This is a genomic window from Vibrio proteolyticus NBRC 13287, from assembly GCF_000467125.1.
GTDB classification, from domain to species: domain Bacteria; phylum Pseudomonadota; class Gammaproteobacteria; order Enterobacterales; family Vibrionaceae; genus Vibrio; species Vibrio proteolyticus.
This window is the reverse complement of the sequence record NZ_BATJ01000007.1, coordinates 173,015-229,495: the sequence shown is the minus strand read 5'-3', so window position 1 is coordinate 229,495 and position 56,481 is coordinate 173,015. Positions and strand designations below refer to the sequence as shown.

Here is a 56,481-nt window from a genome sequence, read left to right as displayed (position 1 = left end):
CTTTGGGTTTGCGGTATACCGTGACTTTACTGACACCAAGAGACGCGATCATCGGGATGTCGCGCGGAGTCAGGCGGACACCTTGAGCCAGCACGATATCGCCTTGGCGAATATCGTCCCCGGTGGGGCGAATGTTTGCTTGTGATTGAACGTCGGCCTGCATAAAGCGAATGCCGTTCTCGGTTGCTTCGGTGTTTTCTTGCATGATGACGGCGTCACAACCTGATGGAATCTTGGCGCCTGTCATGATGCGCACGCAGGTATTTTGCGGCCATTCACCTTCAAACGGTTGACCAGCGAAAGATTTTCCTGCCAATGGCAAGGTGTCGTTGTTCTTGAGGTCCGCGATTCGAATCGCGTAGCCGTCCATCGCGGAATTATCAAAAGGCGGTACGTGTATCGGAGAAAGAATGTCTTCGGCGAGCACATAACCCAGTGCTTGCGCGAGGGGGAGGTGTAAGGTGGTTTGAATCGGTTTGATGCGAGAGAGCATCTTTTCCATTGCTTCTTCGATCGGCATTAAGCCAGGAGCGTCACAACAGCCCATGAGTCCGTCCTATTGTCTTTTCATTCGGGTTCAACTTTATCACAGAACCAAAGAGATAAAGAATGTCCCCCTTTAAAATATGGGTGTAATTATTAAAAAATACGAGTATCCTTGTCAGCCATCCGAAAGGGGTAATCAAAGAGGAAGTTGAATGTCAGGTCTCAGCGAGTCAGCGAAGTTAGTTAAAGAAGCGCTAGAACGTCGTGGCTTAGAAACGCCTATGCGTCCTAATTCGATCAGCCGGGAAGAGAAAAAGGAAAAAATCGAGCATCACATGCGCGAAATCCTGAACCTTCTGGCGTTGGATCTGACTGATGATAGCCTGGAAGAAACCCCTCACCGTATCGCCAAAATGTACGTGGATGAGATCTTCTCTGGTTTGGATTACCAAAACTTTCCGAAGATCACTGTCATCGAAAACAAGATGAACGTGAGCGAGATGGTGCGAGTCAAAGACATCACGGTGACCAGTACGTGTGAGCATCACCTAGTGACTATCGATGGAAAAGCAGCTGTGGCGTACATTCCGCGTGGCAAGATCATTGGTTTATCGAAGATCAACCGTATTGTCCGTTTCTTTGCTCAGCGCCCTCAGGTGCAAGAGCGTATGACGCAACAGATTCTGGTGGCACTGCAAACATTACTGGAGTCTGACGATGTGGCGGTCACTATCGATGCAACTCATTACTGTGTGAAGTCACGCGGCGTAATGGACGCAACCAGTGAGACCACGACAACAGCATTGGGTGGAATATTCAAATCCAACCCTGCCACGCGACATGAGTTCTTGCACGGTTTACGCTAAACATAAAATTCCGAACAAACCGCCTCATTAACGAGGCGGTTTTTCTTTCATCTTGCCGGCAAATCGGCATAATACGCCCCTTTACTTTTTCCCTGATTAAGGACACGACTGTGACTGTTCCGTTTAACACACTCCCGCTAAAGCCCGGACTATTGACGACGCTGGATTCGCTCGGCTATACCGCCATGACCGCGATTCAACAGCAGAGCCTGCCGGCGATTCTGCAAGGAAAAGATGTGATTGGTCAGGGAAAGACCGGCTCAGGTAAAACGGCGACGTTTGCACTGGGCGTGCTGAGTAATTTGAACGTGAAGCGTTTTCGCGTGCAGTCACTGGTACTGTGTCCGACGCGTGAGCTGGCGGATCAGGTTGCCAAAGAGATCCGAACTCTGGCGCGTGGCATTCACAACATCAAAGTGCTGACCTTGTGTGGTGGTATGCCGATGGGGCCGCAGATCGGCTCATTAGAGCATGGCGCTCATATTCTTGTGGGGACTCCGGGTCGCATTCTTGATCATCTCGAAAAAGGACGAATTAATCTGGATGAGCTGAATACGTTGGTGCTGGATGAAGCCGACCGCATGTTGGAAATGGGCTTTCAGGAAGCGCTGGACGCAGTGATTGACGCTGCACCAGTACAACGTCAGACCTTGCTGTTCAGTGCGACATTCCCACCTCAGATTGAATCCATTGCCGGACGCATTATGCAAAACCCGGAGTTGATGAAAGTTGCGTCGACCCACGATACACAGACGATTCATCAACAGTTTTTCTCAATGGAGAGCGAGCAGGCGCGTGATGATGCGTTGGAAGCACTACTGTTGCACCACAAACCCGAGTCGTCAGTGGTGTTTTGTAACACCAAGAAAGAGGTCATGGATGTGACCGACGAACTGTCTCATCGCGGTTTTAGTGTGGTTGAACTGCATGGCGATATGGAGCAGCGCGAGCGTGATCAGGCACTGACCATGTTTGCGAACAAGAGTATCTCGATTCTGGTTGCGACGGATGTGGCAGCACGTGGCCTTGACGTTGATAATCTGGATGCCGTGTTTAACTTCGAACTGTCGCGCGATCCTGAAGTGCACGTGCACCGGATTGGCCGTACCGGACGGGCCGGTGCGAAAGGTAAGGCATTCAGTTTCTACAACGAAAAAGAAGCGTATCGTGTTGCACGGATTGAAGAATATATGGACATGGATATCCGTGCCGCTGTGCTACCGGAAAAACCGGTTGAACGTCCATTCTACGCGCCGATGAGTACCATCCAGATCCTGGGGGGTAAAAAAGCTAAAGTACGTGCAGGGGACATTCTGGGCGCACTGACCAAAGAAGCGGGAATTGAAGGGAAATTGATTGGCAAGATCAACATTATGCCGATGGTGTCTTATGTCGCTGTGGACAAAACGGTCGCCAAGCGTGCGTTGAAACAGTTGCAGGAAGGGCGGATGAAAGGCCGTCAGTTCAAAGCCCGCATCATGAAATAATTGACACGCGGCAAAGAGAAGCCTGTCTCAGCGACAGGCTTTTTTGTATTAGCTCAACCGGTGTGAGCCGTTAACTCTCGAAGAGATATAAGTAGTCTCCGTAGCCTTCTTTTTCCATCTGCTCTTTTGGTATGAATCGCATGGCGGCAGAGTTCATGCAGTAGCGTAGGCCAGTGGGGGCAGGGCCGTCATCAAACACGTGCCCTAAATGAGAATCACCAAACCGGCTGCGAACCTCGGTTCGTGGATAGAGCAGTTTGTAATCCGTTTTCAACTGAATGTAAGCCTCGTTTATCGGTTTAGAGAAACTTGGCCAGCCTGTGCCGGATTTGTACTTGTCTTTGGAAGAAAACAGCGGTTCCCCGGTCACCACGTCCACATAAATGCCATCTTGTTTGTTGTCCCAGTACTCATTTTGAAACGCGCGCTCTGTGCCATCTTCTTGTGTCACGTAGTATTGCAGATCAGTCAGTTGCTCACGAATTGCTTTGTCTGACGGTTTGCTGTAGGTCCGCACTGCCGGTTGATTTTTTTTCTCGTCGATCATTTCCCGCAGGGTTACCGGATGGTCGTTACGGTCATCACCAAAGATCTCATCCAGATACTGGTCACGACCAGACGCATAGCGGTAGTAGTTGTAACGAATTTTATTCCGTTTGTAGTAATCCTGATGATAATCCTCAGCTGGCCAGAATTTAGTAAACGAGATAAGTTCTGTTTTGAGCGGCTTTTTAAACACGCCTAATTGTTCTATCTCCTGCATGAAACGTTGAGCAATCTGTTTTTGCTCTTCGCTGCGGTAGAAAATAGCTGGCCGGTATTGAAGACCACGATCAACAAAAGATCCTTTGTCATCGGTTGGATCGATGTGACGGAAAAACTCATCCAATACACGTTCATAGCTCACGACCTTAGGGTCGTAAGTTACATTCACGGTTTCGATGTGCCCGGTTTTACCGGAAGAGACCTGTTTATATGTTGGGTTGTCGACATCGCCACCTGAATAACCTGACACCACATCGACCACACCGTTGAGTTTTTCCAGATCCGACTCTGTACACCAAAAACATCCACCGGCAAGGGTGGCGATTTCATACTGAGCAGAAGGACTTTTCGCGGTTGAGGCTTTGTCATCGGCGTGAGTCAACAGTGAAGCAATCACTAGCAGTGTTGCTCCTATCCCTAACAAAAACTTTGACTTTATTTTCATACTAATCTCGTTCAATGGGTTGCTTGATATGAATAAGTAGAACGGCGCAATGCAGAAAAACTTACACAACCAATGAAATTAGGTATGGCATTCCGAGCAGGGAAGATCAAAAAGGCGGGAGAGCCCCGCCTGTTGAGTTGCGAATATGAAATTAGTTCAAACCGATAATATTGCCGTTGCCATCCAGATCAAGCTGCATGAACGCGGGTTTATCTGGTAGGCCTGGCATGGTCATAACGTTGCCGCACAGTGCGTAGATGAACCCTGCGCCGGCACACAATTTTAGCTCCCTGACCGGGACATCAAAGCCATGCGGAGCGCCTTTGATACTGCTGTCGGTAGTGATAGACAGAGGCGTTTTGGCCATACAAACAGCAAGGTGGTCGTACCCTAGTTGTTTATAGCGGGCTAGTTGTTGCTGAGCACGCTCACTTAAGTCGACGTGACGGGCGCCATACCCGACCTCCGCTACCGCCATCAGTTTCGCTTCCAGGCAATCTGACATGCGATAGAGTGGCGAAAACTCGCCAGGATGCGCGCATTGATGAACAACTTTCTCTGCCAGTTCGCGGGTTCCATTACCTCCCTGTGTAAAGCCTTCACTCACGGCTACCTGAACGTTATTTGGCAAAGCTTCGACCCACTCAGCCAGTTGCCTCAGTTCGGACTCCGAGTCTTGTGGGAACCGGTTAATGGCAACGACAGCGGGAATGCCATATTTGTTAACGTTATTAATGTGCCATTTCAAGTTCTCAAAGCCAGCTTGGAGGGCGGCGCTGTCTTCATCGAACAGGCGATCGGGAATCGCTTGTCCTGGACGCAAATCATAATGTCCTGAATTGGCTTTTAGGCCACGTAACGTGGCGACAATTACCGCGCAGTCTGGCGCTTTACCGGAAACTTGCGCTTTGATGTTGCATGCTTTCTCAAACCCCATGTCCGAACCAAAGCCACCTTCGGTGACAGTAAATTCTGCCAGCCGGGTAGCGATGTCATCGGCAATGATGGAAGAGTTTCCGTGCGCAATATTGGCGAAAGGACCGGCATGAACCAGAGTAGGCACGCCTTCCAAGGTTTGCATGAGTGTGGGTTCAATCGCATCTTTCATCGTCACCGCCATGGCACCGGCAACCTGAAGGTCTTCAGTGGTGACTGGTTGACCATCCAGATCATAGGCGAGCACGATGCGGCCAATGCGTTGACGCAAATCGCTTAAATTGGCCGCCAGTGCCAGAATTGCCATCAGCTCAGAAGCGGCTGAAATATCGAAACCGTCTTCGCGTTCAAACCCGTTGACGTGCTTGCCTGGTTCATTGCGTCCGACGACAACCATTCTGAGCGCGCGATCATTGTGATCCATGACCCGTTTCCACACGACCTGATCCGGATCGATACGCAAAGCACGTAATCCAGTCCGGGCCTCAAACGCGTCATACCCCTCACGTTGCTCATGAAAAATTCGTGCATCAATCGCCGCCGACGCCAGATTATGCGCAACGGTCACGGCGTGAATATCGCCGGTCAGGTGCAGGTTAAGTTCTTCCATTGGCGCGACCTGAGAATAACCCCCGCCGGCAGCGCCGCCTTTCACGCCAAATACAGGCCCCATAGAGGGTTGTCGAATACAAGCCATCACTGAACGGTTCAATTTCGCCAGTCCTTGTGCCAGACCAATAGTGGTAACGGTTTTACCCTCTCCAAGCGGGGTAGGTGAAATGGCCGTGACCAATATCAGTTTGCCAGGAGAGTTGTTTTGCAGTCGCTTGAGACTGACAAGGGAGACTTTGGCTTTGTACTTTCCCTGAGACTGGTATTCATCGGTAGTTAAGCCGGCTTTCGCGGCAATGGTATCAATGGGTTGTAGCTCGGCAGAGCGACAGATCTCTATGTCTGGCAGCATAAAGTCCTCTTAATGGCATAATAAGAAGTGGGGCAAACGGTTGCGTTGCAATGATATCGGTACCGATAACTTGGTAAAGCGAAAAAATTAGCAGAGTGAATTGTAGCGGAAAGACGGCGAAATAGCTGTGGAATTTGCTTTGGTGAAAAGTGAGCAGTTTTGGTCACAAAAACATTCACCTCCCGAAGGAGGTGAATGGCTTTTAGTCAGGACCCATGAACGGCTTACCACTCGTCGTCAAGAAAGGTTTTGCCCTCGAGTGCGTAAGGGTCGTCGTCGAACGGATGTTCAACTTTGCCTCTGAGCGCTTCGAGCTGGTTCTCAAGCATGTTCACGGTATCAAAGTCACCTTCTGAACAGGCGACGTAGATTTGTTGCTCGAGTGCTTCAATACGATCTCGAATCCTCATCTTGCACCTCCTAGTGTCCACTGTTCACTTGGTTGTACGTTTCTACCTATTCTCAAATCTATTGTAGTCAAGTAAACCAGATTCGATAGGCTGATTTGCCTTATACCAGGTGTGAACACGATCGCTGAATGGCCAGAATTCAGGTGAGCTTCGACGAATCGCAAATGTATCCAACAACTTAACGTAGTCTTGCTCAGACTGAATATTTTTCAGCATATCCACCAACTGGGGAACCTGATTTTCTTTGACAGATAGATACGCAGCGGGATAGCTGCCGATCACTCCACGGACTAAAGTGAGATCATCATTTTTCGGGTCACGGTTATTATCTTCGTCAAACAAACTTGAGATATTGGTGTGGGCATTGTTGTGTATCAACGTGAACAATTGATCCTGGCCTTGTTGAGTTTCGATCATCAGCATCACGATTTGTGGCACATACATCAGCCCTTCACCACTAATGTTCCCGACAGAGCGCAGTAATGTTTCGTTTTCCTCGTTGAGACCTGTTTGCTCGATCTTGTAGCGATTGCTCAAAACGGGGGAAAGCTTCGTTTTGAGGATATCATACAACTCCTTCTTGTATTGTGTCGTCTGATAGGGGACGTGTGAAGGCTGATCGAACGGCTTAACATTTCGCAACAGGAAATCTTTCAGTTCGGGGCTCTTGTCCTGATACCAGCTGGCTTGTTCCTCATGACGTACATTTCGTGGCAGCAGTGCAACGAAGTTACTTTCGCCTTCAAGGCGCAGAAAGTCCATGAACATGCGGGTCATCAGTTGGTGGCCAAAGTTGCCGTAGACGTCAAAACCCGCCACAAGAAGGTAATGGATACGCTCAAGCAACGCGTAATCCAGCACCCAAGCGGTTTTAGGTGGCTCGCCAACCAGGCCTTGCACCACCGAAGCACTATCAAAATGGCGGAACACCGTCAAAGCAGCGTTCGGGTTGGTGTCATTACCTGTCCAGATCAGGTCGGTATTGAGATGCTCACCATTTTTGAACGTTTTATTGATGAATTCCGATTTGGCTTCCAGATAACGTGCTTGCTGGCGTGAGAACTTCACCCAGTTTACGACCGGAAGCGTATTGCTTTCGAGCTCGCCCGGAAGCTTGAGGTTGTCAGCCTGAGAACGGTAGAAGTTATTAACCTCCGGCATGTCGGCTTTGTCCGGATCGAGGAAGAACACCCAAAAGCGATCGTTAATAACGTTCAGTGCCAGTTGTCCCCGGCATACCGGCCCTTTGATGTAGGCCATGATGGTGTTCTGAGCATTATCAAGCATGAACTTAAAGCGTGCTTTGACCGGCAGATCGATAAATGCAGTCATCGGATTCGCGGCGACTTCCGGCTGATAACTCGGCAGGGTTGCAACCTGATAATCCGCATCGATAAACCAGCGCTTCCAGTCCTGAATACGTTTATTGTTCAGAGCGTAAGGCATGTGGGTTTTATCAACGATCGTACTTTGTACTGGGATAAGGCGGTAATACACTCGCTCGACACCTGGATCATCGTAGGGGCGGCGTGTTGCTATGCGTTGTACTGGCTCACCTGGTGGAGTCGCCGAGCGCACCAGACTGAAAAAGCGAGGCTCACCTTCAAGTTGTGAAAAGTAGAGGTGTGACAAAAATAGGTGTTCGTAGATATAACGTGCTGCCAATTGGTTTTTACGCGAGCTTTTGTTGAACAAGGCTTCGTACTGCTCAACCAGACTTGATTCAGCGTCATTCAAGGGCAACGGTTGATTCATTACTGCTCCATTTTGAAGCCAGGTCATCAATGTCGCGTATTCTGCGTCGGTGAGGTTTGGCATGCCATAAGGCATTCCCCAGGTCGGATAATCGTTCTGATACTGCTCGTATTCTTCAATCGTGGGGCAGATCTGATCGCGGTCAATAGAAAAATCGAATCCTTCTAACTGAGTTTGTGCTGGCAGGGGATGATTTTTCTTTTGCATTAACAGGCGGGCAATGAGCCCGGCCTGAAGGTTGGCTTCCGTGGTTTGGTCGCGTTCATTGAGCACAGGATGAAAGCCGAAGTCGCGCCATTCTTGTGTCGTTTGAGCATCTTCAAACAACCGGGTAGGTTTCGAAGCGATCAGGCGAGTGCCCTGATAAACCTGCTCTTTGCTGCCGCCACGGTCAATGCCCTCCACCGATGACATCTTTAACTGACAAGGGGCATCGTAACAGGCGTGACAAACAACGCAGCGATTATCTATAACCGGTTTCACTTCGTTGAGAAAGTAATCGACCTGAACTGAGTGTTGCGGTGCTGTGCGTTCGCGCACCGTTGATTCACCAAACAGCTGATCATAGTTAAAGCCAGCGTATGTCGCACATCCGGAAAAAACGACGACCAGAAGAGCAATCAAAATGTGACGATATTTCATTCGCTTACCAATTTCTGAGTGTGAGGGGTAAGTATACGTTATATCGGATGCAGATCTAACGTCAGAAATTTACAGAGATTCGGTTAAATGATAAGCAAACTGTGTCCGATAACTGATATTGACACGACTTTTACATCTTTGTAACTATCATGAACGCTGTTTTCTATTAGAATTGAGCGCGTTTAACCTGTTTAGCCGAATAAGGATTTCCGATGGAAGTGAAAATTCCGGGCGTGATGATGCTAGGCCTGCTAGCCTCGCCTATGGCAGGAGCTGAAGCGATGAGTGCTTATGACCTCTGTTTACTGGATGCATTAAAAACCAAAGACGGCAGCACCAAAATTGAGGATGTACGCAATCAGTGCCAACTGCAACAAGTGGTGGACGTGCAATCTGAACCTGAAGCTGAAGCACCGTTGCAAGAGGAAGAGCAGGAGAGTGTGGTCACCAAGCGCGTTGAGTCTGAGCGTAAAACGGCGTTTGAACCGTTTGTGATGACAGCACACAGAATGAACTACATTCTGCCTGTGACCTATAGTGACCGAATCAATAAAGATGCCTATGCCGAAACCGACTGGGCAGATGATTTACGTCATGCTGAAGCGGAATTTCAGATCAGCTTTAAGGTGCCATTGAACTATGAAGATCTATTATTCGACGGCGATGGTTTGTTCTTTGGTATGACCTTAAAGTCTTTCTGGCAGGTCTATGCACAGGATATTTCACGCCCATTTCGTGAAACCAATTATCGCCCGGAACTGTTTTACTTCACCCCGACAGCCTGGTCGCCGATGGGGGGCAAAACCTGGCTAGGCTTTGGTATTGAGCATGAATCCAATGGCCAGCGCCAGGATCTGTCGCGCAGTTGGAACCGTATCTATACGAACCTGACTTTCTCAAAAGATAATTTTGCGATTGCGTTACAGCCTTGGTGGCGGATACCTGAAGACAGTAAAGATTCACCGGATGATCCGGACGGTGACGATAACCCGGATATCGAAGATTATATGGGGCATTTTGAACTCACCAGTGCTTACAAGTGGGACGAATATGAGTTCACTTTCCTCGGTCGTGAAAACTTTGCGACGCACAAAGGTTTCGCACAACTGGGTGTAACGTTTCCCATTTGGGGTAAAGTCCGCGGTTATGCGCAATATTCGACCGGTTACGGCGCAAGTTTGATCGATTATAACCAAAACCAGCAACGTGTAGGTGTCGGGGTTGCGATCACCGGTTTGCTGTAACGAAAAGCGGAGCTTACTTATGCTCCGCTTTTTAGTGATTGACGTAACAGACGCTGAAGGGAATATTGAGCGCCTGGTAGTGCTTAATCCAGCGCCACTGATTATCCTGAAGTTTATCCCCAGGGCCTTTGACCTCGATCCAGCGGTAGTGGCCATCTTTGAAAGCAATGAGATCTGGCATGCCATTGCGATAGAGTTTCAGATCACTGAGTTGGATTCGAAAAAGGGCGCTCACGGTTTCGCTCGGTATGGCTTCGATTGCTTCTTGCAACAACTGTGATGTCAGACTATTCCAGTGTACAAAAGGGTTGTTGATACCAAATTTGGCCTGATATACCTCATTTATCCAGTTGAGCCCTTGCAACTCGACTTGTGAAAAGACGGCTTCAATTTGTTGTTCGCGTTTGGCGTAGAAATCATCGTGATACAAATCCAGCGGGCGATACTGATACGCATTGATGAAAGCTCCTTCGACGGGGGCAAATATCACACTCCAGAACGCGAGCCCGAACAACCCATTTAAAAGGGTATTTTCGCTGTAGTACACGCGCCAGCCCTCACGTTGAAAGTGGTCTAGACAGGCCAGTTCGACACGCTGATCTAATTGCAGATTTAAATGGATTTCATCGCAGTTTGGCTTGACGGGGCGAGGAACTTTGTTGCCTTGTCGTCGCTTTAATAACGCGCTGAGTTTTTCCGCGACTTCAAACTCGGCTCTATCGAGCGGGCGATGATACATTTCCGTGACGGTGTCACTAAGTAGGTTCAGCTGGCTCTGTTTGTCATAGATGCGCGCCCGGCGTTCACGACTGGGTGGTAAACGGGTTGTTTTGAACCAGTGCAGTGCACTTTCCCAATCTCCCTGGCGTTCAAGATCGCGCGCGATGTCGTTGATTAAATGCTCCTGCTTTCTTTGAATATATGGGTGTTCACTCTTGGGCGGTAGGGCAGATAACAACTCTTTGAGCTGGTGGATGTTTTTGCGGTCACACAACCAATAAGCGTCAGCGAGTTCACTCAGCAGCAATAATTGGTCAATCTGTTCTCGGTCGGTAAAAAAACGGCGTTCTTTGCTGAGCTGGTAGGCTTCAAAACGGTGTACCCCCAAATCGTCGAGCACAAACTGACTCAGATCTTGATGAGTATTGGCAAAAAACAGTACCAGTAGCAGCCTGATGATATTGGCGTGTTGCAACTCAATGGGTTGAAAAGCCAAAGCCTCGGTGTGAATTTGTGTTGAGTCGGGTAATGAGGCAACAAGCTGCTCTTTACGACGTTGTCGATTGGTGTTTGGCCAGAGTGCGAGAATTTCGGGTTTGGTTAGCAGCTGTTCCGCGAGCGTTTTTAACTCAACCTGTTCGGGGAGCGCAATAAATTGATCGCCAGCTAACTCAAACAGGCTGACGGTTATGTCAGGTATTTCGCTGTAATTCAGTTTGTCCGTCCGAAACCAACGACCTTTGCGTGCCAGCATACGCACGAGTAAGCACTGTGCCGGTGCTGAGAGTGCATCAAAGCTGGTTAACCAAGCGTGCTCGTGGGAATGAAGTAGATCGCCATACCAATATCTGGCGTGATGGGTCAGCTTCAGAAAGTTATCGCGATAATAGTCAGGTTTGAGTTCGGGCAGTGTTGGCATAAAACGCATAAACAAAAAAGGCTTAACTCTAAGGTTAAGCCTTTTTGATTCTAATTCAATCGATTATGCGTCGGCGGATTGAAGTTGTGCCGCTTTCTCATCCGTGACGGGCTTGGTGATCAGTGCCAGAGCAATACATACGCCCATCATCACTGCTGAGATAGTGTAAGCCAAGGTGTATCCTCCACCGTGGGCCATTGAGTAGCCGACAACTGCTGCTCCGATGGCGCCACCAATACCCCATGATGTATACAAAACGCCGTAGTTCGTGCCGTAGTTTTTCAAACCATAGTATTCCGCAGTAATCGATGGGAACACGGCGAGCAGGGTGCCGTAACCGATGGCTGCAATCGCAGTACCGATGATCAGCGTGAGTTCGGAGTTAAACGTTGCGAACAGCACCATATTGATGCCTTGGAGTACAAAGGCCAGCAGTAAGGTGCGCACGCCGCCAATTTTATCTGACAGAATACCTGCGGCAACCCGGCCACCGGAGTTAAAGATCGCCAGAATAGAGGCCAGATATACAGCGTTTGGCAGGCTCGCCTGAACACTTGCAATATTAGTGATGTTACCAATGATCATCAGGCCAACTGAGGCAGCAAACGCATACATGATCCACAACGAGTAAAATTGTGGCGTTTTCAGCATGGATTTCCAGCTCAAGTCCAAAGAGGTTTTCACTGCTTTCGCGGTTTGACCTGCTTTCAGCTTTGGTTCTGTGGGTACGTAGCCTGTCGGTGGGTTGTTGATGGTGCACGCCAGTGGAACTGCGATCACCAAAACACCCACACCAAGAATCATGAAGCTGGTGTTGATCCCCAGATCACTGATCAACATGGACGTCAGAGGCGCCAGATAAATCGCAGCCAGACCGAAGCCTGCGGCAATCAGACCGTTGACCAGACCCTTTTTAGAACTGTGGAACCACTTCATTGCGGAAGGTGACAGACATGCATAACCAAAACCGATACCCGCACCAGTCATGACACCGAATGTCAGGTTGAGCATCAAAACGGATGACGCGAAGCCGGAAGCGATCATACCCAGGCCAGTTAACGTCGTACCCAGAATAAGGATTTTACGTGGCCCCATCCGATCCTGAAGAATACCTGCGATCAAAAGACAAACAGAGAATGTGATGGTTGCAATCGCATAAGGGGAAGAAGCGTCTGCGGCACTCCAGCCAAAATCAGTCACTAGGGCTTTGTTAAATACACTCCAGGCATAAAGAATGCCAAGACAAAGGTTGATACAGAAACCAGCCAGCAGAATCCGCATGGCTTTATCAATCTTGCTCATTTTCTTACTCGGTTGTCCCTGCTAAATGCAGGTAGGTGAATGGTAATGGTGCTATTTCTTCAAAATAAGTTTGCAAATATCAACAGATAGCGCAAAGAGCGCGGATTATAACCAATCCAAATGTGATTGGAATCTCTTTTTGGGTTAAATGATAACTTTCTCATTGGTTGTTATTTTGATTAAGTAAATGTTATTAATTTGTTTCGTTTCGGTGGGTGAAATGATGAGAAATGAAAGCGATGGGGATGAGACAGTGGACTTGCTATGGTTTCTACAATATTTATAAAAATATGTAATATAAAATAATGATAAATAAAGATTAAGTTCATTTCACGTATCGTCAGGATATTGTCAATAGTAATTTTGTGGCCTTTGATTTGACCCTTTGTGACTTTACTATTCGCGCACTTCTCATCGCAACGTAGTGGAACCAATGAAAAAGAACGCAATTAAGATCGCCATCATTTCAGCTCTTGGCGTCTCGACACTGACCGGATGTATGGGCCAAATGGCCACAACGGGTATGGTGACTAAATTTAACTTAAAAGCGGTAGATAACCGTTACGGACGGGAAGGGCTGTTTATTTTGCTGTCCCCGGTTTATGGTATCGCTTCTATTGCAGATTTATTTATTTTTAATGCAGTTGAATTCTGGACTGGCACGAATCCGATTTCCGGTAAGTCGCCGGCAGTTGTGGATACGCCAGCGGATGCATTGCTTAAAGTGAACAGTAAGTTGGATAAATCGTTAACCACGGTTCCGTTGCAAACCAACAACAGCCAGATTGAACAGGCAACGATGACAGAAATCGATGAAAACACGCTAGAAATGGAATTGACTTACCTCGATGGTACTCACAAGACCCTGCGTGGCGAGAAAGGTTCAGATAGCGTGGCGTTTTACCTGAATGATCAATATATTACGACGGTCTCTGATCAGGATCTCCAACACTACGTTGAAGCGGCATCTATATAATTCATCAATTGGAAAAACCTCCCAAACGGGAGTTTTTTTATGGCTGAGATTCCATGCAGAAGTGCGTTGTTGATCAAACATTTCAATATAAATGAAGAATATCAGTGACAGCGCGATCATTAAGTGATCTAAATGTCAGTAAAACGAGATCGAGCTCGAAAAGCTGTCTATTTATTGGGTGAATTAAAATCTATTGACCTATATAGAAGTCTCAAAGAATAACTGGGTGAGCAAACGTGCAGAATCGAGTGTTCAGCATATGAAAAACCGGAGTGAAATTGCGTCTGTTATTGTTGTTAGGATGTGTCGTTCTGTTTCTGACCAGAACGGTATCTGCAGAAGTTGATGATCAAAATACACTGATTGTCGCCAACTCAAAAGCCTGGAAACCCTTCGCTTATCTGAACGAAAACGGAGAACCTGCCGGGATCCTGATTGACCTCTGGAGTGCGTATGGCAAAGCGAATAATGTCCGTGTTGAATTTTATCTGGTCGACTGGAATCAGTCACTGGAAGCGATGAAGAGTGGGAAGGCGGATGTTCACGGCGGGTTGCTTTGGTCTGCTAAACGCGATCATTTTCTGGATTACGCTGCGCCCATTTTTACCATAGAAACGCAACTGTATCTTAGTGACCGCTTGATGGGCACTGACGTCAATCTATTCCTAGAAGGAAAGCACACTTACCCAGTCGGTGTGGTACGGGGTGGTTACGAAGAAGAGTTTGCTATGCGGCAGTACCCCAATCTGCCGTTGCTTCGCTTTGACAATAACGAAATTATGCTAAAAGCAGCGTTTAGTGGTGATATTCAGGCGTTTATTGCTGATCTACAGGTTGCTAATTTCTATCTTTACTCTTCGACAAATCCAGCCAGTTTTGTTGGTGTTCGTCATCTGTATTCGGGCGAGTTGAGGCCGGCTGTACCTCAGGGAAAGAGCCGCAATCTCAGCACAATCATGACCGGCATAGAAAACATTCCTCAAGAAGAAAAAGCGCGGATTATGAATCGTTGGATGTACATCAAAACGGTGTATCCCGACTACTTGTGGCCAATCATTGGCGCGATCACTGTGATTGCAATGGTTGCGTTTATTGTCGCGTTGATCATGACGGTCAAACTCCGTACCCGACAATTGAAACAAGCTAATCAAGAACTGATGATTTTGTCGCAAACCGATGCATTAACGGGATTGTGTAATCGGCGCCATTTTATGACTCAATTTGATATGTGTGTAAGTAAAGGGCGACGGGTGGCCGTAATGGTGTTTGACATTGATGATTTCAAATCGATCAATGACCGCTTTGGTCACAGTGTTGGCGATATAGTCATTCGTGAAGTCGCCCAAACGGTATCTTACGTGGCGGGTCGGGATAAAGTGGTTGGCCGCATCGGTGGGGAAGAGTTTGCAGTGGTCTTTGATAATACAACGTTTGAGCATGCGACTCAGATAGCGAATCAGATTTGCCAGAGTGTGAGAGAGCGGACGATATCAAGCATTTTAGATGACAACGTCACGGTAAGTCTCGGGTGCGCGTATTATCTAAAAGCCAATCAGAAAATCACGTTAACTGATGCCGATAAGCTGATGTATCAGGCTAAACACTCGGGTAAAGACCAGGCTGTCATAAAACGATTTGCTCAAATTGACAGCGATGATGTGGCTTACTCGGCCTAGTTTGATTATTCCATGCTCACTTGAATTGAAAAGAGAAAAAAAAGGTTTTCTTTTCAGAGAATTGTGGCATATTAAACCCATCAACGCGATGCGCGGGCATCGTATAATGGCTATTACCTCAGCCTTCCAAGCTGATGATGCGGGTTCGATTCCCGCTGCCCGCTCCAAGTTTTCGAAAAGCAGCCTTATGGCTGCTTTTTTCGTATCAGGCTTACTGGTAAACAACAAAATCTATCCTTTTTGTTCAGTGTAGGGCGTAGGAGCGCTTGTACGATCTGAATCATCACATAACATACAGCTTCTCTCTTTCTGGTTTAAATTCATTACAAAAAGCGACTGAAGCACCCCTGATCCTATGGAGGCGCCGAGTGAGGGCTACACGAATGTACTGACTCAATCGTGGCGCTGGTTTGATTCCATTAGATAGAAATCAGGTCATTTTTGTATGAAGAATCTGACCACAGAATGACAGAAAGCTTGGTCTATCCTGATGTAGCTTGAGTGAACGACATTATGATCAGCTCACGATTGGAACAACAGGAACTAACCATGAAACTACAGACTCTCGCTCTGGCTGTTGCGGCAGTTACGGTTTTGTCAGCATGCAAGGATAAATCTGAATCAGCCGAAGCCACCCCTTCGACGCCGACTGTGGCCAAGATTACTATGGTCGACACCGCAACAAAAGAGGTGAAAACACCGCATCAGGTGTGTGTCGATGTGGCCGTGACTCAACCCGTTCAACCCAAAGATGAAGGCAAACTTATTGGTACCATTGGTGGTGCAGCCGCTGGAGCGGCATTGGGTAACCAGATCGGTGGTGGTTCAGGTAAAGTAATTGCAACGGCCGCTGGCACGATTGCAGGGGCCCTGGCTGGACGTACGATTCAGGAAAATGTGCAGGCGAATGATGTGGTCACCACGACTCAGAAACAGTGCCACACTGAATACACGACATCCACCAAAGTGATCGGTTACAATGTCACGTACGAGTTTGATGGTGCATCAACGACGGTACGTATGGCGAATAAGCCGACCGGAAATACTTTCCCGGTGAAAGATGGGAAAGTCATTGTCCCGAACTGATTAACAAAAGAAGAGAGGCATCAGCCTCTCTTCTTTATTGACAGTTTTACTCTGCGCAGCAGGGGAAGTCGTACAGTAACTCTTCAACACTGCTTGGAGTTAAACGATCTTGATTATCAACGTTTAACCTGAATGCGATCGTTTCTTCATACAAAAACCAGTGCTTGAGCAAGCACTTGTCCATATCGGCTGTTTCATCAGACCAGGTTTCTTTCAAAAATGGCGTTAGCGACGCGGCTCCGTGTGCGTAAAGTATCATCTGCCATTTGAGTTCCCACACTCTGACCGGCGTTTGCGGGAAATCGCGGTTGTATTCGTCAGCGAGTGAGTTGACGAATGATTCCACCTCACCTGCCGAATCGATAAAGTAATCAAACAAGGCGTCTTCCTGGCGAACGGCATCGGCAATCAGCTGTATTGGCTGCTTGAATATCAGCATGTAGGCCAGTAATCGAGTGGAGAAGATATACAGCTTCACATTAGCTGGCCGCTCGGGCGCAATATTTTGATATATCACCCGCATGTACTGCTCGATAAACTCGTGGAGGTTATCGCTGATACTGTGCCAGATCTTCTCTTTACTACCAAAATGATGGCGGATTAAGCTGTGTGATACTCCTGCTTTTTCGCTGATGTTACGTAACGAAACGCGTTCATAACCCAGTTCGCAAAACAGCTCTGAGGCTACCCGCAAAATTTCGCATTTGGTCTTTTCCGCATCTTGTGCGCTTCTACGCCCTTGTTTTCTCTCGCTCATTGCTCTTAATCGCCAGTGTTTACCGCACCCTTTTACCAGATCTTCAGGTTTTTTTCACTTCGAAATTATTATCCATCTGGTAAATAAAAAAGTTGATCTGAAACAGTTTGTCAATATACTGCACAACTGTGTAGTAATTAATTGTACAGATGTACAATAAGATGAGATGCGACAAATGCACAAAAACTATCAATCCATCAAACAGAGTTCACTGGTTCTGTCCATGAGCCTCACACTTATTTTGGCAGGCTGTGACAATGCGGTATCCGAAGAAGTACCGATGGTAGTGACGCCTGTCAAGCTCAGTGCGGTGCCAGATCTGAGTCATAGCCATACAGAACACTTTATTGCCAAAGTTGATGCCACTGACAGGGCTGCACTCTCTTTTCAGGTGGCGGGCGAGATCGCTGCCATGCCTGTGCACATGGGGAGTAAAGTCCGTAAGGGAGACGTATTGGCATATCTGGATCCGACAGACTTTCAGTTAGCACTGGATGCACGCCAGGCTGAATACGATTTAGCAAGAACACAGTATCAGCGCGCCAGACAATTAGTGGAACGAAAACTGATTAGCACTGACAGCTTCGATCAAACGGAAACCTATTTCAAAGCCGCGAAGGTGTCCTTAGAGCAAGCAAAAACCGATTTGGAATATACGCGCATGACTGCGCCATTCGACGGAGTTGTGTCGCTGACGATGGTGGAATCCAACCAGGTCGTTGACGCGAAGCAGCCGGTGATGAATTTGTTAAACCATCAGGTGATGGACGTCATTTTTACTATTCCGGTAAGTTACGTCGAAAAGTACGGTATTGATGGCATCGCCAGTTCACCGTTGTCTGTCACAATGGACAGCCAACGTGATCTTTCGATACCGGCGCAGTTCAAAGAGATATCAACGCGTCCTAATCCAGACACCAATAGCTATACCGCTCGAGTCACCATCCGCACTCCCAAAACCTTAGCTCTGTTGCCTGACATGACGGGACAGGTCAACCTCCAAAGTGAGGGCTCTGTGCCGAATTATCGTATCGCAGAGCCCGCCTGGGTTGAGAAAAGTACTGGCAAAGGGGTTGTCTGGACGTTTAACGAATCGGATCAGACTGTGCAGAAAACCAGCGTCACTATCAATGACGATGGTTATGTGGTTGCTGGCTTGCAACAAGGGGATCTGGTGGTAGAAGCGGGCGCCCAGGGGTTAAGTCAGGGGCAGCGTGTTAAAGCGTGGACAAAAGAAGGCGGTATCTGATGCAGATAAAAACTTATTCCGCGATTGCCTTGGCCGGGCTAATTGCTCAGGGATGCACCCCAGCCACTGAACACCGACCAAAGCCACCTATGGTGGTGGATACCCTTGAAGTCACTGCGCCTGTTGCAACCCAATTTCGTGTCTTTAATGGTCAGGTGGTGGCTCCAGAGCTGACCCCACTGGCTTTTCGCTTACAGGGCGAAATTAAAAAAGTGGCCGTACAAGAAGGTGACGCCGTCACTAAAGGTCAGGTACTGGCGATATTAGATGACGCCAAAGTAAAACAAAGTGTGGCCGATGCTAAAGCAAAGTTGAACTTGGCTTCACGCCAGTTAAACCGAGGTCAGGAATTGCGTAAAGTGGCATGATTTCGACATCAGAATACGATGAGTTAAACGCCAACTACAAACTGGCGCAAGCCAATTATCGTCTTGCTGCTGCCCGGTTGTCTTACACGCAATTAAAAGCACCGTATGACGGCATCGTTTCAGAGGTCCCTAAGCAAGACTTTGAACGCGCCGCCGCTGGTGAAACGGTTTTGAGTGTTTATCGATCTACAGATGTCTACGTGCAGTTAGACGTGTCCGATTCGGTGCTGTCTCGTTTAGAGCCTCTGTTGGACAACTCAACGTATCAGCCCATCGCCAGCTTTGCAGGCCACGGCCAGAATTATCCACTGACCTACCTTGAGCACACCAGTGAGCTGAGCCCTGAGACGAAAACTTACCAGTTCTGGCTCAAAATGCCTCAGGTTGAACCACGTGTTCTTCCGGGAACCAGCGTCAAGGTCAGTGTCGATATGGTCAAAGCCGGTATTGGTGTGGCGGAAGGCTACCCATTGCCGATGACGGCCATCGACTCAGCCCCCGACCACCGGCATTTCTATGTTTGGAAGCTCAACCAAGGGCTGGCAGAGCGCGTCGCGGTCACTGTGGACCAAGTGACCGCTGACGGGGCGATCGTGCATCAGGGAATTGTGCAAGGAGATACCCTCGTTAATTCCAACTTAAGAAAGCTGCGTGATGGTATGCAAATAACGGGAGAGCCGAAGTGAACATCGCTGAATACTCGATTAAGAACAAAGTGATCAGTTGGCTGCTCCTGGTCATTCTGGCGATTGGCGGCATTTTTGCCTTCAATGGATTGGGACGTTTGGAAGACCCGGCGTTTACTATCAAAGATGCGATGATCATCTCATCCTATCCGGGAGCAAAACCACAGGAAGTCGAAGAAGAGTTGACCTACCCACTGGAGCAAGAGATCCGCAAGCTACCGTACATTGACAACATTACCTCGACGTCGTCGAACGGGATGTCGCAGATCACCGTTAGCATGAAAATGATCTACGGTCCGGACAAATTGCCCCAGATCTGGGATGAAATGCGTCGAAAAATCAACGATCTAAAACCAAGCCTTCCGTCTGGTGTCAGCTCTATCCAAATCATAGATGATTTTGGTGACGTATACGGAATCATGCTGATGTTGACTGGAGATGGCTACGATTCTGTAGAGCTTAAACGGTATGCCGATTATCTGCGTCGCGAGTTGGAATTGATCGATGGGGTGGGCAAAGTGTCTATTGCTGGCGATCAACAAGAGCAATTATTTGTCGAAATATCCTTAGATCGACTTGCAGCGTTGAATTTGGATATGAGCACAGTGACGGGGATTTTAAATCAGCAAAACAGTGTCCGCGAGTCAGGAGAAGTGATGGTCAACGGCCAATCGCTGGTGATCCGACCGAGTGGGACAATGTCGTCTGTGCAAGAGTTGGAAAACTTGATTATCCATGGTCGTGATACCGGCAACTTGATTCGCCTGAAAGACGTGGCGACAGTATCCCGGGGGATTGCCGAAAAGCCGCAAAACGTGTTGATGTTCAACGGTAAGCCAGCGATTAACCTGGCCATTTCGTTTGCATCCGGTGTTAACGTGGTTGAAGTTGGAAAGGCTATCGAGAGCGAATTGTCAGTACTTGAAAGTATCAAACCCGCAGGCGTAGAGATGGACTATTTCTATAATCAGTCTGCGGAAGTGGATAAATCGGTCAGCGATTTCGTGATCAGCCTGGGAGAAGCTGTTGCGATCGTGATCGTTGTCTTGCTGTTCACCATGGGGCTGCGCAGCGGCATCATCATTGGACTGGTCTTGTTGTTGACGGTATTCGGCACTTTCATGCTGATGGATTACAACGATATCGAGCTGCACCGAATTTCTTTGGGTGCCCTTATCATTGCGCTTGGGATGTTGGTCGATAATGCGATTGTGGTGGTTGAAGGGATACTGGTTGGCCTGAAGAAAGGGCGAACCAAGTTGCAGGCTGCAGTGGATATCGTCAAGCAGACGCAGTGGCCACTGTTGGGAGCAACGGTAATCGCCATTACGGCGTTTGCCCCCATCGGATTGTCTGAAGATGCCACTGGCGAATTTATGGGTTCTCTGTTCTGGGTATTGTGCTACTCCTTGTTTTTGAGCTGGATTACCGCACTGACATTAACGCCGTTTCTGGCCGACTTACTGCTCAAAGAAGAGGAGAAAAGCGGCGCTGAAGAGAGCGACCCGTATAAAGGCGCGTTGTTTATCGTGTTCGGTGCGCTACTTAAATTTGCGCTGCGTTTTCGTTGGCTGACAGTAGCGGCGATGTTGGCAATGATGGTGGCGGCAGTGATCGGTTTTGGCAATGTGAAACAATCGTTTTTCCCAGCGTCAAACACGCCGATGTTCCATGTCGATATGTGGATGCCGCAAGGAACGGATATCCGCGAGACCATCGCCCAGACCGAACGCGTACAAGAGTATATTTCGGCGCAAGATCACGTTGAGTCGGTGACCACCACCGTGGGCCAGGGGCTACAGCGTTTCATGCTGACCTATCAGCCAGAAAAAAGCTATGAAGCGTATGCACAACTAACGGTCAGAGCGGACACGCGCGAAAACATGTTTCTATTGCTAAAGCGTCTTGATGCGACGTTAAGCCAGGAGTTTAATCAGCCGACGTTCCAAATCAAAGTGATGGAATTCGGACCGTCACCGGCATCTAAAATTGAAGCGCGAATCACCGGCCCTGATCCACAGGTGCTGCGCGAAATCGCACTTGATGTCGAAGATGTATTTTACGCCGACCCCGGTGCTCGGAATGTACGTCATGACTGGCGTGAGCGCACCAAAGAATTGGTGCCACTGTTCAATGAATCCAAAGCACGTCGTCTGGGGATCTCGAAACAGGAGCTGTCTGACACGCTACAAATGGCATTTGGTGGGACCTCCATTGGTGTGATTCGTGACGGCACCCATATGTTACCTGTAGTGGCACGTTTGCCTGAGCAGGAACGGGTGGATTTTGAGTCTTTGGCGAACGTTAAGATCTGGAGCCCGTCATTGCAAACCTACATTCCAGTCGAGCAAGTGATTGATGGGGTCGAGCTGGACTGGCAGGATCCGTTGATTCAACGCCGGGATCGTAAGCGTACGCTGACCGTGTTGGCGGATCACGATGTGTTGGGAGACGAGACGGCTGCGAGCCTGTTCAACCGTATTCGACCGCAAGTGGAAGCCTTGCCTTTGCCTGAAGGTTATGCCATCTCCTGGGGCGGAGAATACGAATCCTCCAAGGATGCACAAGAAGCCATGTTCAGTTCGCTCCCACTAGGCTATCTGGTCATGTTCATCATCACTATGTTCTTGTTCAATTCGGTGCGCAAGCCTTTGGTTATCTGGCTTACGGTACCGCTGGCAATCATTGGTGTTTCTGTGGGGTTATTGGCGACGGGCATGCCATTCAGTTTTACCGCACTATTGGGGCTATTGAGTCTGAGTGGGATGATTCTAAAAAATGGGATAGTTTTAATGGATCAAATCAACATTGAGCTCAGTTCCGGAAAGGGCTCTTACAATGCCGTATATGACAGTGCGATCAGCCGTGTCAGACCGGTCAGTATGGCGGCCCTAACGACAATTTTGGGCATGATACCTTTGGTATTTGATGCATTTTTTGGCTCTATGGCAATCACAATCATGGCAGGTCTTGGCTTTGCCACAATACTGACTCTCGTTGTAGTACCTGTATTGTTTGCGATTTTCTATCGGATCAAACCGTCCACTGCCGGATAATCACGGATAGATTCCAGGTTTGTTTTTTTGAGCCAGCCCTGACAGCAATGTCAGGGCTTTTTTATATGTGACTCTGTGAATTATTATTCACTTTGTCAATTGCGAGCGCAACGGCCACAAAAGGTCATTGTGTCGTTGATATGACGATTTTCTTCGCCGCTCTAAAAAATGTTACATCGCGCTCAAATCCTTATGCAACACGTGCTTTAATTTTAAAAGTCCTTTTTATTCAGTTGTTTAGGTGTTTTGTGATGAATCTAACATTTGAGAATACCATTTAAATATCAAAAGGTTATATAAGGTTAACAACCTTACAACATTTCATTTTGTATGCGTGTTAGCTCAAGCAAATGAATTCCTATTCAATTTTTATTTGAAATGTCACATTGGCTGCTTAGCTTGTTGTTTAGACAAAGCACGTTGCTGCTAAAAAAATTACTAATAACGTTGGTTGGCGTAGTCAGTCGCTGCGCTTGTATGACAACACCTGGCTGTTAATTCGGAATGGAGTCTATTGATGAAAAAAGTCGCTTTGATCACTGGATCAAAAGGCGGAATTGGTTCTGCAATTTCTACTCAACTGGTCAATGATGGCTATCGCGTCATTGCTACTTACTACACAGGCAATTATGAATGCGCATTGGAATGGTTCAATGAGAAACAGTTCAATGAAGAGCAAGTCAGACTGTTTGAGCTGGATGTCACCAATACAGAAGAGTGTGCGGTGCGACTTGGCGAACTGCTGGTCGAAGAGGGCACCATCGACGTGGTGGTCAATAATGCAGGTATCACACGTGACGGTGTCTTCAAAAAAATGACGCCTCAGGCGTGGAAAGAGGTCATTGAGACCAACCTCAATAGTTTATTCAACGTCACTCAACCTTTGTTTGCCGCAATGTGCGAAAAAGGCAATGGGCGAATCATCAATATTTCTTCAGTTAACGGTTTGAAAGGCCAGTTCGGCCAGACGAATTACTCGGCGGCCAAAGCCGGAATGATCGGTTTCTCCAAAGCGCTGGCTGCGGAAGGCGCACGCTCGGGCGTGACAGTGAATGTTGTCGCGCCAGGATACACGGCTACGCCTATGGTGGCGCAGATGAAACCTGAAGTCCTGGAGTCGATTACCAATCAGATTCCAATGAAACGCCTAGCTAAGCCGGAAGAGGTGGCTCAAGCGGTGTCTTACCTCGCAAGTGATGCAGGTGCCTATATTACTGGTGAAACGCTGTCGATTAACGGCGGCTTATACATGCATTAAGAGGTTCGGAACATGGAAAAAGTTTTTATTGTAGCGGCTAAGCGCACCGCTATCGGGTCGTTCGGCGGCAGCCTTAAGAATGTTCAGGCAGGTCCTCTGGCCGCGGCTGCGATTAAGGGGGCGCTGGAATCTTCCGCAGTGAATCCCGAGGCCGTCGATGAAGTGCTTGTCGGTAATGTGGTCGGTGCAGGTCAGGGCATGGGGGTTGGACGTCAAGCGGCGATTCTGGCTGGAATTCCGGAAACAACGCCTGCATATAGCCTCAATATGGTGTGCGGCAGCGGTATGAAAACTGTTATGGACGCCGTTTCTCATATTCGTAGTGGTGACGCAAACGTGGTAGTCGCGGCCGGTGTTGAAGTGATGTCGCAGATCCCCTTCATCGTCCCTTCCAGCATTCGAGATGGTCATAAAATGGGCAACATGAATCTGGTGGATCTTTTGATCAACGATGGCCTGACTGATGTGTTTAACCAATACCATATGGGCGTGACAGCGGAAAATATTGCTCGCGAAGTAGGGATTTCCCGTGAAGCGCAAGATGAGTACGCCTTGAATAGCCAGCAGAAAGCAGTGACGGCGATTGAAGCGGGTAAGTTTAAAGATGAAATTGTACCGGTAGAGATCAAGGTCAAGCGTGACTCGTTGCAATTTGATACGGACGAATACCCGAAATCCGATGCCACATTGGCGGGCTTGCAACGTCTGCGTCCTGCGTTTGATAAAGAAGGCACAGTGACAGCAGGTAATGCGTCTGGCTTGAATGACGGCGCCAGCGCTCTCATCCTGGCGTCTGAGTCGGCTGTCGACGCGTTAGGTTTACAGCCGCTTGTCGAGATTACCAGTTACGCTCAAACCGGGTTGGATCCCAAAGTAATGGGGTTAGGTCCGGTAGAGGCGGTGTCTCACGCACTGGAAAAAGCCAACCTGACGACTCACGACATGGATTTGTATGAGCTCAACGAAGCTTTTGCAGCACAGGCACTAGGTGTGGTTCAGCGTTTAGCAGAAAAGCATGATGTGTCGACAGATTCGATACTCAGCAAAGCGAATGTGAATGGCGGTGCTATCGCACTCGGTCATCCACTGGGCGCATCCGGAAACCGAATTCTGGTGACACTCGTGCATGAGCTTATGCGACGCAAAGGTCACTATGGCGTTGCCTCACTGTGTGTGGGCGGCGGTATGGGTACGGCAGTTATTGTTAAATCAGTTTAATTACATCAGTTATCAAACCATTAGGAGCAAAATCATGTACACGGATTTTTTTAAGACTTTCACTGATCAAACAGAGAAAAACATGGAACCTTACTTCAAGTTCAACAAGCTGGTTACAAAGAACGTTGAAGTGCTGACTGAGCTTCAGTTGAATGCTATTCGTACCTACAGTGAAATGGGTCTGACTCAAATGAAAGCGGCGAGTGAAATCAAAGATGTCACTTCTCTGGCGGCATTTAACAGTCAGCAACTATCAGTTCTGACGAAACTGTCTCAGCAAATGATGGACGACAGCAACAAGCTGCAATCTATCGCGAAAGAATTCAAAGAAGACGTTGAAAAGCTTACCTCGGAAAATCTTAAGTCAGTAACCCCGGCTTAAACCACTGCCTTTGCCGCTCCCCGTGAGCGGCTTTTTTCCGAATACAGGAGTAGCAACATGTTTCAACACTTCTTTTCGGACTACCTTATGAAGCTCCAGGAAACCAATCAACAATGGTGGCAAGATCTTGAGCTCACCAAGGCAGCCGTAAATTCTCCTCTCAATAAAGCCATGCAGGAAGTCAACTTTGAAGACTCCCTGAAGTTTTTTGAGCAAGCCGCCAACCAACCTGCTGTGATGCTGAAGTTACAGGCAGACTGGTGGCAGCAACAACTACAGATTTGGCAAAACGTTGCGTTAGCGGCGCAATTCGGTGATGTCATTGAGCCAGAGACTGGTGATAAACGTTTTGTGGATGAAAGTTGGCAAAGCGAAGCCTTCTATAATTTCATCAAGCAATCTTATCTGCTGTTCAGCAAAACGTATCTGGATACGATAAACAGTATTGAGGGCTTAGATGAAAAAACCAAAGAGCGGATTGTGTTTTTCTCTCGTCAGGCAATCAACGCGCTATCACCAAGTAATTTTATCGCCACCAACCCAGAGCTATTGAAGCTGACTCTGGAGAAAAACGGTGAAAACTTGTTGGCTGGCCTTGAGCAACTGAAAGAGGACGTAGAGTCGTCGGCGGACATTCTTAAAATTCGCATGACGAACAATAATGCGTTCAGAGTCGGTCATGATGTCGCGACGACCGCAGGAGACATCGTCTATCAAAATGAATTGTTTGAGCTGATTCAATACCGTCCGCTGACTGAACAGGTGCACTCCACACCGCTGTTGATTGTGCCTCCGTTTATCAATAAGTATTACATTCTTGATTTGCGCGAAAAGAACTCAATGGTACGTTGGTTGCTGGAACAAGGACACAGCGTATTCATGATGTCCTGGCGTAATCCGGGTAAAGCACAAGCGCATGTAGAATTCGGCGACTATGTCACTGAAGGTGTGTTGAAAGCGGTAACTGCGATTGAAGAGATCACCGGTCAGGAACAGATGAATGCTGTCGGTTACTGTATCGGCGGTACGGTACTTGCCTCGACAATTGCTTACTACGCCGCTAAGCGCATGAAGAAAAGAATTAAATCTGCCACGTTTTTTACCACCTTGCTTGATTTCTCACAACCAGGTGAAGTCGGAGCATACATCAATGACACCATCGTCAGTGCCATTGAGGTGCAGAACAACCTTAAAGGGTATATGGACGGGCGCTCTTTGAGTGTGACGTTCAGTTTGTTACGTGAGAACAGCTTGTACTGGAATTACTACGTTGACAATTATCTGAAAGGGAAAAGCCCAGTTGATTTTGATCTGTTGTACTGGAACAGTGACAGCACCAACGTAGCGGCACCGACTCACAACTTCCTCCTGCGCGAACTTTACCTGGAGAACAAACTGATTCAGGACAAAGGGGTGAAAGTTGGTGGCGTGTGGATTGATCTGAATAAAATTAAGATCCCCAGCTACTTTATTTCAACCAAGGAAGACCATATTGCGCTTTGGCAGGGAACCTATCGAGGCGCGTTAAATGTGGGCGGGAATAAAACCTTTGTGCTCGGTGAATCTGGTCACATTGCCGGGATTGTTAATCATCCGTCTCGCAACAAATATGGCTTTTGGATCAACGATACTCTGGAAGAGAGTGCGGAAGACTGGCTTGCTAGTGCGACGCACAAAGAGGGATCTTGGTGGACCCACTGGAATCAGTGGCTGTTGCAGTTCAGCGAAGATACTTTGGTCGAGCCTGCCGCCCAGGGGACAGAAAACTATCCAGTGCTAGGCGATGCGCCGGGGCAGTATGTTAAGCAGGTCTTGCCGATAGTGGAAACTGAAGAACAAACAGAGCCTCAAAAAGCGTAACGTAACCATTAAAAGCCCGGGTCCTCCGGGTTTTTTATGCCTTTAAGTAAGGTAGAAAGACATTGGCTTGCTGCATTTAGAATTATCTGTTCTAGTGGTTACAGAACATAGGGAGGTTCAATGAAAACAATCGGATTATTGGGTGGCATGAGCTGGGAATCCACTGCCAGTTATTACTCAGCGATCAACCACGCGACAAAGCAAACGTTAGGTGGGTTACATTCCGCCAAACTCATCCTAAACAGTGTCGACTTTGCTGAAATAGAAGCTTTACAACATCAGGGAGAATGGCAGAAGACCGCCGAGATCCTGATCGACGCCGCTCAATCTGTCGAACGTGCGGGAGCCGATTTTTTGCTGATTTGCACCAATACAATGCACAAAGTGGCCGATGACATTCAGCAGCGTATTACGATTCCTTTGTTGCACATTGCTGATGCGACGGCTGAGGCCCTCAAGCGAGATGGTGTTGAAAAAGTCGGCTTGCTGGGGACGGCATTTACTATGGAACAGGGCTTTTATAAAGAGCGCTTAAGTGAGCGTCATGGTATTGAGGTCATCGTTCCTAACGGGGTTCAGCGTAAGCTGGTGCATGAGGTGATTTACCATGAGTTATGCCTAGGGCAGTTTAATCCTCGCTCGAAAGACGAATTTCTTACCATCGTCGCGGACCTCCATGAACAAGGCGCTCAGGCCGTCATTCTGGGTTGTACGGAGATTGCGCTATTGATTCAGTCAGCGGACAGTGAAGTGCCTTTGTACGATACCACAGCCATTCACGCTCAGGCCGCTGTCAAAGCAGCAATATCTTAATTTATCCGATGACGGTTACAACGGTTGAAAAGCGGCGGTAATCGTCATTTCTTCTGTTCTATTTGGGGTGGGTGCCTGCTCATTGATGCCTGGTTTGCCTTATAGAGTGTGTCGTTATGGTATTTGCCAATATGGAATATCATATTATTCTATTTTGTGCATAATAGGCGCCTCGTCGATTATCTTTTGTATAAATTAACAATGAAAACAAGAACTAAGTTTGTAGTTTTCCTGTTGTCCTGGACGACAGGATTGGCGTTTGCTCAGACGGCCTTAGTCGAGCCAAATCGAATCGTACTCAACAACGGCGATTTGACGATTACCGCTGATATTACGAAGGGGAATGTATTTAATGGTTCGGAAGACACGGACACAGGCGTGGTGAGCTTTTTTGGCACTGTGACCCCACAAGATTCAGGGTATCTGGTTGATGTGGTGGTGTCTAAGCAAGCAAAAGATCGGTATGCCAGTCAAAGTCTGACGACCAGTGTCAGACTGGATAATAGCGAACCTGTTTTCATCGGCGGTTCGGCAAACGATGTGTTCAGTATTCGTCTTATGCAAGACACTGAGTGAATGATCAAAAATCCCTATCCATCAGATTATGAGCAACTCAATGAAAACAATAAAAATAGTAAAATACTTCTTCTCCGTCATCGGGCTTGGCATGTTGATTGGCGCCTATTTTATGTTTGCCAACACTCAAAGCTTCCTCAGTCAATCACAAATAGCGCAAGGCACGGTGGTTGATCTGTTGCTTTCGCGTTCGAGTGATTCAAATACTTATCGGCCGCTGGTGGCATTTACTGCTTCAGATGGTTCTTTAGTTGAAATCACCTCTTCCAGCAGCAGTAATCCACCTGCGTTTGATATCGGTGAGAAAGTCGATGTGTTTTATAATCCTTCCTTTCCCGAAGATGCCATGATCGACAGCTTCTTTTCATTGTGGGGTGGGGCTGTCATCCTCGGCGGGCTAGGAGCGGTGTTTTTTCTGATTGGGGCGTCAATGATTGCTTTTGGCTGTTGGAAAAATAATCGGGTTGCATATTTAAAAAGGAATGGCGAGCCAGTTAAGGCGAAATTGGCGGGAGTGCAACTTAATAGTTCAGTCATCGCCAATGGCCGTAACCCATACCAAATTACGGCTCAGTGGACAAATCCTAAAACGTCGAAGCTGCATGTCTTCATGAGTGACAACATCTGGTTTGATCCGAGTGAGCATATTAAAGGTGGTGAAGTCACGGTTCTGATAGATCAGAGCGATCCAAATAAATATTATATGGATATTTCATTTTTGCCTCAGTTAGCCGGTTAACATCGCGCGACTAAGATGCCTCACTTCGAGGCATTTTTATTGGCTGAAACCAGTTGAGCCAGACAAAATCAAAACATTCACTACTTCAATGCACCGACGTGACCGCAAATGGTGGTCTTTCTCTATGTTGGTGAAAATACGCGATTTTAATATTACCTTTGTCATTATCTTTTGCTCACACAGTGATTTAGATCACTTATTCGATAAAATAAGAAATTCACTGTGAATAATTAAATGGCTCAATATCTCAGTTTTGTATAATCGCGGTCGCTACCGTATTGGTTGTCTAATAGGTGGCGACACAAGAATGAATTTAATCTGTCAGAAACGGTGTACGTCAGTGTTTGTATTTTAGGTTCATGTTGTGATTTTTATTGTTATACCGGCCAGTGTGCCAAATGATAATTTTAAAAGAGATAGTTGGTTAAATAATGACAAAGTTTACAGAGTATAAAGTAGTTCACATTGTTGAAGGCGGTTGCGGTACGATTTTCCTCGGAGCAAGTGGCCTTCCGGTTCAGAAAATGGAAGCTGAATTGAATCAGTATGCACAAGATGGTTGGCAGGTTGTTTTTCAAATTGTAGAGCAGAAGCGATTCATGTTGTTCTGGAAACGTGAAGCTGTTCTGATCACGCTAGGCCGCTAATCTTGCTCAAGATAGTGTCTTTAAAGCTTATCCACCGCTACCAACGTAGCGGTGGTTCTAAAAAGCTACTTAATATTGAATGTAATTTTGAACCGACTTGTTCAGAATACACAAAACAATGCATTGAGAAATATGGTGCAATCAAGGGTTGGAAACTGGGGATCTCGCGAATTAAACGTTGCAATAACCCAAATCTGATTGAAAAAATATATGATGAGGTACCTTGATGAGACTGCTTGAACCATGGGAAGAGCTGAAAGATAAAGAAGAAGACCTCAGAAGTAAGGTCAATTCACTGACTGAAGAAAAGAAAAAAGCGTTCTATAAACGCCAGGTTCGTGAATTGAAAGATCCAGATACGTATGCCGTACTTAACTGGTTGTTTTTAGGCGGGTTTCATCATATCTATTTAAAAAGATATAAAGTCTTTGCTATTGAATTTACCTTGCTTGTCGGGTCCATTATTGGCTTGTCCTTAGGTTATCGTTGGCCGGCTTTGTTAATTGTTGGTCTGGTGGTGTATGAACTCCCTCAGTTGTTTTTCTCACAGAAAATCGCCCGCCAATATAATTACGATACATCCAGCCAAATATTAAATGATGTACAAAAAAGTGGCTAAGTTGGTCTATACAGCAAGGAAAGGCAAGGATGACTAAGCCTGTTGTTGAGTCGAGCACGACCAACAATGAAACCAGTAAGCTAAGTGAGAAGACAATGTTCAAGTTTTTCTCGTTGTTGGTTTTAATGCATGGCGCATTTTTCGTCGTAACGGTCAACGTGCTAGAGCGTGGCAGTGACGAACTGATTTGGTTTACGGCTGGAATGTGGTGCATCTGCTCAGTGATTGGAACCGTATGGATGCACAAACGCATACCTGCCCAAGTTAAAGCAACGTTAGTGCACAAAGGCGCGGTATTTTTCGCTTACCTGTTTGCTCTGCTGCCGTTCAGTTTCGTAGGCTTGATGTTATTCGTCTTAGCTGCTTTATCTGGCGTCGATATGCGTTAGTCTGACAATATGAGCAAAGGAGAAGGCAATGCGTCCGCGATATTCAGGTTCTTGCTTGTGTGGCAGTATCCGTTTCGATGTGACAGGGCCATTTGACGGATTCTATCTTTGTTATTGCAAACATTGTCAAAAAGACAGCGGTTCGGCTCATGCTGCCAGCTTGTTTATCCCTCCGTCCAATATTTTCTGGCACTGTGGGCAAGAGTTACTTACAACATATCGTTTACCCGGTAGCCTGCATCAGAAAAGTTTTTGCCAGCAATGTGGTTCCCCAGTGCCTTCCTTAGATAATCAACATAGCTTCTTGATGGTTCCTGCGGGTTGCCTGGACACACCAATCTTACAGACTCCGGATGCTAAAATATTTGTGAGCCGTCAGGTGCAATGGTCAAAAGGCATCCATCACTTAGTTGAGTTTGATGAGTTACCAAAAGGTAAAACTTAGCTGAAAAAGATTGTTCCAAAGATTAGAACATCTTCTTCAGTTCACACTGCTTGTTCTATTGATAGGCATTATTGATTATGAGTTTGATTTTATATTAGTGAATAAGGAAACTCTATGACTTCAATGACATGCGGGACTCACCATATTGGATTGACGGTATCAAAACTTGAAGAAAGTGCTCGCTTTTTTGTCGATCTGCTGGGTTGGAAAGAAGTGAAGCGCAATCCGGCGTATCCGGCCATTTTTGTCAGCGATGGTCGCATTATGTTGACGCTCTGGGAAGTACGAACCGACAGTGCGATAACCTTTGATCGAAAACGAAACGTGGGGCTTCATCACTTGGCACTGGCGTTAGACAAAGAAGCTGATTTAAACGCGGTTTATCAACGTATGATGGACGCAGGTGTTGAGGTGGAGTTTGCGCCAGAGAAAATCGGTGAAGGCCCAGCCAAACACATGATGTGTTTCGAGCCGAGCGGTATTCGGATCGAGTTCTTTTGGCCTGGTCATTAATGTTTAGATACCGCTATCGACCACAAGAATGTATCGCGTAGCAATACTGTGGCTGTGACGGCCACGGTATTGGATGCGTGTAGTGTGGCTTACATACCACAGGATGGAATAAGTAACGTGAGAATCGAAGTCAAGTGCAGTCAGGCAAAACACGAGTTTGAGGCGGCAGAACCAGAGATCACCTCAATAGAGTTATCTCCGCAGGAGCGGCGGTTAAGCAACGTTTTGTCCAGTCCGGGTAGGCGCTATCTGGGCCAGATGATCGACATGCTCATCGCCTGGGGCATTTTCCTGGCGAGCTTTGCGTTTGTTGAGTGGTTGCCTGTTTCCAAAGAGTATATCGGTGGTTATGCATTGATTCCGGCATGTGTGTATTTTGTTTTTTCAGACGGGTTCGCTAACGGGCAAAGTCTGGGGAAAAAGATGTTGGGTATGTCGGTGATAGACCGGCGCAGCGGACACTATTGTACGTATTGGCAATCTTTGCTTCGCAATATTCTTACGCCAGTTCTCGGAGCACTGGACGCGGTGTTTATATTGTCTAAGCGTCGCCAGCGAATCGGAGACAAACTCGCGCGTACGATAGTGGTAAACCGAGCGTAACGCAGCAGTATTCTAAAATGAACTAAGCCCCTACAGCACTAATGCCTTTGGGGCTTAACTATCTACTTAACTAAGCGCAGTTGAAACACTTTGAACAGAAGATTAACTGGCAACGCGCATCTGGCTCCAGGCGGAGCTTTTGATTTTCTTGATGACGTTTTCACACGAAATTTCTTTGTTGAATGCTTTCAGCAAGACGTTTTCAGTATAACAACCCTCTTGCTCTAACATCGCTTCGTTAATGGCTTCGTTCATACAGATGGCGATCTCGCGACAAAGCACATCGATATCTTGTTTAGTATGAGAAATATTCAGTGCGATACGTAATCCGGACTTGCCCTTACCAACAGCAGGAAAGGCGCCAATGTTGACATAGATACCTCGGCCCATCAGCTTATTGATGACCTTGCTGCATACTTCTTCGTTGCCGACGGCAATAAAGCGGATTGGGCTGGATGTCGCAGCGATCAGTGGCAGCCCCTGTTCTGCAGCGCACTGATTAAAGTATTCAATCAAATCAAACAGCTGACCTTGCAGTTGTGCAATTTCGTCACTCATGAACAGATCCAGAGAAGCGTTGAGCGCGGCGAGGTTAGCCGGTTGAAGAGGGCCGCCAAACGAAAACGCCGGGCCACAGTAACGCACCAGTTGGTACAGTTCCTGATTCGGCAACACCAAGCCGCCACCAGCGACACCGAAACACTTCGAGAATGAAATGGCGACCACCGTTCTGTCATGCAAGTCATGTTCACCCAAAACAAAACCTTTGCCATTCTGTCCGCGCCATCCTGCACCGTGAGCATCATCAATATATAGCCAGAAGTTAGGGAACTGTTCTAGCAAATCGCGCAGTTCATTCAGTGGCGCTAAATCGCCGTACATGCTAAATACACCATCCGTGGCATACCAGATTTTCCGGTAATGTTGGCCGTCTTCCAAAGCTTGTTTGACCGCTTCGACATTATTGTGTTTCACCACTTTCACTTCGGCGCCAGACGCCGCAACAACTTTGGCAGAGAGTTGAATGCTTGAGTGTGCTTGCTGATCGACCAGTAGAAGATCCCCACGTTCAACCAATACTGGTAGAGCGCTCAAGTGACCGAGTGTTGTGGTCGCGGTCAATAAAACATGTCCGCCGAAAAGCGTGTTAAGCTTATTCTCGATGGTACTGTACAGTGGGTGAGACATATACGCTCGGGAAGCGGAAAGTTGTGTACCACTACGTTCAATTTCGGCAATCGCCGCCGATTTCAGGCGCGGATCATTTTCAACACACAAGTAGCTGCAAGAACCATAGTTACGCATTGTTTTTCCGCCAGAACGGAGATACAAACCGTTTTCGACGATGTCATCCAGATCGAGATGAGCAATGTTGTGACTGACCATGATTTTGGCGTATTGATAAAAATCGTTGAGCTTTTCGTTCATTTTTACATTTTCCTTAATGTAATGGTTGTTAATATTAGAGTGAAGAATCAATAATTCGATCTAGCGTTTTGTAATACAATGATGGAAATAAGTTCTTAAACTTTTTAACTAATATGCTTTCTTTGTTACAAAGTACTTCGAATTGACTTTTTTCAATGGCTTTTATTAATTTATTTGCCACTAAATCCGGGCTGATTACTTTTCCGTGCTTACTTAATGCTTTCGCTTCAGGTATTTGGTTTTGTTTTTCTCGTGTATACATATCGGTGTCTGTATCTGGAGGAAAAACAATGCTGACGCCAATGTTGTGAGGTCTCATCTCCATTCTCAGACATTCAGCAAAGCCTGTGACCGCAAATTTAGTCGGTGCATAACTGACATAACCAAAAGCTCCCAGATAGCCAGCAACACTGGAGACAAAACTCACATGTCCGCAAGAGCTGCTCTTGAGATAAGGGATTGCGGCGCGTGTGGCGTTAACCGCAGCCCAATAGTTTACTTCGAATACATGTCGAAGTGCTGTCTCTTCTATGTCTTCAAACTTTCCGTATGCCTCGACTCCGGCATTATTTACTAGAATATCGATACCATGATTTTTCCCGATAGAAATCATGGTTTCTTCTAGCAGTTCTTTATTTTTCAAATCCACAGAATAAATTTCAATATTAACGTTAGGGTAAGTTTCATTAATATTGAATTTCGCTTTTGTTAACTTTTCTTTATCCCTTGCAATTAAATGGATTTGGCAACCAAGAGAAGCCAGTTTTTTTGCTATAGACAGGCCAATGCCAGCAGAACCACCAGTAATAATGGCTTGCTTATTATTGAATTTATATTTCATGTTTGCTCAGTAGCGGTTTTAATGTCAGAGGGAAAATTAGGATAGTTTTAATGTATAAACGAGAAATAAATTAAATTATTTCTTTTGCTTTGAGCAAGGTTCCATAATAAGCATGATTAAAAATTTTTTTTATAAATTGTTTGGCTGGGTGCTGATAAATGTTACAGTAATATGTTGTTGGTGTTAAAAACAAAAGTCAGATATTTATCAGGGTAATTTCATTGCAAGTTGAATCACGCAAGCTGCGAAATTTGGCGTGATTGGGTATCAATATCCGCTCAATGCTTGCTCGTGAACCCGGGCAGGGGTAGGGTAGCCTTGCATTATAGGAATAAGCTGGGAGATATGTCTGTGAAATTGTTACGTTTAAAATCTGTTATTCGTGTACCTGTTGGCCTGTTGAGCTTCGTGATAGGAGGACAGGCATTCGCCAATGATTGTCAGGATCTGTCCGGTTGTGAGCGGAAATTTTGCGAAATTGAAAGCCAGATCCAGATCGCCAAGGACGAGGGGAATCCGTTTAAACTTTCCGGGCTAAATAAAGCGTTGAAAGAGGCAAAAACACATTGTAGCGACGATCAACTGCAACAAGAGCTGACTAACGAGATTGACGAACTTAACCGCGACATCGCCGAGTACCAAGCCGATCTTGAAGATGCTAAAGCCAAGGGAAAACTCGATAAGGTCAGCAAATACCAGCGTAAGATTGAAGAAAAGCGCCAGGAGTTGAAGCTACGTCAACAAGAGCTTCAACGTTTTAGCTAATCAGGTAAGGTGCTTCCTGAATAATACAGTAGATGATGGTGAACGGTTGCCGGGGAATGGGACCGTCTAAGTAGAGCTGAAATGGATGTCAAAAGTATTGCCTGCGCGTGTTTAGTGGTGCTGATTTGGGGCGTGAATTTCTCCGTCATCAAATTTGGCTTGAACGAACTCCCGCCGATCTTGTTCTCTGGGCTAAGGTTTCTGGTTGTTGCAATTCCTGCGGTTTTTCTGGTTCCGTTCCCCAAAACGTCGATGTGGAATGTGATCGGCGTTGGGCTCTTTCTTGGTATCCTGAAGTTCAGTTTTTTGTTTGTTGCCATGAAAACAGACGCTTCAGCAGGTATCTCTTCGCTGTTGCTGCAAGCACAAGTTCTGTTTACGGTTTTGCTGAGCGTGTTGATGTTTAAAGAGTGCATCAGCCGATTTCAGATATCGGGAATGTGCCTAGCCACGACGGGCTTTAGCCTGTTCTTTTTCACCGCTAATGGCAGTGCTACGTTACTGGGTGTGACACTAATTTTGTGTGCTGCGTTGTTTTGGGCTTTCTCTAATCTAATCATGAAACGTATGGCGGGAGTGAATCTGCTGCATTTTATGGTCTGGGTGAGTCTCATCCCGCCGCTACCTTTGTTTGTCGTTTCCTATATGTTTGAAACTCAAGAGCCGCTTCGCGTCTTGATGGCAACAACCAGTCAGTCATGGTGGTCGTTGGCTTATGTCGGGTATGTTTCGACTTTGATTGCGTTTGCTCTGTGGGGATGGTTGCTGAGACACCATTCGGCCGCGCTTGTGACACCGTTTGCTTTGCTTATCCCTATTGTTGGTATCGCCGCTTCATCGCTTTTACTCAACGAAAAAATGAGCGGACTGGAGGTGATTGCGGGTGCACTGATACTGCTGGGTCTGTCGGTGTCTGTACTGGGAGAGCGAGTCGCGAGTGCTGTAATCAAACGTGTCAGGCTTAGAACGGCCGTCAGACAAAAAGCAGACACGAATTAATCAACGAAAGAGGAACGAATGAGTAAGAAAGAATTGTTTTTTCCAAGTTTGGAAACAGAGCGTCTGGTGTTACGTCCACTGGATATGGGGGATGCAGAGCCTTTGTTTGCTATCTTTTCCGATGATGAAGTCATGCGATACTGGAATTCGCCTCCCTGGCAAACAATTGATGATTCAAAAGCGTTTATTCAAGCCAGCCACAGCGCCATGGTAAGTGGGGAGTCGTTAACTCTGGGTATGTACCTGAAAAGCAACGAACAGCTTGTCGGTAAGTGCATGTTGTTCAGTTACAGTGCACATTCCCGCCGTGCTGAGATTGGTTTTGGCTTAGGAAAGGCGAATTGGGGGCAAGGCTACGTGCGCGAAGCCGCGAATGCTTTGATTGAATACGGGTTTGGCCAGTTGTCATTGCGCAGAATCGAAGCGGAAATTGATCCGTTGAATACCTCTTCTGCCAATGCATTGGAAAAACTGGGTTTTGTGCAGGAAGGGATGTTACGCCAACGTTGGGAGATCGACGGCGTTATCTCTGATTCCGCATTGTACGGGTTGCTTGCCAGTGATGTGACCCAATAGGAATAAAACGACATCTGCGTCGCAGGTGAATAACGCCAAGTGGACACATAACACTGGGTATTTGGAAAGGCCGAATTGCGTTACGGGGACGCTAAAATGCAAAAGATTAATGTCGTTGGCACAAGTGGTAGTGGTAAGTCGACATTTAGTCGTCAGTTGGCGGATAAACTGCGTTACCCGCATGTGGAGATGGATGCTTTGTTCTGGAAAGCAAATTGGCAGGAGTCCAGTGATGACGAATTTTTCGCCGCTTTAATCCAGCGTCTTGAAAGGGACTGCTGGGTATTGGATGGGAATTACAACCGCACGGTACCGATCAAGTGGTCCAACGTGGATACGGTGATATGGATTGATTATTCATTTTCACGAACGGTGTATCAGGCGGTCACAAGGGCGTTGGTACGTTCGGCTACCCGCAAGGAGATCTGGCCTGGAACAGGCAACGTGGAAACATTCAGGAAGTCGTTTTTTAGCAAAGAGTCTGTCGTGTGGTGGAGCATTAAGCACTTTCATCGTAACCGAGAGCGGTATCAGGCAATGAGTCAGGATCCGCAGTTTGAACACATTCGCTTTGTTCGTCTGACCAGCCCCAAAATGGCGCAGGAATTTATTCACCAACAAGCTTAATCTACGGCATAGAAAAGAATCACCATGTATCAACTCTATTATTATCCGAACAACGCCAGCTTGGCACCGCACTTTTTACTGCACGAGATGCAGCTTGACTACACGCTGTTACTGGTTGATAAACAGACGAATTCACAAAAGTCGCCGGAGTATCGTAAACTCAATCCTGCTGGGCGTATACCGACATTGGTGGACAATGGACAGGCCATTTTTGAAAGCCCTGCGATCTGTATTCATTTGTGTGAGTCTCACCCTCAATATGGATTGATCCCGCCATTAGGTGATCCTCTTCGGCCGATGTTTTTTCAGTGGTTAGCTTATTTAAACAACACTTTACAGGCTGAGCTGATGGTTCGTTATTACCCACACCGCCACACTACGGATGACAGTACTATTCCTCATGTGGTGGCGGCGCAGGACGAACGAATCGCGGAAGCACTCGCGTTGCTCGATCAACAACTCGCAGATCACGAATACCTGCTTGGCGAGCGAATCAGTGCATGTGATTTCTTTTTGTTTATGCTGGCGGAATGGTCATTACCCGTGGCACGCTCGCCGCTGACGTTTCCCCATCTGGCGTCTTACCTCAGGCGCTTATGCGAACACCCGACCATCAAGGCGGTTTGTGAGCTGGAAGACATTGATCTGAGTCCGTTTATTTATGGGAGTCTGCCGGACGCCAGATGAAGCGGGGCACGTTACCTACTTCAACACGATAAGAGTAAGGAGAACTCTATGATCACCTGTTATTTGCGATACGTTATTGATCCCAAGAAAGTCGATCTGTTTGAACAATATGCCAAAATGTGGATTCCGTTGGTCGAAAAGTTTGGCGGACAGCATCACGGATATTTTCTGCCATCAGAAGGGGTGAGTAATGTGGCGCTGGCTTTATTCACGTTTGAGTCGTTGAGTGCTTATGATAAGTACCGCTCCGACTCTTTTCAGGATGATGCGTGTAAGGCCGCGTTTGCGTTTGCTGAAGAAACCGACTGCATTATTAGCTATGAGCGCAGCTTCTTCCGCCCGGTATTGGATTAAACGAATGCACGAGGGGGTCGAGATGCAACGTAAAGACATTGAGGATAGTGAGCAGAGGCTGAAACGAGCAATGTTGGAATCGGACGTGATGACGTTATCCGATTTACTGTCAGACTCGCTGATATTCGTCAATCACCTTGGTCAGCGCATAGGCAAAGCGGCGGATATTGCAATGCATCAGGCCGGGCAACTGAAACTAGGCGTGATCGAGCTGTCAGAAATGCAGATCATACTGTTAGCTGATTCAGCAATCGTGCAGACCAATGCGGCCATTGAAGGTCGTTATGAAGGACAGGAAGCAAGTGGTGAGTTTGTTTTTACTCGTGTATGGGCGAGGGAGAACAACATGTTAAGAGTTGTCGCAGCGCATGCGTCATTGTTACTGCCACAAAATGGTTAGCACAGAGAGGGAGAGCATAAGCTCTCCCTCTTCGTTCTATCAAGCTTGTGAGAACTTGTAAGTGCGGTAACCGCCTAACAGGTTTCTGGCGCGGAAACCATTGTTTACTAACTGACGATAAGCAACATTACCGCGTAATCCAACCTGACAGTAAATAATGATTTCTTTGTCTTTGGGCAGTTCATTCAAGCGATCCCTTAATTGATCGACCGGAATATTGATGTCCCCGGCGATGTGGTTATTGTTGTCGCGTTCACCCGGATTACGCACATCCAGAATGATCTGCTCGTCACCGAGTTGATCCATATCGTGGTAGTGAATGGCTTTGGCATCACCCTTCATGATATTGCTGGCAACGAACGCCGCCTGGTTGATGACGTCTTTGGCGCTGCCATAGGGCGGTGCATAGGTCAGTTCCAGATGTTGAAGTTGTTCAACGGTCATACCAGCACGCTGCGCCACCGCCATGACATCAATACGCTTGTCGACACCGTCCTTTCCAACAGCTTGTGCGCCGAAAATCCGGCCGGAAACAGGGTCAAACAAGAGCTTAAATGACACCACTTCAGCGCTAGGGTAGTAACTGGCGTGGCTGGCGGTATGTACGTAGACTTTCTCGTACACAAGGTTTTCTCGCTGAAGTTGTTTTTCGTTTTTACCGGTGGAGGCCACGGCCAGATCAAAGACTTTACAGATTGCCGTGCCTTGTGTTCCCTGATAAGACTCACTCCGACCCAGCATGTTGTCTGCGGCCATACGTCCTTGTCGGTTCGCTGGCCCTGCAAGAGGCACTAAGGTCGGTTTACCCGTGATGAAATCAGCTTCCTCAACGGCATCGCCAACAGCGTATATGAAGGGATCGCTGGTTTGCATGGCTGCATTCGTGGCAATACCGCCAAGTTCACCGAGTTGTAAACCCGCCTGGCTTGCCAACGTGGTTTCGGGACGTACGCCAATTGCCATGATGAGAATGTCAGTCACCAATGTGTCACCATTGTTGAGGGACAGCGTCAACTCGCCTTCAATGTGTTGGTGCTCATCGCTCTCTCCGGAGTCCTGACTGGCCATCGAGGGGTTAAGTTGGTACTCAACAGACTCTAAAGCGACGCCAAGACGAAGATCGATGCCCTTGCTTCGGATCTCTTCGTGTACCAGACCTGCCATCTCCCGGTCGACGGGAGTCATAACCTGGTCAGCCATCTCTATTAAGGTCGTTTTGATACCGAGTTGGTGGAATGCCTCCATCATTTCCAGGCCAATGAAACCACCGCCGACAACAGTGGCGTGTTCAGGCTTGTTCATTTGTAGTGTCCGGAGGATTTTGTCCATATCAGGAATATTACGCAGTGAATGCGTCAATGGGTTGCTCAAACCTGGGATCGGTGGAACGATCGGAGCTGCCCCCGGGCTGAGCAGCAAAAAGTCGTAGCTTTCGGTATATTCGTTGCCATCAACGAGGTTTTTGATCGTGACCTTTTTGGCGTTGCGGTCTATGTGGGTTACTTCGTTCATGACACGTACATCGACGTTGAATCTCGCCTTGAAGCTTTCTGGTGTCTGAAGGAGGAGGTTACTGCGTTCCTTGATGTCACCACCAATGTGGTAGGGCAGACCACAGTTGGCGAAAGAAACGAACGGCCCCCGTTCAAACATGATGATGGTTGCGTCTTCACTCAGTCTGCGAGCACGAGCTGCCGCGGAGGCACCGCCTGCTACGCCACCAACGATCACTATTTTTGTCATATTCTCACTCCGCTTAATTTGGTTGACGCTTTCGTGCCGTCCCAGTTTTCTCAAAATTGCCGCTGCCGGACATAGTTCCGTGAATGAACTTTGAATTAGGTTCAGGCCAATAAATGTCGTTGACCATACAAAGCCAGGATGAACAAAGCGGTTAACAGTAATGAAATTAGAATTATACTGCCTGCCAATACTCTAACACCATTCTCGATCGTCATTGTGTATCCCATACACTGGATGACGCGTTTACTATAAGATTAAATTTTAGCAAAGTCTAATGTAAATATTACTAAATCTGTTAATGCTAATTTAGTATTGACTAAGTTTCATTTATTAGTAACATCTAAATAAGTCGTATGAGTATGAGACCTTCTATGGATACAGCCAACATTGATCAAATGAAATCAAACGTTGAGGAAGTGGCTGAGCTGCTCAAAATTATGGCGCATCCTGAGCGGCTTATGGTGTTGTGCCAGTTAACGCAAGGTGAAGTCGGGGCGGGTCAGTTGCAGAAGAACTCATCGCTCAGTCAGTCTGCGTTTTCTCAGCATCTCACGGTATTGAGAAAGCATCAGATGATTCAGGCGAGAAAAGAGTCGCAACAGGTGTTTTATTCCTTAGCGGATCCCAGAATCTCGCACCTGATCACCAGTTTGCACAGCGTGTTTTGTCAGTAGTGAAGGAGTGTGAAGTCATGTCATTTTCTTTTCCATGGGAATCATTAGCAGGTGGCGTGCTATTGGGCGTTTCGGCCACGATGCTGTTACTAGTGAACGGTAAAATTGCTGGTATTAGTGGCATTTTGAAAGGGCTATTAACGCCAAAGCACGAAGATTTTTCATGGCGATTGATGTTTATCGTCGGTATGGTTGCAGGTGGATTCCTTGGCGCTCTGGCCTATGCTGAGCACGCGCCAGACGAATTTAACTACAGCACTTTGATGTTGGTGGCGGCTGGCTTGTTGGTCGGTTTGGGTACTCGGTTGGGGAATGGCTGTACCAGCGGGCATGGCATTTGTGGGATCGGTCGTTTATCACGGCGTTCTATTGTGGCTACGATGACGTTCATGCTGGTGGCCGGTGTCACGGTGTTTATTCGTCTTCACGTCGTATGAGAATAAGAGAGTATTCTTGATGATGAACAAAGTGTTGTTTCGGTTGGCTGCTGGGGTTTCCGGTATGTTGTTTGGGTTAGGCATGGTGATATCAGGCATGGCTGATCCGGCCAAAGTGATCGGCTTTTTAGATGTTGCTGGCGAGTGGGATCCCAGTCTGATATTCGTGATGGGGGGCGCCTTGATGGTCTTCATGCCAGCGTACTTCTTTGCGATTCGAAACACATCGGCGCCAGTGATGGCTCACACATTTTGTGTGCCAGACAATAAGCGTATTGATGCGAATCTTCTGAGAGGAGCGGCATTATTTGGTGTCGGTTGGGGAGTGGCTGGAATTTGCCCAGGTCCCGCAGTATCGAGTCTGGCGTTAGGTAACCCTGGGGTATGGACATTTTTTATCGCAATGATGGTGGGGATTGGAGCGATGCATTGGATGCTGACGTTCAAGAAAGTATAAAACGCACCCGCTCAGATGACATAACCTGACACACGTGGATGTGATTCGGGGAGGACCACCTATGTTCACAATTCGATATCAGTGTTCTATTACTCGGTGATGAAGAAGCGGAGCTAGCTGATGACCTCTGCCGGGAGACCCGGCAGAGCCGTTACCATTTCAGTTGGGTGCTGACAGGGCAATGATCGCTCAGTTTAAATTTGAGTACATCCTCACTGCTAAACGTATTTTGTTTTGCCGGCCCGGCATCGAAATCCGGACTGGCAATAATGTGATCGATCAAGGATCTAAACTGATGAGTGCGTTTAGGGTCTTTGTTGGAGCGAACCTTACATTCTGCTTTGGTGTAGCGTGTCGTCAATGTAGGTTCATCATCCAAACCTTTCACTAAGGTCGACCAAAACCAATCCCCCTGATAAGCCAGATTGTGATTGAAATCTCCCATAATCAGGTATGGCTGGCCAGTACGGGTTCGATCCAAAATCCACGTGTTGAGCGCTTTGGCCTGAGAATTAAGAATACGGCATTCTCGCTCATTTTGGTAAGCGCCGCTGCAACCAGCCTTCAGATGAACGGACAACGCATGTACGGGGCGATTTGAATCTGGATAAAGAATCACGTAAGTTGCAAATCGGAGTTTGCTACTTTGGCCTTTGTCCAGCCGGACATCTTTCACATTAGTGAACGGAATACCGCGCTTAATCGCAAACCCTGTATATTGATTGATGTCGCTAAACTGAAAGCGCCCGTTTCCGGACTCGGAACGGTCTGACATCACCAACTGGTAATCATCACCGACCACGCGATTGATAGCGCCATAATCATTCACCTCCTGAAATGCCAGGATCCCGGGTGTGAATTGACGAAAATGATTCGCAAGCTGTTTGAAGTCCTCTTCGCCACGTTGGGACTCTGTCACGGACGGCGACGGATTACTGGATAGCCATTCGATATTCCAAGACGTCACAGCGACTGATTGAGCAGTAGCAGGAAGTGAGAAGCCAAATAGTATCGCTGCCGATAAAAATGAACGAAAAATAGTCGTTTTCATACTTGATACACCCTTCTGATGTCTGTGTTCCTTATCCTAGCAACTCTCGCAAAAAATCAAGTTCAAATATGGGAAAAAATTGAATTTTCACAGTTTCTTTTTCAATTGAGATCACGCGCAATAAGATCGATTTGTTCTTAATCTCCCGTCTGTTTTGGTTGATCTACATCAATACTTTTCAGTGGTCGTTCTCGTTAAATACGCCACAATATATTGTGGTAGTTAGATAAGAAATCACCCTATATGGTGTGTTTGTGGATAACTCTGCGAGCATGCTGGGGTAAGGAGAAAAAGTGAAACCAATCGTAATTAAGCGCGACGGCTCAAGAGCTCCGTTCAGCAGGGACCGCATTCAGGCAGCAGTGGAAGCCGCGGCGGAAAATGTCGATAAAGAAATCGCGATTTACGCACTGAATGTTGCGTTAGCGGTCGAGTTACAGCTTAAAGAATACGATGAAGTTCATATTCATGATATCCAGAATCGGGTCGAAAATGAGTTAATGCAAGGGCTGTATAAACAACTGGCCCGTTCTTACATTGAGTATCGTCACGATCGTGACATTGCGCGAGAAAAGCAAAGTGCACTGACACGGGAAATTGAAGGGCTTATTGAAGAAAGTAATGTTGACCTGATCAACGAGAACGCAAACAAAGATGGTAAAGTGATCCCGACTCAACGTGACCTATTGGCTGGGATTGTTGCGAAGCATTATGCGAAGACACACATTCTGCCACGCGATGTTGTTCAGGCCCACGAAGAGGGCGACTTGCATTACCACGATCTGGATTATGCCCCATTCTTCCCGATGTTTAACTGCATGCTGATCGATTTGAAAGGGATGCTGACCCACGGTTTCAAAATGGGCAACGCAGAGATCGACACACCTAAGTCAATTTCAACTGCCACGGCGGTGACTGCACAGATCATTGCTCAGGTTGCCAGCCACATTTACGGTGGTACCACCATCAACCGGATTGATGAGGTTCTTGAGCCCTATGTTGTCGCCAGCCATAAAAAACATCTGAAAATTGCGCAAGAGTGGGATATTCACGATCCTCAAGCGTTTGCAGACGCACGCACGGAGAAAGAGTGTTTTGACGCTTTCCAGTCACTGGAGTACGAAGTAAACACGCTGCATACCGCTAACGGGCAAACACCGTTCGTTACGTTTGGCTTTGGTCTGGGGACGAGCTGGGCTTCACGTCTGATCCAACAGTCTATTTTGAAAAACCGCATTGCGGGTTTAGGTAAAAACCGAAAAACAGCTGTTTTCCCGAAACTGGTTTTCGCAATCAAAGATGGACTGAACCACAAATCAGGCGATGCCAATTACGACATCAAACAGCTTGCACTTGAATGCGCCAGCAAGCGGATGTACCCGGATATCCTTAACTATGACAAGGTTGTTGAAGTGACCGGATCGTTTAAAACGCCGATGGGGTGCCGCAGTTTTCTTGGAACTTATGAAGAGAATGGTGAGCTGGTCCATGAAGGGCGTAATAATCTCGGGGTAGTGAGCCTCAATTTGCCGCGTATCGCGATTCAGGCTCAGGGCGACGAACACCGTTTTTACGAGTTACTGGATACTAAACTTAAACTGGCACGACGTGCACTGGAGACTCGCATCAGTCGCCTGGAGAACGTACGTGCCCGCGTGGCCCCGATTCTGTATATGGAAGGGGCATGCGGAGTTCGGCTCAAAGCAGAAGACACCATTGCGGATATCTTCAAGCATGGCCGAGCATCTATTTCTCTTGGCTACATCGGCGTTCATGAAACCATTAATGCGCTCTATAGTAATCAGACACATGTGTACGATGACGCAGAGCTGCGCGACAAAGCGGTGGCCATCATTACGCGACTTAAACAGGCCGTGAATCAATGGGCGGATGAGACAGGTTATGGGTTTAGCCTGTACGGCACACCCAGCGAGAACTTGTGCAATCGCTTTTGCCGTATCGATGCCAAAGAGTTTGGTGTCATTGAAGGCGTCACAGACAAAGGTTATTACACCAACAGCTTCCATCTTGATGTGGAAAAGAAAGTCAATCCGTACGATAAGATCGACTTCGAGTTACCGTATCCGCCAATTTCCAGCGGTGGATTTATTTGCTACGGCGAATTCCCGAACATGCAGCAGAACGTCGAGGCATTAGAAAACGTTTGGGATTACAGCTATACCCGAGTGCCTTACTATGGCACCAATACACCAATCGATGAGTGTTATGAGTGCGGTTACACCGGCGAGTTCGACTGCACCAGCAAGGGGTTTACTTGTCCGAAGTGCGGTAATCATGACTCTTCTAAAGTGTCGGTAACACGTCGTGTGTGCGGTTATCTGGGAAGCCCGGATGCGCGTCCGTTTAACTTTGGCAAACAGGAAGAAGTGAAACGTCGGGTGAAACACCTTTAATCCGGACATGCACTGCCGGGGCATGTCTCCGGCAGTGCGACGCAGAGAATAACAATGAATTATTGCCAATATTACGCCGTTGATGTGGTGAATGGTCCCGGGACACGCTGTACGCTGTTTGTTTCAGGATGCGTGCATCAATGCCGTGGATGCTACAATCAATCAACGCAAAAGCTCGATGCTGGTAGCGCGTTTACTCAGCAAGCCGAAGATCGGATCATTAATGATCTGAACGATACGCGGATAAAGCGACGTGGCTTGTCACTATCAGGTGGGGATCCGCTTCACCCTGCTAATGTTTCTGCTGTGCTTAAGCTTGTTAAGCGCGTCAGGAAGGAATGTCCTAGCAAAGATATCTGGATGTGGACCGGATACACGTTGCAAGAGTTAAACGATGCTCAGAAAGAGGTTGCCTCATACATCGACGTGCTGGTCGATGGGCGATTTGAACAGGATAAAGCAGACCCATCTTTGCAATGGCGTGGCAGTTCCAACCAAATCATCCACAAGTTCACCGAATTTTAATCGGATAAGAATTTTCGCTTCGAATTTTTATGAACAAGTGTTAACGTGAGTCACTACTTGAATTTCAAAGGGTTGTGACTTTCATGTTTTCACATTTACCAACACCAGCACTTGATCCTATTCTTTCTCTTTCTGTGGCTTACCGGAATGATCCTCGACCAGACAAGGTCGATCTCGGTATCGGCGTGTATAAAAACAGTGCCGGCGAAACACCGGTGATGGAAGCGATTAAGCAGGCTCAGGACATCGTTGTTGCTACACAAACCACAAAATCCTATGTCGGTCTTGCTGGTTGTGAAGAGTTTAACCAGTCGATGGTCAATTTGCTGTTATCGGGCACAGCTGCGATGGATCGTGTCGCCGCAATCCAAACACCTGGTGCCAGTGGCGCGCTGCGTATGTTGGGAGACTTAATGAAAGTGGCCCAGCCTGATACCACAGTGTGGATTTCGAATCCAAGTTATGTGAATCACAAACCCGTGATGGAAGCCGCTGGCCTGAAAGTGAAGTTCTATCACTATTTTAGCCCGGAAACCAAGCAGGTCGACGTGGCGCGCATGCTGGACGATCTGTCTAAAGCAGGGCCAAATGATGTGGTTTTGCTGCATGGCTGCTGTCATAACCCAACTGGCGCAGATATTGACTTTGCTGCGTGGCAGGAGATCACCAAACTGTCGATAATTAAAGGCTTCATGCCATTTGTCGATATTGCCTACCAAGGATTTGGTGATGGTTTGGAAGAGGACGCAAAAGGGTTGCGATACATGGCCGACAATGTGGAGGAGATGATGATCACTACATCCTGCTCCAAGAACTTTGGCTTGTATCGCGAACGGACTGGTGCGGCTATCGTGGTGGGTAAAAACCATGTGGATGTTGCCAACGCCAAAGGTAAACTGTTGACGCTGGCACGCGCCACCTACACGATGCCACCGGATCATGGTGCCGCCCTGGTTAAAACTATCCTGCAGGATGATAAGCTGACCCAAGTGTGGAAAGCGGAACTCAGTAGTATGCAACAACGTCTTGTGGCGCTACGCCATTCACTGTGTGAAGAGCTTCGTAACGTTCATGCAACGGCTCAGTTCGACTTTATTGAGTCACACAAAGGCATGTTCACTGTGCTAGGATTTACACCAGAACAGATGGCACAACTGCGTGAAGAATATGGGATTTACGGTGTGGGAGATGGCCGAATTAACATCGCCGGCCTGACCGAGAAACACATCCCTTATGTTGCCAGTGCCATTGTGAGCGTTTCAAAATAATTACTATCGGGTATTTGAATGAACAAACCATGGAAATTGTTATTACCACTAATGTTGTGCGGTGGTATGGTCGCCTGTACGACAACCAGTCAAGTTCCAGTGGAGCCGGAAACACAGCCTAAGGTTGAGAACCCCAAAACGGAGGTAACCACATCAGAAGTGGTTCAACCGGAAACCCAACCAAAGGAAGAGGTTAAAACCGAGAAGGTTGAACCTGAGGTGAAGCCTCAGGAAGTGAAACCTAAGCCAAAACCGCTACCGAAGAAGACATCGGATGGAAAACTGATTCTGGGCGAGCAGGAATGGGTATATGTTCCTGGTTTGACCGAGTTCTTTAAAGCGAGAATCGATACCGGCGCAACGACTTCATCCATCAGTGCTATTGACGTGATCCCTTTTGAACGCGATGGCAAAGAATGGGTTAAGTTTAAAATTGAGCATGACAAGCTCAAGAGCAAAGAGCTTGCTTTGCCAGTTGAACGTTGGGTTAAGATTAAGCAGTCCAGTAGCGATGAATCTCAAAAACGTGCGGTTGTCGCTGCCTGGATCCAGATTGGTGACTTAAAACAAAAGACGGAGTTCACGTTGGCAGATAGAACCCATCTGGCGTTTCCGTTGTTACTCGGTAGAAGTTTCTTCAATGATGTCGCTGTCGTGGATGTCAGCCGTAAGTTTGTTCAACCAAAACAAACCAAGTAACCGATATTGATGAATAAAGAAAAACCCGCCGGTGGTGGGTTTTTTTGTGTTTGATATCAGCGATCCCAGTAGGCTTCTTCCAGACTGTCTTCTCGCTCAGGAAGGGCGCGCGACAGGCGAGGAGAGTGCTGGGTGAGTACTTCATAGCTGACTCGGTTGGCGTATTTACAAATCTGCGACAACGATGAGTAGGTCAGGTAGGTGTGATCGTGTTTCGATGAGTTAGGCACGTTCCTAAGGTGAAAGCTGTTGGCGGCCATATCGTGTAACAAGGCTGACAATGCCGCATCACCGGCACCATTGGTGTTTTTGATCTCTAAAGGTCCGCCTAAGTATGGCCCGATGTGAGAATAAACCCGTTGCGGGTGCTGACAATCCGACTCACGCATCGCGCGACTGAACTCGAACTGGTTGAAGCTGGCAATAGGTCCTTCAAGGATCGGTAGCTCAGTTTCGCGCAGTGCTGATTTGTCTGTAAAACCTGCCATATAGAGGCCATCTGGGCCTGCGGTACACAGCACCAGATCGACCCAGTCCAGCGCTTTATTTGCAGCCAGCAATGGCGTCTTCTCGCCAGTCAGCGCGTGACCTTCTTCTTCATTCATCGCCACAATGGTGATGTTTTCTTTGATGTAGTCCTGCCACCATTTTTCATTGCCTTCGATCACGTACTTAGTGCCAAGCGTCAGGACGACAGGTACGTTTTTCTGTTTAGCGATGTCGATGGCACGTGCGACGGCTGCTGGCATCGGGTCTTCTGGTTTTCCTCGCATCAAATATGAAGAAACCACCAGGGCTGAGGCTTTATCAAAGACTTCTTCAGGAATGCTGTCCGGACGCAGTTGGTTCATATGACCTTCGTTGATCGCGAAGGTACGTTCCCCGTCTTCAGAAATCAGGGTATAACAACGCCCGATTGGGCCGTCCACCATTTGCAGGTGGTTGAGGTTCATACGTGACGAAGTACGACAAAGATACCGATACGCAAAAGACCCAACCTCGATATTCTTTGACATTACACCAAGCAGAACCGATTTGCTGTCAGCCAACACAGAGTAGTTGTGCAGAGTGTTACCTATGGTATCTCCCGGATACTGATGTGTGATCAATCCACGCTCAACCAGTTCGTCATAGAGATCGTCCGCTTTGCTTTCTTCCAGAACCAGAGAGTGCCCTTTACTCAGTTCGTATTTATTTAGGAACTCGTCATCAACGCGTGCTTCAATGTCTACGATTGTCTGGCCGACGCCGACAATAAAAGGTCGATATAATTTAGGTGCTTGTCGAGCTTGGTTTAAGATTGGATCGCGGGCGTGAGTAGGGAAGTAGTGCTTAGATTTGCGCTGTCCGGGAAACTTCATGTTGTCAGTGAGGTTGAAAATTTTGCCGCATCATATCACACAAAGAATAGATAGTTTTCATCTTTATTACATAAAAAGGCGACAACGTGAGCAGTCGTCGCATTCTTAGATTCTGGTTGATTATTTCTTATCTGTTGTGTACGCGCCGTAAGCTTTGGTTCCCCATAACGGCACGGTCGACAAGCTATGCTTGAAGCTGCCGGATGTTTCTTTGGTCGAATAGGAGATATACATCAGAGTTTGATTTTGCGCGTCCAGAATACGTCTGATTTTCATACTTTTAAAAAAGATGCTTTTTGATTTTTTAAATACCACTTCACCGGAAGCGGATTTGTCTATCTCAGCAATCATTTCCGGGGTGATTTCACCAGTCTGACGACAGGAAATCGAACTGTCTGAAGGATCTGCCAGGCTCAAGTCGGCTTCAATGGAGGCGACGTGGCAAGTCACGCCACTGACGATAGGGTCCTGGAGGTAGTTAAGTTTAATGTCTTTCATCGTGAATAATCCCAGGCTGACGTCACCAACCTCGTCACCACTACAGCCAGCCAGCCCGAGCGAAATCATAGACATCAGGGTGATTTTCTTTAGCATTTCTTTTTCCTGTCAATGTTTTTACCCATGATAGCAGTTTGTTCAGACAAAGAAACGCTTAGAAAATAACTGCTTGCTCATCACATACGGGGTGGTATGCTGCCTGCATGATTTTAAGCCTTACTTGGGATGACTGACAATGGCAACTTCTGTGCAGGCTATCGCCGAACTCAAAAATAACTGGCTTGCCAGTCAGATCGATGTTGAATTTCCTACTCAGGAAAGCCTTGCCGGTCACTCTCTTTATCAAAAACGAGCCGCATTATTTACCTACCACGAATTGAGCCAGGATGAATTCGCAGGAAGCACACTGTTTCCGGAGCAAGACGTTTTCCTGGTCGACTTTCACCGCCTCACGGTGATGTTTGCTTTGCTTCAGGCGCAGGTTTGGGAAGGGGAGCAGGAACAGGCTTTGACGATCGAATTTTTCACCCAAATTATCTACTCCTCACCGTGTGACCTTTACCTTGGCTTTCTGTCTGGTGAACCTGTCGCGTGCGCTATTGTTACGCAACAAGAGTCGGCATCATTGATTTCTGATGTGGTAGCACAAGGAAACGATGCCCAACTGGCTCAGGCTTTTGCGTATTCCGTGGCACAAAAATGCCAGCTACCCCAGAGTGGGAAAACCGTTTACATCGAACAAGCTGATACTTGATGAATGAGAAAGAGTGATATTGTCTGAACTTTTGTCATTCACGCCGAGCAATACACTATTTCTGTTAACTGGATCCTTTATGCATGGCTATTAGCACCTATTATCGAATTTAGCGTTAGCAGCTTAGGTGACTTAAATGCATAAAAAAAAGGTGAAATGTGTCATTTTTGATTGTGATGGCACGTTAGTCGATAGTGAAAAATTGTGCTGCGAGGCGCTGGTCAATGTGTTTAACAGTTTTGGTGCCCGATATCGCTACGAAGATGCTCTGGCGAATTTTGAGGGGGGCAAGCTGGCGGATATTTTGGCTCAAACACGTGATCATTTGAATCTTCAGGTGTCCATTGATGTTCTGGAACCTCTTTATCGTGATGAAGTTCAAAAGCTTTTTGAGCACGGCCTTAAGGCGATGGATGGCGCTCAGGACATTCTTCAGATGCTCGATTCCAGACACATTGAGTACTGTGTTGCTACCAACGGCCCTCAGGAAAAGACCAAGCATGCCCTGATTTTGACGGGGTTAATGCCGTATTTTGAAGGTAAAGTGTTTTCTGCGTTTGATACCAATAGCTGGAAGCCGGAACCAGACCTCATTCGTTACTCTGCGATGAATATGGGTTTTACGCTGGAAGAGTGCTTATATATCGATGATACGCCGAAGGGGTTGGAGGCCGGGCTGCGCGCTGGCGTGAGGACATTGCAGTTACTCGGACCACACTCCAGAACGTACTCACACACCGTTCACGCGATCGACAATCTTAGGGATATCTCCCAATGGTTATAACGCGAAAATAAAGCCAAGCTGCGAATCAGTTTGGCTTTATTGTTTTCCGCCAGTGCAGTTTCAGTGTGACGTGCAGTTGGTGTTGTGAATGTAGTTGGTTGAAGCTGAAGTTACCCCTGAATTACTGACCGTGCGATGGATCTGGTTGATATTTTGCAGAAAGGAGCCACAGTGAGCGCATAGCATATTGTGACTGTTTTCCGAAATCAGAAATTCTTCACTTTCGCATAAAGGGCAGCACAATGTTGCGTTTGCATTGGTTTTTGGTGTGTTCATAAATCGTCTCAGCAAGCAAATAATAGATAGAAATGTTTTTTGTTATGCCTGACCATCATAGATGATCAGGTTTAATGCGGAGTTATATTGATAATCTTATTTGTGTACTTTGAGAGCCAATTCATAATTAATAGTGTGGTATTTATGCAAACGCAGAGCCGCAATCACCATTAGATCGAAAAATTTACCACGCCTGTGATGAAAGGCGTGCCAATCGGAGGGAATGAAGATGGAATCTGAAAAATTCTGTATTGTTCTGACCACAGTCAACAATCACCAAAACGCCGATCAGATCATCGAGAGTTTGTTGCGCCATCAACTGGCGGCATGCATCCAAACGATTCCTATCAACAGTCATTATGTTTGGGAAGGTGCTGTATGTCGTGATGACGAGATATTGATGGTGATTAAAACACGTTGTGCATGTTATGAGGCACTTGAACGGGAAGTGTTAGCGGTTCATGAATACGAAGTTCCGCAGATCGTACAAGTGCCGATTATCGATGGCTTCAATCCTTATTTAAGCTGGTTACAGGCCAATACGCAGGTTTAGCGAAACCGGGATTGCGCGATCATGATGCACAACGATGTGATCGCGCCCAATGTGTCACACAGCATGTCCTTTTGAGCATCCCAAATGTCGCCTTGAGACCCCAGAAAAGCGATGCCTTCATCCCCGCCAGCAACAGTCGCATACCACCATTCGATGATTTCATAGCCAGCTGCAACACTCATGATCGCGAACAAACCAAAAAAGCCAGCCAACACAGGTTTGCAATGCTTATTTCTGATTAAGTATTCAGCAATGGGATAAGCATACAGGCCAATAGAGAAGTGAGCCACGCGGTCAAAGTTATTCCTTTCTGAGCCAATTAACTGATTGAACCAGTCAAAGGGGACTTCAGCGAAGGTGTATTTTGCGCCAATAGTATGCAGTGCCAGCCAGATAAACATCATCACATAAGCAGTGTCACTAAAACGGAATTGCTGTGAGAGCGCATAGATGCCGCCAAGAATGAGCACAGCAGGGACGATTTCAGCTACCCATACCGCACGTGAAGAAGGCTCAATAGCACTGAAGATAAATAACACCCCGTAAAGAAGCGTCAATATAAGAAGAGTTCTGTTGTTTTTGAACGGTAATACAGTGGAATTGGTTGATGACATAGTGGCTCCTGCCTTTATCCATTCACAGAAGCATGACACACAATCGAACGTTGTTCAATTGTGTGTTTTTCCACACGACGTAAACGATTGCTGTTGAAAACATCGAAGATCGCTCAATAATTTCACAATTAAACTTCAGCATTTCATTAAAGTTTGATTTACAAACGGTGGGTATCTATTATCAGCCGCTCAAAGCCATTAATAACAAATAGTAAAGTCATGAAACTGGAAACTGTCGATTACCTTGCCGAAGATGCGGCGGAGCAATTTGTCAAATCACTACGTGAAACCGGATTCGGTGTTCTGAAAAATCACCCAATCCCACAAGAACTGGTTGAGTCTATCTATCAGAATTGGTACGAGTTTTTTAGTTCAGAACGCAAAAATGAATTCCAATTTAACGTTGATACCCAAGATGGCTACTTTCCACCAAGTGTCTCTGAAGTGGCTAAGGGGCATTCGGTCAAAGACATTAAAGAGTACTTTCATGTGTACCCTTGGGGGCAGATTCCTGAAGAGCTAAAAGCTCAGATTCTGGACTACTACCAGCGTGCGAATGAATTTGCCCAGACTCTGCTGAGCTGGGTTGAAGCACATGCGCCGAAAGACGTGCAAGAGAAGTTCTCTGTGGCTTTATCAGAGATGATCAATGGCAGTGACAAAACGTTGTTGCGTATTCTGCACTACCCACCAATGAGTGGTGATGAGGAGCCTGGTGCGATTCGTGCCGCTGCTCATGAAGACATCAACTTGTTGACAGTTCTGCCAGCCGCTAACGAGCCGGGTCTGCAAGTTAAAAGCCAGGAAGGTGAGTGGATTGATGTGCCATGTGATTTCGGTAATCTGATCATCAACATCGGAGATATGCTTCAGGAAGCGTCCGGTGGTTATTTCCCAAGCACGACACACCGAGTGATCAATCCGACGGGTGAACGTCAGGAGAAATCGCGTATTTCATTGCCTCTGTTCTTGCACCCAAAACCAGACGTGGTTCTGTCTGAACGCTATACCGCGCACAGCTACCTGATGGAGCGTCTGCGTGAGCTGGGCGTTATCTAATCAAGCAACGAGCCAGCGAAAGCTGGCTTTTTTGTCGCAGAGATCAATTCCTTTGTTCCATGTGGCTGAATCTGGTGAATTTTGATCCTATAGTGAGAGAGCGACGACTTAAGGATCAAGCATTCGACTATGACTGAACAGCATCAACTTTCGGAACAATTTATACACGAAATCGAGAATCCACTACTGTGGCCTATTCTGGAAGTGTTGAAAGAGCAGCCCCAGGGCTGGAAAGTACACACGTTAGCTGCGTGTTTAAGTGAACTGGAATTGATGCCGGTATTGGATTCTTCTCCGGAGAAAGACCTGTTTAAGCGTAATTTCCTGATGATGAACGCTTTGTATCAACTGCAGGAAACACTCTATCCGCGACAGTGGCTGCAAGTGGAAGCCATGGACATTGAATTGACCTACGTTTTTCGCTCGTCAGGGCATGTGATCGACATGGAAGACCCATTGCGTGAGTATTACAGTGACTGGCACAACTATGAAGCGGAAGAAGGGGAAGTCAAACGCCTGCTGAATGAATTCTGGACCCGCTACCGGGATTTTGTTGGTAGTAAAGAAATCGGGAATCTGGATAAAGCTAAAGCGCTGAGATTATTTGACTTACCGCTGGACGCCACTTCGGCCGAAATACGGAAACGCTGGCGAAAGCTGGCTTTAAAATGGCATCCCGATCGTGAGAACGGCAACAGTGAGCAGTTTCGGATCCTTTGCTCTGCCTGGAATGTTCTCCGTTCAGAGTACTGAGCCGAACAATCGCACTGGCTGGACGTTAGTGCCCCGTAATATGTCGGGCTGATCACTTAGTTCAAACTCTATTAATCCTAAACGCTGACACAGCATAACCGCCGGTCGATTCTCCACCAAAGTGTCAGCGTAAATGCGCTTAATGCCATAACTGGCGATACCAAATTCCAGCAACGTAGTCATCGCTTCAAACGCATACTCTTTACCGTGTTCATTAACATTAAGGCCAAATCCAATAGCGGCGTTGGCGTTGTCTTCTAGGCGCATGCCTGCAACCCCAATCAGTCGTTGGCTTGCCTTCTCGACAATGGCCAAATGATAGCGGGAGCGTGGCGTCATTGTCGCTTCGTTGATAAACTCAGCGACTCTCGTTGTCAGGGCGTCCTGAGTAAGGTCTGAAGGATGATAGAACCGCTGGTAGTGCGGATGTTGGCACTGGGCGATAAAAGTATCTCGGTCATCTGGAGTGAAATCTCGTAATATCAGACGTGACGTAGTCAGCGAAAATGGCATCTTGTGTCCTTGCAAAAAAGCCGATGCTGACACATCGGCGTTTTAATTCCAGCGAGTGTTATTTAGCCGGTTTGAATTGAGATTTACGCATTCGGTTGAGCGCGGCCATGGTATCCAGAACACGAGGGCGTGCCAGATCGCCGTGATTTGGAATAATGCTGTACCACTGTGTGCTATGTAGCATTGCTGCCAGCTCTTTAGCAGGATTTTCTGACCAGCCAGGGAGCTGCGCTAACTGGAACCACAGCCAACCAATGGCGTTCACTTCATTGGCCGATTCTAACTGCTCAAGTGCAGATAAATCCGTGAACTCTTTGCCAAAACGCAATGAGTCTTTCCCCTTAGCGTTAATGCGAAACTTGCCGTCTGCCAGAATGGCCTGTAAATTGGCGCGGTTTAACGCGCGTGGGCGGAACGTGTCCAGCGGTGTCTCACATTCGTTGTGACGCATGGTCGGGTGTTGCTTGATGACTTGCTGTGCTTTTTCTGTGACGTCAACAGCCTGATAGTCGTG

General features: G+C 47.2%; 58 protein-coding genes, 1 tRNA gene and 2 pseudogenes (2 of these 61 only partly in view). 43 read left to right on the top strand and 18 right to left on the bottom strand.

Translation table 11 applies throughout. From position 1 onward, the window contains the following. A protein-coding gene (gene moeA, locus VPR01S_RS10885; RefSeq protein WP_021705386.1) for a molybdopterin molybdotransferase MoeA crosses the window boundary here: on the bottom strand, positions 1-547 show its beginning. 689 nt of this gene lie to the left of the window's left edge; 547 of the gene's 1,236 nt are visible here — the first part of the coding sequence; its start codon is at positions 545-547; its stop codon lies beyond the left edge, outside the window. Between the two features lie 151 nt (positions 548-698). Here moeA and folE point away from each other — a divergent pair, with 151 nt between their 5' ends. Further along, a complete protein-coding gene (gene folE, locus VPR01S_RS10880) occupies positions 699-1,352 on the top strand; it encodes a GTP cyclohydrolase I FolE (protein WP_021705385.1) in 654 nt (217 codons plus the stop codon). A 110-nt stretch (positions 1,353-1,462) separates the two neighbouring features. Further along, positions 1,463-2,839, top strand: coding sequence for an ATP-dependent RNA helicase DbpA (gene dbpA, locus VPR01S_RS10875; RefSeq protein WP_021705384.1), 1,377 nt, complete (start codon positions 1,463-1,465; stop codon positions 2,837-2,839). 70 nt (positions 2,840-2,909) lie between these two features. Here dbpA and msrB read toward each other — a convergent pair whose 3' ends face one another. The 4 genes from msrB to VPR01S_RS10855 all read right to left on the bottom strand — a co-directional run bounded on the left by msrB (position 2,910) and on the right by VPR01S_RS10855 (position 8,756). Beyond that, positions 2,910-4,049, bottom strand: a complete 1,140-nt coding sequence (gene msrB, locus VPR01S_RS10870; RefSeq protein ID WP_021705383.1) for a peptide-methionine (R)-S-oxide reductase MsrB — start codon at positions 4,047-4,049, stop codon at positions 2,910-2,912. A gap of 151 nt (positions 4,050-4,200) precedes the next feature. Next, positions 4,201-5,949, bottom strand: coding sequence for a formate--tetrahydrofolate ligase (locus VPR01S_RS10865; protein ID WP_021705382.1), 1,749 nt, complete (start codon positions 5,947-5,949; stop codon positions 4,201-4,203). 224 nt (positions 5,950-6,173) lie between these two features. Beyond that, complete coding sequence (locus tag VPR01S_RS10860) at positions 6,174-6,359, bottom strand: hypothetical protein (RefSeq protein ID WP_021705381.1); 186 nt, start codon at positions 6,357-6,359, stop codon at positions 6,174-6,176. Positions 6,360-6,401: 42 nt separating this feature from the next. Further along, the gene (locus tag VPR01S_RS10855) at positions 6,402-8,756 is read right to left on the bottom strand and encodes a fatty acid cis/trans isomerase (RefSeq protein WP_021705380.1); all 2,355 of its coding nucleotides are present in this window, start codon (positions 8,754-8,756) and stop codon (positions 6,402-6,404) included. A gap of 212 nt (positions 8,757-8,968) precedes the next feature. Between VPR01S_RS10855 and VPR01S_RS10850 the strand changes: the two genes are divergently transcribed. Continuing rightward, on the top strand, positions 8,969-10,000 hold the full coding sequence (locus tag VPR01S_RS10850; RefSeq protein WP_021705379.1) for a phospholipase A: 1,032 nt from the start codon (positions 8,969-8,971) through the stop codon (positions 9,998-10,000). Positions 10,001-10,031: 31 nt separating this feature from the next. Here VPR01S_RS10850 and VPR01S_RS10845 read toward each other — a convergent pair whose 3' ends face one another. Both VPR01S_RS10845 and VPR01S_RS10840 read right to left on the bottom strand, forming a co-directional pair. Next, positions 10,032-11,639 (bottom strand): VRR-NUC domain-containing protein, encoded by a 1,608-nt coding sequence (locus tag VPR01S_RS10845; protein WP_040902588.1) that lies wholly within the window; start codon positions 11,637-11,639, stop codon positions 10,032-10,034. Positions 11,640-11,702: 63 nt separating this feature from the next. Then, entirely contained in the window at positions 11,703-12,941 is a 1,239-nt protein-coding gene (locus VPR01S_RS10840; RefSeq protein WP_021705377.1) for an L-lactate MFS transporter, read from the bottom strand. A 433-nt stretch (positions 12,942-13,374) separates the two neighbouring features. On the opposite strand from VPR01S_RS10840, the gene VPR01S_RS10835 reads away from it, so the two are divergent. From VPR01S_RS10835 to VPR01S_RS10820, 4 genes are all read left to right on the top strand, one after another. Beyond that, positions 13,375-13,917 carry a DUF3332 domain-containing protein gene (locus VPR01S_RS10835; protein ID WP_021705376.1) on the top strand — a complete coding sequence of 181 codons (543 nt, stop codon included), beginning with the start codon at positions 13,375-13,377 and terminating at the stop codon, positions 13,915-13,917. A gap of 278 nt (positions 13,918-14,195) precedes the next feature. Then, positions 14,196-15,593, top strand: coding sequence for a sensor domain-containing diguanylate cyclase (locus tag VPR01S_RS10830; RefSeq protein ID WP_245580790.1), 1,398 nt, complete (start codon positions 14,196-14,198; stop codon positions 15,591-15,593). A 92-nt stretch (positions 15,594-15,685) separates the two neighbouring features. Then, positions 15,686-15,760, top strand: a tRNA-Gly gene (locus VPR01S_RS10825). A gap of 382 nt (positions 15,761-16,142) precedes the next feature. Next, positions 16,143-16,679 (top strand): glycine zipper 2TM domain-containing protein, encoded by a 537-nt coding sequence (locus tag VPR01S_RS10820; protein WP_021705374.1) that lies wholly within the window; start codon positions 16,143-16,145, stop codon positions 16,677-16,679. A 46-nt stretch (positions 16,680-16,725) separates the two neighbouring features. Here VPR01S_RS10820 and VPR01S_RS10815 read toward each other — a convergent pair whose 3' ends face one another. After that, positions 16,726-17,436: a TetR/AcrR family transcriptional regulator gene (locus VPR01S_RS10815; RefSeq protein WP_021705373.1), complete on the bottom strand. Its 711-nt coding sequence runs from the start codon at positions 17,434-17,436 to the stop codon at positions 16,726-16,728. Between the two features lie 175 nt (positions 17,437-17,611). Here VPR01S_RS10815 and VPR01S_RS10810 point away from each other — a divergent pair, with 175 nt between their 5' ends. The 17 genes and pseudogenes from VPR01S_RS10810 (at position 17,612) to VPR01S_RS10740 (ending at position 32,857) form a co-directional block, all read left to right on the top strand. Continuing rightward, a complete protein-coding gene (locus tag VPR01S_RS10810; protein WP_040902573.1) occupies positions 17,612-18,685 on the top strand; it encodes an efflux RND transporter periplasmic adaptor subunit in 1,074 nt (357 codons plus the stop codon). Beyond that, a pseudogene (locus VPR01S_RS10805) lies at positions 18,685-19,739 on the top strand (efflux RND transporter periplasmic adaptor subunit). The gene VPR01S_RS10810 and the pseudogene VPR01S_RS10805 overlap by 1 nt, the downstream one beginning before the upstream one ends. Continuing rightward, positions 19,736-22,795 carry an efflux RND transporter permease subunit gene (locus VPR01S_RS10800; protein WP_021705369.1) on the top strand — a complete coding sequence of 1,020 codons (3,060 nt, stop codon included), beginning with the start codon at positions 19,736-19,738 and terminating at the stop codon, positions 22,793-22,795. Before VPR01S_RS10805 ends, VPR01S_RS10800 begins: the two are co-directional and overlap by 4 nt. 517 nt (positions 22,796-23,312) lie before the next feature. After that, entirely contained in the window at positions 23,313-24,053 is a 741-nt protein-coding gene (locus tag VPR01S_RS10795; RefSeq protein ID WP_021705368.1) for an SDR family oxidoreductase, read from the top strand. 12 nt (positions 24,054-24,065) lie between these two features. After that, on the top strand, positions 24,066-25,271 hold the full coding sequence (locus VPR01S_RS10790) for an acetyl-CoA C-acetyltransferase (protein WP_021705367.1): 1,206 nt from the start codon (positions 24,066-24,068) through the stop codon (positions 25,269-25,271). Between the two features lie 34 nt (positions 25,272-25,305). Then, the gene (locus VPR01S_RS10785) at positions 25,306-25,653 is read left to right on the top strand and encodes a phasin family protein (protein ID WP_021705366.1); all 348 of its coding nucleotides are present in this window, start codon (positions 25,306-25,308) and stop codon (positions 25,651-25,653) included. A gap of 57 nt (positions 25,654-25,710) precedes the next feature. Continuing rightward, positions 25,711-27,513, top strand: a complete 1,803-nt coding sequence (gene phaC, locus VPR01S_RS10780; RefSeq protein ID WP_021705365.1) for a class I poly(R)-hydroxyalkanoic acid synthase — start codon at positions 25,711-25,713, stop codon at positions 27,511-27,513. A 120-nt stretch (positions 27,514-27,633) separates the two neighbouring features. Further along, complete coding sequence (locus VPR01S_RS10775) at positions 27,634-28,326, top strand: aspartate/glutamate racemase family protein (RefSeq protein ID WP_021705364.1); 693 nt, start codon at positions 27,634-27,636, stop codon at positions 28,324-28,326. 201 nt (positions 28,327-28,527) lie between these two features. Beyond that, entirely contained in the window at positions 28,528-28,902 is a 375-nt protein-coding gene (locus VPR01S_RS10770; protein WP_021705363.1) for a hypothetical protein, read from the top strand. A gap of 40 nt (positions 28,903-28,942) precedes the next feature. Continuing rightward, positions 28,943-29,641 carry a DUF3592 domain-containing protein gene (locus VPR01S_RS10765; protein ID WP_021705362.1) on the top strand — a complete coding sequence of 233 codons (699 nt, stop codon included), beginning with the start codon at positions 28,943-28,945 and terminating at the stop codon, positions 29,639-29,641. Positions 29,642-30,072: 431 nt separating this feature from the next. Beyond that, positions 30,073-30,288: a DUF4177 domain-containing protein gene (locus tag VPR01S_RS10760; protein ID WP_021705361.1), complete on the top strand. Its 216-nt coding sequence runs from the start codon at positions 30,073-30,075 to the stop codon at positions 30,286-30,288. A gap of 14 nt (positions 30,289-30,302) precedes the next feature. Then, positions 30,303-30,515 carry a membrane protein insertion efficiency factor YidD gene (yidD, locus tag VPR01S_RS22270; RefSeq protein ID WP_245580791.1) on the top strand — a complete coding sequence of 71 codons (213 nt, stop codon included), beginning with the start codon at positions 30,303-30,305 and terminating at the stop codon, positions 30,513-30,515. Then, positions 30,515-30,907, top strand: coding sequence for a hypothetical protein (locus VPR01S_RS10755; RefSeq protein ID WP_021705360.1), 393 nt, complete (start codon positions 30,515-30,517; stop codon positions 30,905-30,907). Before yidD ends, VPR01S_RS10755 begins: the two co-directional genes overlap by 1 nt. 29 nt (positions 30,908-30,936) lie before the next feature. Continuing rightward, positions 30,937-31,296 (top strand): hypothetical protein, encoded by a 360-nt coding sequence (locus tag VPR01S_RS10750; protein WP_021705359.1) that lies wholly within the window; start codon positions 30,937-30,939, stop codon positions 31,294-31,296. A 28-nt stretch (positions 31,297-31,324) separates the two neighbouring features. Then, positions 31,325-31,741: a GFA family protein gene (locus tag VPR01S_RS22265; protein ID WP_021705358.1), complete on the top strand. Its 417-nt coding sequence runs from the start codon at positions 31,325-31,327 to the stop codon at positions 31,739-31,741. Between the two features lie 114 nt (positions 31,742-31,855). Then, positions 31,856-32,254 (top strand): VOC family protein, encoded by a 399-nt coding sequence (locus VPR01S_RS10745; RefSeq protein ID WP_021705357.1) that lies wholly within the window; start codon positions 31,856-31,858, stop codon positions 32,252-32,254. Between the two features lie 117 nt (positions 32,255-32,371). Then, on the top strand, positions 32,372-32,857 hold the full coding sequence (locus tag VPR01S_RS10740; protein WP_021705356.1) for an RDD family protein: 486 nt from the start codon (positions 32,372-32,374) through the stop codon (positions 32,855-32,857). Between the two features lie 102 nt (positions 32,858-32,959). Here VPR01S_RS10740 and VPR01S_RS10735 read toward each other — a convergent pair whose 3' ends face one another. Together VPR01S_RS10735 and VPR01S_RS10730 are read right to left on the bottom strand one after the other, a co-directional pair. Further along, on the bottom strand, positions 32,960-34,285 hold the full coding sequence (locus VPR01S_RS10735; RefSeq protein ID WP_021705355.1) for an aminotransferase class I/II-fold pyridoxal phosphate-dependent enzyme: 1,326 nt from the start codon (positions 34,283-34,285) through the stop codon (positions 32,960-32,962). Positions 34,286-34,319: 34 nt separating this feature from the next. Beyond that, complete coding sequence (locus VPR01S_RS10730; RefSeq protein ID WP_021705354.1) at positions 34,320-35,126, bottom strand: SDR family NAD(P)-dependent oxidoreductase; 807 nt, start codon at positions 35,124-35,126, stop codon at positions 34,320-34,322. Positions 35,127-35,477: 351 nt separating this feature from the next. Between VPR01S_RS10730 and VPR01S_RS10725 the strand changes: the two genes are divergently transcribed. The 7 genes from VPR01S_RS10725 to VPR01S_RS10695 all read left to right on the top strand — a co-directional run bounded on the left by VPR01S_RS10725 (position 35,478) and on the right by VPR01S_RS10695 (position 39,534). Next, on the top strand, positions 35,478-35,891 hold the full coding sequence (locus VPR01S_RS10725; RefSeq protein ID WP_245580789.1) for a DUF1090 domain-containing protein: 414 nt from the start codon (positions 35,478-35,480) through the stop codon (positions 35,889-35,891). 81 nt (positions 35,892-35,972) lie between these two features. Then, complete coding sequence (locus VPR01S_RS10720) at positions 35,973-36,890, top strand: EamA family transporter (protein WP_021705352.1); 918 nt, start codon at positions 35,973-35,975, stop codon at positions 36,888-36,890. An 18-nt stretch (positions 36,891-36,908) separates the two neighbouring features. Beyond that, the gene (locus VPR01S_RS10715) at positions 36,909-37,466 is read left to right on the top strand and encodes a GNAT family N-acetyltransferase (protein ID WP_021705351.1); all 558 of its coding nucleotides are present in this window, start codon (positions 36,909-36,911) and stop codon (positions 37,464-37,466) included. 96 nt (positions 37,467-37,562) lie between these two features. After that, positions 37,563-38,093 carry a shikimate kinase gene (locus VPR01S_RS10710; RefSeq protein WP_040902568.1) on the top strand — a complete coding sequence of 177 codons (531 nt, stop codon included), beginning with the start codon at positions 37,563-37,565 and terminating at the stop codon, positions 38,091-38,093. Positions 38,094-38,117: 24 nt separating this feature from the next. After that, positions 38,118-38,780, top strand: a complete 663-nt coding sequence (locus VPR01S_RS10705) for a glutathione S-transferase family protein (protein WP_021705349.1) — start codon at positions 38,118-38,120, stop codon at positions 38,778-38,780. Between the two features lie 48 nt (positions 38,781-38,828). After that, positions 38,829-39,134, top strand: a complete 306-nt coding sequence (locus tag VPR01S_RS10700; RefSeq protein ID WP_021705348.1) for an NIPSNAP family protein — start codon at positions 38,829-38,831, stop codon at positions 39,132-39,134. A gap of 22 nt (positions 39,135-39,156) precedes the next feature. Beyond that, positions 39,157-39,534, top strand: a complete 378-nt coding sequence (locus VPR01S_RS10695; RefSeq protein WP_162147559.1) for a nuclear transport factor 2 family protein — start codon at positions 39,157-39,159, stop codon at positions 39,532-39,534. Between the two features lie 39 nt (positions 39,535-39,573). Here VPR01S_RS10695 and VPR01S_RS10690 read toward each other — a convergent pair whose 3' ends face one another. Together VPR01S_RS10690 and VPR01S_RS22790 are read right to left on the bottom strand one after the other, a co-directional pair. Continuing rightward, on the bottom strand, positions 39,574-41,277 hold the full coding sequence (locus tag VPR01S_RS10690; RefSeq protein WP_021705346.1) for an FAD-dependent oxidoreductase: 1,704 nt from the start codon (positions 41,275-41,277) through the stop codon (positions 39,574-39,576). Positions 41,278-41,316: 39 nt separating this feature from the next. Then, a pseudogene (locus VPR01S_RS22790) lies at positions 41,317-41,492 on the bottom strand (YgaP family membrane protein); the annotation flags it as partial. Between the two features lie 156 nt (positions 41,493-41,648). Here VPR01S_RS22790 and VPR01S_RS10685 point away from each other — a divergent pair. Genes VPR01S_RS10685 through VPR01S_RS10675 form a run of 3 tightly spaced genes read left to right on the top strand, consistent with a single transcriptional unit; the run spans position 41,649 to position 42,845 of the window. Further along, complete coding sequence (locus tag VPR01S_RS10685) at positions 41,649-41,951, top strand: ArsR/SmtB family transcription factor (RefSeq protein WP_021705345.1); 303 nt, start codon at positions 41,649-41,651, stop codon at positions 41,949-41,951. Positions 41,952-41,968: 17 nt separating this feature from the next. Further along, positions 41,969-42,388, top strand: a complete 420-nt coding sequence (locus VPR01S_RS10680) for a YeeE/YedE family protein (RefSeq protein ID WP_021705344.1) — start codon at positions 41,969-41,971, stop codon at positions 42,386-42,388. Between the two features lie 22 nt (positions 42,389-42,410). Then, positions 42,411-42,845, top strand: coding sequence for a YeeE/YedE family protein (locus tag VPR01S_RS10675; protein WP_040902584.1), 435 nt, complete (start codon positions 42,411-42,413; stop codon positions 42,843-42,845). Positions 42,846-42,996: 151 nt separating this feature from the next. Here the strand turns inward: VPR01S_RS10675 and VPR01S_RS10670 are convergent, their stop codons facing one another. Continuing rightward, positions 42,997-43,896 carry an endonuclease/exonuclease/phosphatase family protein gene (locus VPR01S_RS10670; protein ID WP_040902566.1) on the bottom strand — a complete coding sequence of 300 codons (900 nt, stop codon included), beginning with the start codon at positions 43,894-43,896 and terminating at the stop codon, positions 42,997-42,999. A 293-nt stretch (positions 43,897-44,189) separates the two neighbouring features. Here VPR01S_RS10670 and nrdD point away from each other — a divergent pair, with 293 nt between their 5' ends. The 4 genes from nrdD (at position 44,190) to VPR01S_RS10650 (ending at position 48,802) form a co-directional block, all read left to right on the top strand. After that, positions 44,190-46,310, top strand: a complete 2,121-nt coding sequence (gene nrdD, locus VPR01S_RS10665; RefSeq protein ID WP_021705341.1) for an anaerobic ribonucleoside-triphosphate reductase — start codon at positions 44,190-44,192, stop codon at positions 46,308-46,310. A gap of 54 nt (positions 46,311-46,364) precedes the next feature. After that, a complete protein-coding gene (gene nrdG, locus VPR01S_RS10660; protein WP_021705340.1) occupies positions 46,365-46,835 on the top strand; it encodes an anaerobic ribonucleoside-triphosphate reductase-activating protein in 471 nt (156 codons plus the stop codon). A gap of 83 nt (positions 46,836-46,918) precedes the next feature. Beyond that, positions 46,919-48,103, top strand: a complete 1,185-nt coding sequence (locus tag VPR01S_RS10655) for an amino acid aminotransferase (RefSeq protein ID WP_021705339.1) — start codon at positions 46,919-46,921, stop codon at positions 48,101-48,103. Positions 48,104-48,121: 18 nt separating this feature from the next. Then, the gene (locus VPR01S_RS10650; protein WP_021705338.1) at positions 48,122-48,802 is read left to right on the top strand and encodes an ATP-dependent zinc protease family protein; all 681 of its coding nucleotides are present in this window, start codon (positions 48,122-48,124) and stop codon (positions 48,800-48,802) included. Positions 48,803-48,858: 56 nt separating this feature from the next. On the opposite strand, the gene VPR01S_RS10645 is transcribed toward VPR01S_RS10650, so the two are convergent. Beyond that, positions 48,859-50,163 carry an inosine/guanosine kinase gene (locus VPR01S_RS10645; RefSeq protein ID WP_021705337.1) on the bottom strand — a complete coding sequence of 435 codons (1,305 nt, stop codon included), beginning with the start codon at positions 50,161-50,163 and terminating at the stop codon, positions 48,859-48,861. A gap of 120 nt (positions 50,164-50,283) precedes the next feature. Continuing rightward, positions 50,284-50,757: a CreA family protein gene (locus tag VPR01S_RS10640; RefSeq protein WP_021705336.1), complete on the bottom strand. Its 474-nt coding sequence runs from the start codon at positions 50,755-50,757 to the stop codon at positions 50,284-50,286. A 139-nt stretch (positions 50,758-50,896) separates the two neighbouring features. On the opposite strand from VPR01S_RS10640, the gene VPR01S_RS10635 reads away from it, so the two are divergent. From VPR01S_RS10635 to cutA, 3 genes are all read left to right on the top strand, one after another. Next, positions 50,897-51,415: a hypothetical protein gene (locus VPR01S_RS10635; protein WP_021705335.1), complete on the top strand. Its 519-nt coding sequence runs from the start codon at positions 50,897-50,899 to the stop codon at positions 51,413-51,415. 136 nt (positions 51,416-51,551) lie between these two features. Then, positions 51,552-52,199: an HAD-IA family hydrolase gene (locus tag VPR01S_RS10630; RefSeq protein ID WP_021705334.1), complete on the top strand. Its 648-nt coding sequence runs from the start codon at positions 51,552-51,554 to the stop codon at positions 52,197-52,199. 505 nt (positions 52,200-52,704) lie between these two features. Next, complete coding sequence (gene cutA / locus VPR01S_RS10625; protein WP_040902565.1) at positions 52,705-53,028, top strand: divalent-cation tolerance protein CutA; 324 nt, start codon at positions 52,705-52,707, stop codon at positions 53,026-53,028. On the opposite strand, the gene VPR01S_RS10620 is transcribed toward cutA, so the two are convergent. Then, on the bottom strand, positions 53,025-53,642 hold the full coding sequence (locus tag VPR01S_RS10620) for a DUF2238 domain-containing protein (RefSeq protein ID WP_021705332.1): 618 nt from the start codon (positions 53,640-53,642) through the stop codon (positions 53,025-53,027). The genes cutA and VPR01S_RS10620 overlap by 4 nt on opposite strands. Before the next feature lie 219 nt (positions 53,643-53,861). Here VPR01S_RS10620 and VPR01S_RS10615 point away from each other — a divergent pair, with 219 nt between their 5' ends. Together VPR01S_RS10615 and VPR01S_RS10610 are read left to right on the top strand one after the other, a co-directional pair. Beyond that, complete coding sequence (locus VPR01S_RS10615) at positions 53,862-54,701, top strand: isopenicillin N synthase family dioxygenase (protein ID WP_021705331.1); 840 nt, start codon at positions 53,862-53,864, stop codon at positions 54,699-54,701. Between the two features lie 129 nt (positions 54,702-54,830). Continuing rightward, positions 54,831-55,454, top strand: a complete 624-nt coding sequence (locus VPR01S_RS10610; protein ID WP_021705330.1) for a DNA-J related domain-containing protein — start codon at positions 54,831-54,833, stop codon at positions 55,452-55,454. Here VPR01S_RS10610 and VPR01S_RS10605 read toward each other — a convergent pair. Both VPR01S_RS10605 and VPR01S_RS10600 read right to left on the bottom strand, forming a co-directional pair. Continuing rightward, positions 55,443-55,967 (bottom strand): GNAT family N-acetyltransferase, encoded by a 525-nt coding sequence (locus VPR01S_RS10605; RefSeq protein WP_021705329.1) that lies wholly within the window; start codon positions 55,965-55,967, stop codon positions 55,443-55,445. The two genes, VPR01S_RS10610 and VPR01S_RS10605, sit on opposite strands and share 12 nt — an antisense overlap. A 58-nt stretch (positions 55,968-56,025) precedes the next feature. Further along, on the bottom strand, positions 56,026-56,481 hold the final stretch of the coding sequence (locus VPR01S_RS10600; RefSeq protein ID WP_021705328.1) for an ABC-ATPase domain-containing protein. Its footprint extends 1,203 nt past the window's final position; 456 of the gene's 1,659 nt are visible here — the last part of the coding sequence; its start codon lies beyond the right edge, outside the window — the gene reads right to left on this strand; its stop codon occupies positions 56,026-56,028.

What these genes read in the sequence shown, in the direction of transcription:
- folE (WP_021705385.1), top strand. Translation starts at nt 699, where the DNA reads ATGTCAGGTCTCAGCGAGTCAGCGAAGTTAGTTAAAGAAGCGCTAGAA.
- msrB (WP_021705383.1), bottom strand. Translation starts at nt 4,049, where the DNA reads ATGAAAATAAAGTCAAAGTTTTTGTTAGGGATAGGAGCAACACTGCTA.
- VPR01S_RS10865 (WP_021705382.1), bottom strand. Translation starts at nt 5,949, where the DNA reads ATGCTGCCAGACATAGAGATCTGTCGCTCTGCCGAGCTACAACCCATT.
- VPR01S_RS10860 (WP_021705381.1), bottom strand. Translation starts at nt 6,359, where the DNA reads ATGAGGATTCGAGATCGTATTGAAGCACTCGAGCAACAAATCTACGTC.
- VPR01S_RS10855 (WP_021705380.1), bottom strand. Translation starts at nt 8,756, where the DNA reads ATGAAATATCGTCACATTTTGATTGCTCTTCTGGTCGTCGTTTTTTCC.
- VPR01S_RS10850 (WP_021705379.1), top strand. Translation starts at nt 8,969, where the DNA reads ATGGAAGTGAAAATTCCGGGCGTGATGATGCTAGGCCTGCTAGCCTCG.
- VPR01S_RS10845 (WP_040902588.1), bottom strand. Translation starts at nt 11,639, where the DNA reads ATGCCAACACTGCCCGAACTCAAACCTGACTATTATCGCGATAACTTT.
- VPR01S_RS10840 (WP_021705377.1), bottom strand. Translation starts at nt 12,941, where the DNA reads ATGAGCAAGATTGATAAAGCCATGCGGATTCTGCTGGCTGGTTTCTGT.
- VPR01S_RS10835 (WP_021705376.1), top strand. Translation starts at nt 13,375, where the DNA reads ATGAAAAAGAACGCAATTAAGATCGCCATCATTTCAGCTCTTGGCGTC.
- VPR01S_RS10820 (WP_021705374.1), top strand. Translation starts at nt 16,143, where the DNA reads ATGAAACTACAGACTCTCGCTCTGGCTGTTGCGGCAGTTACGGTTTTG.
- VPR01S_RS10815 (WP_021705373.1), bottom strand. Translation starts at nt 17,436, where the DNA reads ATGAGCGAGAGAAAACAAGGGCGTAGAAGCGCACAAGATGCGGAAAAG.
- VPR01S_RS10810 (WP_040902573.1), top strand. Translation starts at nt 17,612, where the DNA reads ATGCACAAAAACTATCAATCCATCAAACAGAGTTCACTGGTTCTGTCC.
- VPR01S_RS10795 (WP_021705368.1), top strand. Translation starts at nt 23,313, where the DNA reads ATGAAAAAAGTCGCTTTGATCACTGGATCAAAAGGCGGAATTGGTTCT.
- VPR01S_RS10790 (WP_021705367.1), top strand. Translation starts at nt 24,066, where the DNA reads ATGGAAAAAGTTTTTATTGTAGCGGCTAAGCGCACCGCTATCGGGTCG.
- VPR01S_RS10785 (WP_021705366.1), top strand. Translation starts at nt 25,306, where the DNA reads ATGTACACGGATTTTTTTAAGACTTTCACTGATCAAACAGAGAAAAAC.
- phaC (WP_021705365.1), top strand. Translation starts at nt 25,711, where the DNA reads ATGTTTCAACACTTCTTTTCGGACTACCTTATGAAGCTCCAGGAAACC.
- VPR01S_RS10775 (WP_021705364.1), top strand. Translation starts at nt 27,634, where the DNA reads ATGAAAACAATCGGATTATTGGGTGGCATGAGCTGGGAATCCACTGCC.
- VPR01S_RS10770 (WP_021705363.1), top strand. Translation starts at nt 28,528, where the DNA reads ATGAAAACAAGAACTAAGTTTGTAGTTTTCCTGTTGTCCTGGACGACA.
- VPR01S_RS10765 (WP_021705362.1), top strand. Translation starts at nt 28,943, where the DNA reads ATGAAAACAATAAAAATAGTAAAATACTTCTTCTCCGTCATCGGGCTT.
- VPR01S_RS10760 (WP_021705361.1), top strand. Translation starts at nt 30,073, where the DNA reads ATGACAAAGTTTACAGAGTATAAAGTAGTTCACATTGTTGAAGGCGGT.
- VPR01S_RS10755 (WP_021705360.1), top strand. Translation starts at nt 30,515, where the DNA reads ATGAGACTGCTTGAACCATGGGAAGAGCTGAAAGATAAAGAAGAAGAC.
- VPR01S_RS10750 (WP_021705359.1), top strand. Translation starts at nt 30,937, where the DNA reads ATGACTAAGCCTGTTGTTGAGTCGAGCACGACCAACAATGAAACCAGT.
- VPR01S_RS22265 (WP_021705358.1), top strand. Translation starts at nt 31,325, where the DNA reads ATGCGTCCGCGATATTCAGGTTCTTGCTTGTGTGGCAGTATCCGTTTC.
- VPR01S_RS10745 (WP_021705357.1), top strand. Translation starts at nt 31,856, where the DNA reads ATGACTTCAATGACATGCGGGACTCACCATATTGGATTGACGGTATCA.
- VPR01S_RS10735 (WP_021705355.1), bottom strand. Translation starts at nt 34,285, where the DNA reads ATGAACGAAAAGCTCAACGATTTTTATCAATACGCCAAAATCATGGTC.
- VPR01S_RS10730 (WP_021705354.1), bottom strand. Translation starts at nt 35,126, where the DNA reads ATGAAATATAAATTCAATAATAAGCAAGCCATTATTACTGGTGGTTCT.
- VPR01S_RS10720 (WP_021705352.1), top strand. Translation starts at nt 35,973, where the DNA reads ATGGATGTCAAAAGTATTGCCTGCGCGTGTTTAGTGGTGCTGATTTGG.
- VPR01S_RS10715 (WP_021705351.1), top strand. Translation starts at nt 36,909, where the DNA reads ATGAGTAAGAAAGAATTGTTTTTTCCAAGTTTGGAAACAGAGCGTCTG.
- VPR01S_RS10710 (WP_040902568.1), top strand. Translation starts at nt 37,563, where the DNA reads ATGCAAAAGATTAATGTCGTTGGCACAAGTGGTAGTGGTAAGTCGACA.
- VPR01S_RS10705 (WP_021705349.1), top strand. Translation starts at nt 38,118, where the DNA reads ATGTATCAACTCTATTATTATCCGAACAACGCCAGCTTGGCACCGCAC.
- VPR01S_RS10700 (WP_021705348.1), top strand. Translation starts at nt 38,829, where the DNA reads ATGATCACCTGTTATTTGCGATACGTTATTGATCCCAAGAAAGTCGAT.
- VPR01S_RS10695 (WP_162147559.1), top strand. Translation starts at nt 39,157, where the DNA reads ATGCAACGTAAAGACATTGAGGATAGTGAGCAGAGGCTGAAACGAGCA.
- VPR01S_RS10690 (WP_021705346.1), bottom strand. Translation starts at nt 41,277, where the DNA reads ATGACAAAAATAGTGATCGTTGGTGGCGTAGCAGGCGGTGCCTCCGCG.
- VPR01S_RS10685 (WP_021705345.1), top strand. Translation starts at nt 41,649, where the DNA reads ATGGATACAGCCAACATTGATCAAATGAAATCAAACGTTGAGGAAGTG.
- VPR01S_RS10680 (WP_021705344.1), top strand. Translation starts at nt 41,969, where the DNA reads ATGTCATTTTCTTTTCCATGGGAATCATTAGCAGGTGGCGTGCTATTG.
- VPR01S_RS10675 (WP_040902584.1), top strand. Translation starts at nt 42,411, where the DNA reads ATGAACAAAGTGTTGTTTCGGTTGGCTGCTGGGGTTTCCGGTATGTTG.
- VPR01S_RS10670 (WP_040902566.1), bottom strand. Translation starts at nt 43,896, where the DNA reads ATGAAAACGACTATTTTTCGTTCATTTTTATCGGCAGCGATACTATTT.
- nrdG (WP_021705340.1), top strand. Translation starts at nt 46,365, where the DNA reads ATGAATTATTGCCAATATTACGCCGTTGATGTGGTGAATGGTCCCGGG.
- VPR01S_RS10655 (WP_021705339.1), top strand. Translation starts at nt 46,919, where the DNA reads ATGTTTTCACATTTACCAACACCAGCACTTGATCCTATTCTTTCTCTT.
- VPR01S_RS10650 (WP_021705338.1), top strand. Translation starts at nt 48,122, where the DNA reads ATGAACAAACCATGGAAATTGTTATTACCACTAATGTTGTGCGGTGGT.
- VPR01S_RS10645 (WP_021705337.1), bottom strand. Translation starts at nt 50,163, where the DNA reads ATGAAGTTTCCCGGACAGCGCAAATCTAAGCACTACTTCCCTACTCAC.
- VPR01S_RS10640 (WP_021705336.1), bottom strand. Translation starts at nt 50,757, where the DNA reads ATGCTAAAGAAAATCACCCTGATGTCTATGATTTCGCTCGGGCTGGCT.
- VPR01S_RS10635 (WP_021705335.1), top strand. Translation starts at nt 50,897, where the DNA reads ATGGCAACTTCTGTGCAGGCTATCGCCGAACTCAAAAATAACTGGCTT.
- VPR01S_RS10630 (WP_021705334.1), top strand. Translation starts at nt 51,552, where the DNA reads ATGCATAAAAAAAAGGTGAAATGTGTCATTTTTGATTGTGATGGCACG.
- cutA (WP_040902565.1), top strand. Translation starts at nt 52,705, where the DNA reads ATGGAATCTGAAAAATTCTGTATTGTTCTGACCACAGTCAACAATCAC.
- VPR01S_RS10620 (WP_021705332.1), bottom strand. Translation starts at nt 53,642, where the DNA reads ATGTCATCAACCAATTCCACTGTATTACCGTTCAAAAACAACAGAACT.
- VPR01S_RS10615 (WP_021705331.1), top strand. Translation starts at nt 53,862, where the DNA reads ATGAAACTGGAAACTGTCGATTACCTTGCCGAAGATGCGGCGGAGCAA.
- VPR01S_RS10610 (WP_021705330.1), top strand. Translation starts at nt 54,831, where the DNA reads ATGACTGAACAGCATCAACTTTCGGAACAATTTATACACGAAATCGAG.
- VPR01S_RS10605 (WP_021705329.1), bottom strand. Translation starts at nt 55,967, where the DNA reads ATGCCATTTTCGCTGACTACGTCACGTCTGATATTACGAGATTTCACT.